Below are 57,671 nucleotides of genomic sequence, written 5' to 3' on the forward strand. Positions count from 1 at the left end.
GGGATGTCCTCGGTGTCTTCGGTGTCGATGTGGCTCCACGGGTTGTCGGTCAGGTCGTAGGCCAGGAAGAACCACACCTGCCGGAACTTGGGGTCGCCGTTGTCGCCCCACCGATCCGCAAGAGCGTCGATCAGCGCCAACCCCCGACCCGTCGCAGTGCCCGCCTCGATGTCGGCGAACGTGGCGGCAGTGAAGTTGCCCTTCTCCTGCGGGAGGTGGCTGCCCTGGTCACGGCAGATCAACGTCATCCCCTTCGCACCCCGATCCACCGTCAACGTGTAGGTACTGCCCCGCTCGCTCGACCGTGAGTGGGCGATCGCGTTGTTCGCCAACTCCGACCCGAGCAGGGTGAACAGGAACTGGAACTCCTCACACCGCTCCGCCGCACTGGTGTCCAAGAACGCCCGCACCAACGGCATCAGGCCGGGCAGCCCGGCGAAGGAGTACTGCCGCACTCCGCCGTGAGGCGAGAACTCGACCTTGGTGGCATGATTTCGAGGACGTACTCGACGATGGCTACGTGGGTTTCGAGGCTCAAGCACGCCGCATCTCAGCGTTCCATCCGATCGTGGTGCACGGCCTGCTCCAGACTCCGGCTTACGCAGCTGCCTCCGCACGCGCGTCCCTAGCTCGCACAGAAGCTGAGATCGAACGCATCGTTGCTGCCCGAATCGAGCGCCAGAAGCTGCTCATACGTCCTGATGCGCCGGAGTTTCGATGTGTTCTCGACGAAGCTGTTCTTCTTCGGTTGGCAGTGAACCCCGAACTCGCACGTGACCAACTGCAACACTTGGTGGACATCGCGGAAGCCATCAACACCGTGGCCCTGCAAGTACTCCCGATCGGAGCCGGGCTACACGGTTGTATGCATGGATCAACCGTCATCCTCGACTACGAGGACGAGCGTGATCCCAGTCTGGTCTACCTCGAAACGCGAGGGCGAGGCACGTACTTGGACTCTCCGGCACAGGTATCTGACTACCGTCTTGCGCTGGATGACGTCGCCTCAGACGCTCTGTCCAAGGTGGCAACGATCGAGCTCATCAAGAGCTTGATAGACGACTAGAAGAGGCACACCGTGTATTCATCCCAGGAGTTCCACAAGAGTAGCTACAGCGCCAACGAAGCCGCATGTGTTGAGGTGGCGGAGGGGCGCAGTGTATTGGTGCGAGACACCCAGAACCGCGAAGCCGGGCACCTGACTTTCGCGTCCCAGGAGTGGGCCGCGATGCTGAGCACCGCGCGCACAGAACGGTAGCCGCGTAACGGACAAGGGCCCCGACCACACTTGAGCTGTTCTCGTGGCCGGGGCCTTCTCATCGGCCAGAATCACCGTACGCAGCGGACCCACGAGTGAGAAGTGGGTTCGGCTGTCCGGTCCTGGACAGGGTCGGAACGTCCTCCTCTGAGCATGAGTCCCAGACGCGGGAAGGACTGTGTGCGTCAGCCTGTGCCCCCACCCCAGCGAAGGCCCCACCCACGCACCCCCACACCACCGAACTCACCTTCCGTAAAAGCAGCTACAGCGGTGCCCGCACGCAGGACTGTGTCGAGGTTGCCGACATCCCCGGCGCCTCGGCTGTCCGCGACACCCAGAACTGCGACGCCGGGCACCTTGAGTTCCCGACCGCAGAGTGGACCGCGCTCCTACGCGCCTCCACCAAGTAGCCGAGCGCGGCGAAGGCCCTCAGCCCATGCACGTGCTGTGGGCCTTCGCCATGCTTTTCCCGCAAGCGTGCGCACTGTACTTACCCGTCCTGTACAGGGGAAGCAGGCCCTGGCATCCGAGGGGCGACCGCTCATAGCCTGGTGCTCCGGCTCCTCGCCGCGTTCCGCGACCCGTTGCCGTCCCGAAGGGGACCGCACACGGACCCCGCCCGAACACTCCTCCAGATCGCCCCGCGTGTTCTGTTCCCCGCACTACGGGGATGATCCCTCGCGGCCACCGGCCCCTGGAGCCCCCAGCTCCTCCAACAAGTCCTCGACCAGGACGCGGACGCGGTCGCGGATCGGCCGCACCGCCTCCACCCCCTGCCCGGCGGGGTCCGGGAGGACCCAGTCCAGGTAGCGCCTACCCGGGTAGAACGGGCAGGCGTCCCCGCACCCCATGGTGATGACCACGTCCGAGGCCCTCACCGCTTCCGTCGTCAGGACCTTCGGCACGTTGGCGGCGATGTCGACGCCGACCTCCGCCATCGCCTGGACCACGGCCGGGTTGACCGTGTCGGCCGGGGCCGAACCTGCCGATCGCACCCGCACCCGTCCGGCTCCCAGATGGCGCAGGAAGGCGGCTGCCATCTGGGAGCGTCCGGCGTTGTGCACGCACACGAACAGCACCTGCGGGACCTCAGCTCCGGACACCGCGCACCTCCTCGTGGGGGAAGAACCGTCGCGACCATAGCGCGACGTGCACCAGGGCGATCAGGACGGGCACCTCGATCAGCGGACCCACCACCCCGGCGAGGGCCTGCCCGGAGACGGCGCCGAAGGACGCGATGGCCACGGCGATCGCCAGTTCGAAGTTGTTGCCCGCCGCGGTGAAGGCCAGGGTGACCGCCCTCGGGTGGGTGAAGCCGAGAACCCGCCCGAGGAGCAGGGTTCCGGCCCACATGAGCACGAAGTACACCAGCAGCGGCGCCGCGATGCGGACCACGTCCCAGGGCTGGGAGGTGATCGCCTCGCCCTGGAGGGCGAACAGCGCCACGATGGTGAACAGGAGCCCGTACAGCCCCCACGGGCCCAGCTTCGGGAGCAGCCGGGTCTCGTACCAGTCGCGGCCGCGCGCCCGCTCGCCCAGGCGGCGAGTGAGGTATCCGGCAAGCAGCGGAACACCGAGGAAGACCAGGACGGAGACGGAGATGTCGACGAAGGACACCTCCAGCACGGCCTGCTCCCAGCCCAGCCACCCCGGCAGCGCCACCAGGTAGAACCAGCCCAGCGCGCCGAAGGCGACCACCTGGAACACGGAGTTGAGCGCGACCAGGACGGCGGCGGCCTCGCGGTCGCCGCAGGCGAGGTCGTTCCAGATGATGACCATCGCGATGCAGCGGGCGAGCCCGACGATGATCAGCCCGGTGCGGTACTCGGGAAGGTCGGCGAGGAACAGCCACGCCAGGGCGAACATGACCGCCGGTCCGATGATCCAGTTCACCGCGAGCGAGGTGACGAGCAGGCGCCGGTCGCCGGTGACGGTGCCCAGACGGTCGTAGCGGACCTTGGCCAGCGGCGGGTACATCATCACCAGCAGGCCGAGGGCGATGGGGACCGACACCCCGGCCACGCCCATCCCGGCCAACGCCTCCCCCAGGCCGGGAACCATCCGGCCGAGGACGAGGCCGACCGCCATGGCGAGCAGAATCCACACGGTGAGGTAGCGGTCCAGGACCGGCAGGCGGGGGGCGCCCGCCTCGGTGGTCAGCCGGGCGGGGGCGCTCACGCTCCGGCCGCCGTCGTGGCGCGGCGGGTGAGGATCGCGGCCAAGCGGTCGGTGGCCTCGGGGAGGAGCCGGTAGTAGACCCAGGTCCCGCGCCGTTCGGCGGCGATGAGCCCGGCCTCGCGCAGCAGTTTGAGGTGGTGGGAGATGGTGGGCTGGGAGAGGTCGAAGGCGGGGGTCAGGTCGCACACGCACACCTCGCCGCCGTCCGGGGTGGCGATCATCGACAGCAGTCGGAGCCGCACCGGGTCGCCGAGGGCCTTGAAGACCCTGGCGAGTTCCGTGGCCTCGCCCTCGTCCAGCGGAGTGGTCAGCAGGCCGGGGCAGCAGTCCGCGACCGTGCCGGGGACCGAGGCGGGAGCATCGGCCGTGCGCTCTTGATTCGACATGCGTCTATGTTGACAAACTTCGAAACAACCCGCAACCTTGCATCGACGGATTTCGATACAAGGCCTGTGGAGGTCCCCCGTGTCCCGTGTGCAGCTCGCCCTCAACGTCGCCGACCTCGAAGCATCGGTCGCCTTCTACACGCAGCTCTTCGGCGTCGAACCCGCCAAGCGCCGCCCCGGCTACGCCAACTTCGCCGTCGCCGAACCCCCGCTCAAGCTGGTCCTCATCGAGGGAGAGCCCGGCCAGGAAACGCGCCTGGACCACCTGGGAGTGGAGGTGGAGGACTCGGCACAGGTCGACGCCGCCACCAACCGGCTCAAGGAGGCCGGACTGGCCACGTTCGAGGAGAACGACACGTCGTGCTGCTACGCGGTCCAGGACAAGGTGTGGGTGCACGGGCCCGGCCGGGAGCCCTGGGAGGTGTACGTGGTGAAGGCCGACAGTGACCAGCGCGGCCGGGCCGAGGACATCCCGACTCCCGACCAGGCCGCCCAGAGCCCGGTTCCGGGCCCGGCCCCTGCGTCGGGTTGCTGCGGCGGCGGCTGAGTGGCACGAGGGGCTGTCACCCGCCGGTGATCACGCCGGCGGGTGAGAGGGAGAGGGGTCGACCCGTCCAACAGGAGGAGCCCCCTCTCCCGCGCTTGAGGCAGCGTGGGACGCACACGGAGCCCTCGCAGCCCCGGCGGGCATGGCCAACAGCGCACGCGGAGCGGTAGAAAGGGTGGCGGAATCGTGTGACCCGTCCTCGCTACGAAGGGGGCACTTTCGACGAGTTCCGAGGAGCGAGCATGAGGTCGTTTCCCGGCCCGCTGATCTGTACGGTGGCGTTGACGTTGGCCGTTTCGGCGTGTTCCCCGGGCGGAACCGTCGACCTGGACAACGTGTTCGCGCAGCCGGAGGGAGAGTGGCACCTCCAGAGCAACCCCCGAGAAGCGACCAGCGAGCTGTGCACCGAAACACTCGACTGCATTCAGTCCTACACCACTGACCAGGCCGATTACCTCAGGTTCGCGTCGACCGACGACGCCGAGGCCGCCGCCGCGGGCATGGCCTCCCCCACGCATCTGTCGAACTACATCGTCATCCGGTTCACCGACCCGGAACTGACCGACGAGCAGCGGACACAGATGGCCGAGCGGATCGACGGCGTTCACAACTCGGACACGTGATTCCAGAACCCCGACAGCAGCCGCGACCAGCCCCGACCCCTGAACTCGAACCCAGATCCGGGGACTGAGCCGCAGACTCCTTAAAGCCCCAAGGCGCGGGCCCCGCCCTGCGAAGGCGGATACGTGCTCCGTCTCATCAGACTCTGAGTGCTTCACCGAGTTCTTCGGCGGCGGGGTGCCCGTCCAGGTCGTCCACGAGGCGGAACAGCCGGGATCGTGTGTTCGCGCGCAGCGACCCGGCCGGGACCGTCTCCAGGACGCTCATCCCCAACGCGGAGGCGTTCTGCGGGTCCCGGCGGGTCGCGTACGTCCGGGCGAGAATCGCCGTGGCCGCCGCCCAACCCGGCGATCCCACGCGTTTCAACCGGATCGACGTTTCGGCGTGCCGAGCCGACTCGCTGGCTTCGTAACCAAGGAGAGCTTCGGCCAGGTGTTGATGAAACTCGGCGCGGTCGAAGCCGAACCTTCCAGGTTCCTCGCGATCGGCTGCGTCCATGTGCCGCCGAGCCGTGGTGATGGCTTCGTCTAGTCGAGGCCGGTCGCCGAGGGCCGCCAGCGGTCGAAGTCGGCACCATGCTGTGATCTGGGCCATCCGCAGATCATCGTCAGCGAAAACCTCCGCCCTATCGGCGAGCTCCAAAGCCTCGGTGTATCGATCCTGGGACATGGTCACCATGGACTGGGCTCCGAGCGCCCACCCGGCCAGACGGCGTTCACCCAGTTCTTCCCCCACTCTGGACGCGGTGCCGAAGTGGATGAGGGACGCAGGGACGTCGCCGGTGTGGTGACCGAGACTGCCGAGGAGGCCGGACAGCCAGCCGATGACCCGCCGCACGTCCGTGGAGGTGCTGTTGCCGTTGATGAGCAGAGCGCGGCAGCGCGCGACCTCCGCCGCGAGCACCGGTGGCGGATAGTCGCTGTAGCGGACGGCATAGAACTCCACGGCGCGCTCAGCCAGATCGACCGCCCCGGCCCCAGGGCCGTTCAGGGCGATACTGTCGGCGACCGCGGTGAGGTCGGGGGAGGCGTCGGGCTGCATGGGGCCCTCCTGTCGCGGGTGCGGTGTGAGGTGACCGTACCAACCGGAGAGGCCTCTGAACTGAGGGATGCCCAAGTGTGCCGGGGCCCCGATAGACCCGAGCCGGTCGACTACCGGTACCTGTACGGAACAAGTGGGGGCGAGGGTGAGGGTGTGGTCATCAGCCGCAGGCCGCCGTCATCATCCGTCGTGGGCCCGAAGGCTGACGGAGGTTGCCGGACGTCCTCCCACACCAACCGGGCTCAGAACTGTGGGGGGGTCGCCCACGTCTCCACCGGCGTCACCGTCAGAACAGGCGGATCTGGTCCGCGTCCAGGTCGTGCCGACTCGGGGACGGGGTCCGGCTCTCTATCCGTAGACCTGCCGAGCGCTCAGGAGACGGAGCCAGGGGAAACCCGGCCAGAAGGCGGGTGTCCACGAACAGCGGGCGGTCCGTATGGGCCTGGGCACCGATCAGCACCCGACCCACCACAGCCTCAAGGCGCAGCACCAGACCGGCCGGAGCCTGAAGACCTGTCAGAGCGTCGTAGGCGGCGGGGAGCGGCCCCACCAGACCGAACTCCTGCGCGATGAGGTGGACGGTGTCACTGGTCGGTTCGAGCAGATCCAGCAGACCGGCGGCGGTGATGGCGGCCCGGGCCCGCTCCAGCGCGACGTGACCACCAGCGAAGGCCTCGGGATCGCTCAACGCGGCGAGCTTGCGGACCAGACGCAGGCGTTCGACCGCGTGGTCGGTGGCGGCGATGGCGCGTTCGGCCGCGCGCACCGCGGGCAGCGGTCCACGGCCCAGCTCCGTGTAGGCCAGGGCGCCCTGTTCCAGGAGACGGCTCCGTCCGCGTTCGGCGGCGGTCAGCCCCACCTTGACCAGACCGGGGCCGAACCAGGCCAGGTAGAGCAGGTAGGTGCGGTCATCGGTGTAGGCGTCACGAGCCAGCAGACGACCCTGGTCGTTGGCGGCGCACTCGGCGCACTGGGCATCGGTCCCCCGCGCGGGCACGGGCGCCGTGCACCAGCGGCGACACCCGCGTTCACCGTCCCAGCGGCCCACGCAAGCGCGCGGATCGGCAAGGCCCAAACGCACCGTCGTACCCGGCCCGAGTTCGAGGGATCGATCAGCCTGGTCGGGTCGGGAGGCCACCCACCGAGGACGCCCCTGGCGCCAGAACAGCCCGGTGATACGCCATACCGGCAGGCTGGCGCCCGCGTTCATCGTGCTCAGTGTGTCCTCCCAGACCAGCGGGCAGGCGATACGGCCTACGGCCAGGGTCTCACCCCGCCTGCCAGCGGGGGAGGCGGGCACAGACGCACCGAACGCCCGCCCCTACAGGAGAAGACAGGGTGGTGCTCAACGGGGCTTGGTGCCCCCAGAGCACCCGGACTCACCGCCCAGGCGCGGGGTCGGCCCGGTACCCGAGTGGACCTCGCCCGGCTGGAACACCCGATTGTCTGAGGTGACGGTTGCCGGAAGAACGGCCAGCCCACCACCGGAGTACGGCGGGGACCGGCCGTCCCCGGGGCGCTCACAACCCCAGGGCTCGGGCCTCGACCTCGGGGTCCAGGCCGACTCTCGGGCGGTCGGGACGCTGTTCCACCTCCCCGCCGAGGGAGCTCATCCACGCCCACGTGTCGGCCACCGTCTCCGCGACCGGCCTGCACCTCAAACCGGTGGCCAGTGCGCGGTCGACGTTCCCCTGGTGCAGGGTCTCGTGCAGCTCACCCGGCGGCAGCCACACCGGCAGCTCCCGCCACGGCGTGATCCCGGCCTCCGCGACGGCCTCCGGGGAGAACCAGCGGAACTCGGCGTCGGAACCCGTCACCTCCCGGCACGCGGTGAGGAACTCCTCCATCGTCGTGTGCCCGATCGGGCTCACCATGTTGTACGGCCCGCCCAACCCCTTCTCCGCCGCGTCCAGGGTCCACGCCGCGAGGTCACGGGCGTCCACGTACTGGAGCGGGAGGTCACGCGGCCCCGGCGCCAGGACGGGCCCTCCCCGGGCGATCCGGCCCAGCCACCAGGGCAGCCGACCGATGTTCTCGTACGGCCCCAGGATGAGCCCGGCCCGCACGAGCAGCGCCCGGTCGCCGAACACCTCCTCCGCCGCCAGCTCCCCACCGCGCTTGGCCCGCTCGTAGTCGGTGCCGTCGTCGTCCACCGACGCCTCCACCACCGGCGCGCTCTCGTCGGCGTGCGCCGCGCTGGGGACACCGTGAACGGAACGGCTGGAGACGTAGGAGTAGTGGCCGACCCTCTCCGACAGCAGGCGCGCGGCCTCCAACACCGCCCCCGGAGCCTCCGACCACGTATCCACCGCGTAGTCCCACTCCCCCTCCGCCAGCGCGGCGAGACCGCCCGGCTCGGTGCGGTCGCCGCGCAGCACCCTCGCCCCGGCCGGAGCCTCGTGCCGACCACGGTGGAACACCGTGACCTCCCAGCCACGGGCGAGCGCGTCCTCCACGACCGCCCGCCCCACGAACTCCGTACCGCCCAGAACCAGAAGACTCGTCATGGGTCCAGTGTCTTCCGGCGGTGCCGGTTGGCGCCAGGGTCCGTTGCTGAGAGCAGAAAACGCGGTCGCCCCACCCGCATCACCGACCCCGCTGACCTCATGGGCACCACCAACCTCGTGCCCCCGTCCCGTCCGGTCGCTGGGAGAGTGAACGCCGCGAGATCCTCGTCCACCGGCCCCGCAACCCGTGGTCGCCGGGCCGGTGGTGGGCGGGGTCAGGGCGGGCCGGGCTTGAAGACGGCGTGGGTACCGATCCGCCGCCAGATCACATGCGGGGTGCCGGGAAAACGCTCGTCCCCGTACTCCCACGTGGCTCGCCCGTCAGGAGCCCAGGTCATCTCGTAGACTCCCGGAGCCCCTTGGACGCCCTTCACCCGTAGGCCGGGACGGAACTCCCCCTTCTGTACGTCGGGCGCGAAATCGCCCGTGACCACGCGCCGAAGGCGCGCGGCCTGTTCCCTGGTCAACTTCTTGAAGTCCGCTTTGAAGCGGGGGGTGGTAGCGAACGCGGCCAACTGCTGCTCACTGCTCCTGTTCAAGAGCGTCGAACATCGACTCCGCGTCCTCGAACTCCTCGGTCTGGCCAGCGGCGATCCGCTCGCTGGCCTCCCGCTCGCCCCGCTGCCACTGCCGATCCCAGAACCAGCCCTGATCGGCTGGGACCACGGTCATGCCGCGCACCACAACCTGACCGTCCTCGCCGATCTCGAACTCGACCTCGTCGCCTTCGCGGATGTGCAGCGCCTCGGTGACCTCCCGAGGCAGAGTGAGCTGGTTCCTACGACGCATCACCTCGCGCCGAAGTCTCGTCTTCGTGTCACTCATGTGCGGCCTTTCGGTGGTGGTGCTCCGAGCTTCCCTCTCGTGGAACCAGTTCAGGGATGCTCCGGGCCGATCGTCATCGGCACGGCGACGGCGCGATTGAACTCCACGAAGGCCCATCGATGCGCCAGACCGCCTCCACCTCGTGTTCGACACCGGTGTGACCCATGCGGCCATCTCAGCACCACCGGCCACACCGGCGCAACGGAGATTACCCCGCTCTACACGCCTCGGGAGGCGCTCAGGCGTCGTCGCCGGGCTGGTTCGCGCGCCGCTCGCGCTCGCGCTCCCTGACCTCCTCGGGCATGCCCTCCAGGTCCTCCAACTCGGCGATGCGGCGCAGCTGGAGCTTGAGCTCGGTCGGGTCGCCCTTGGGCGGATGCGGGCACCGCTTGGCCCACTCCAGCGCCTCGGCGTGCGAGGTCACCTGGAGGACCCAGTACCCCGCGATGAACTCCTTCGCCTCGGTGAAGGGCCCGTCCACCACGGTGGCCTCACCGTCGCGGAAGACGACCTCGGCCCCGGCCGAGGTGGGGGCCAGGCCCTCACCGCTCAGCAGGACACCGGCCCGCACCAGTTCCTCGTTGTACCTGCCCATCTCCTCGTAGACCTCGGGGCCGACCTCGTAGTCGGCGGCCTCGGACTCGGGGGTGCTCATGATCGACATCAGGTAGCGCATGGTGTGCTCCGCTCGTCGGGTGTGGAGCGGGCCCGTTCCCCGCTCTCACCACCACGTCGACGGGGCGGGCCGGGATCGACACCCCTCCGGGTTCTTCCCCCTACCCCTTCTCCTGCCCGGCTTCCCGACCCTGTTCACCCAGGTCAGCCATACTTTCCCGACCCTTGGCGCCGGTGTCCGGAACCGAGCCCGGGGCGGGGTCCGTGGGGCCGGTGTCCTCGGGACCGGAAACCTCCGAGCCGGTGCCCCCGTCCTCCCCACCAACGGCCTCCGCGTCCCCGGTGTCCCCGGCCGCCCCATCGGCCGCGGCCATCTGCTCGGCCTCCTTCTCGTCCGCCTGGCCGGTGATCCGGCGCAGCGCGGACAGCGACAGCAGCAGGGCGGCGAACACCGCCACGCCCGCGGCCACCGGTACGTAGTACAGCTCGACCCTGCCGAGCGCACCACCCAGCAACGCTCCGATCGGGGAGAAGCCCGCACCGGACACCTGGACGCACGACATCACCCGCCCCATCTGAGCACCGGGGACGATCAACTGGATCGCGCTGAGCATCACGATGTTGGAGGAGGTCAGACAGAACCCGAGCACCGTCCAGGCCGCGGCGGCCACGTACGCGTTGGGCGCCAGCCCGAACACGACACAGCACGTGGACGCCAGGGTGAAGAGCACCAGCTCCGTGCGGAACCGGCCCAGACGGCCCACGATCCGGCTCACCGACGCGGCACCCAGGAGAGCGCCCACCGCCGACGCGCCCAGGAAGACGCCGTAGAGGGCGGCGGGCACCCCGAAGTGGTCGCGGACCAGGAGCACCATGACGGCGGACTGGGCGACGAAGGCCATGTTCATCACCACGTTGAACGCCAGTACCGGCCCCAGGGAGCTACCACGGAAGACGAAGGCCAGCCCCTCGCCGATGTCGCCGAAGACCGAGCGCACCACGCCCGGGCCCTCGCCGTCCTTCCGCTCGGACGTGCCCTCGGGGCGAGGCGGGCGGCGCACCGCCAGCGGAAGGCCGAGCAGCACCAGGGCTCCGAGCAGGTAGGCACCCGCGTTGACCGCCAGCGGCAGGAACGCCACCACCGCGAACAGGAACCCCGCGAGCGGCCCGCCCGCGAACTGCTGGGTGACGGTCTGACCGCCGACCAGTCGGCCGTTGGCCCGGTCCAGCTGACCCGCCGGAGCGATGTCCGGCAGCATCGCGTGCCCCGCGAGGTCGTAGAAGACCTCGCAGACCATCACCGTGAACATGACGGCGTAGAGCACCCAGATCGAGGCGTGGCCGGTGGCGATCGACACGGCGAGGACCACGAGCGCGCCGCCCCTGCCGAGGTTGGTCAGGACCATCAGGCGCACCCGGTCGACCCGGTCCACCACCACCCCGGCGAACAGCCCGACCAGCAGCCAGGGCAGATACCGGACGGCGGTCAGACCGGCCACCAGGAGGGGGTCGTTGGTGAGGAGCGCCGCCACCAGCGGCAGCGCGACGAACATCATGCCGTCGCCGAGGTTGCTGGAGAGGCTGCCCGTCCAGAAGCGGTTGAAGTCCCGCCCCAGGGGCGGCCGGGCCTTCTTCTCGGGGGTGGGGGTGTCGGGGGGTGCGCTGCTCACGGGGGATGTCCCTTCGGGGGCGGTGGGAGCCGTTGCGGCCGGTTCCCAGACTTCCCGGGCCCGGTCAACTCCGGGTCACGGTGGCGTCTCCGGTCACCACACCGCCCGGGAGGTCGCACGCACGCGCGGCGGTCCCCGTCCGGGTCTGGGGGGCGTCGGCGGCCCGGACGGGGCGGGCCGCCAGCACGCTCCCCTCGCGGCGGCAAGGGGGCCACTCGCTCCGATACGCCCCTCTGACCTGCGCGAAAGCGCCGTCAATAGCCGGAGGATAAGGCCGGGAACGGTGCCTCTTCCTAACGTGGGGAACAACAGAGACAGCAGCAGGTACGACTGACACACAGGAGTAGAGATGCGCATCCCCCACCTGGCCCTCACCCTCGTCACCGCCACCGCGCTGACCTTCCTCGCGGCCTCTCCGGCGGCGGCCTCCGCCCCGCATGCCCCCGCTCTCCTGACGGCGGCCGCCGTCACTCCCGCCGCCGCGCCGTCCGGGCTCCCCCTCCTGCCCGACGTCATCGACAAGGTGTGCGGCCTGGTGCCCGGCTTCCCAAGCGTCCCCGGCCCGATCGAACTGAGCCCCTGCGAGGACGGCCCGAACGACGAGTGGGACAACCACTAGTGCGCGTCGGCCAGCAGCCTCTCGACGACGGCCTGCGCCTGACGGTCCCGCAAGTCCTCGTACAGGGCCAGGGCCTGGAGCAGGGTCGCGCGGCCGCTCTCCGTCTGGTCCTGGGCGAGGTAGGCCTCGCCCAGACTCTCCAGCAGGGCCGCCTCACCCTTGGGGTCGTTGATCCGCCGCACCAGCTCCAGCGCTGTGGTGAGCTTCTCCACCGCCGCCTCGTGCTGGTCCAGGTACAGGTGGGTCCGGCCGACCCACCAGCAGGCCTGGGCGCGGCCCCGGAGGTCGCCCACCTCCTCGGCCAGGGCCAGCGCCTCCTCCAGCTCGGCCCACCCCCGGGTGGTCTCTCCCGAACGCACCCGTAGGTTGCCGAGCAGCAGCAGGCACCGCCGTTGGCCGATCCGGTTCCCGAGGCGGACCCAGCCCCGCAGCGCCTGCTCCCCGTACGCGATCGCCCTCGGCAGGTCGCCGTCCGCCCGGCTCCGGAACGCCAGGAGCGTGCGGGCCGTCATCTCGCCGTGGTCGTGGCCGAGGTCGACGAACTCGGCCAGGGCGTCCTCCACGAGGCTCTGCCGGGAGAGCGGGTCGTACCGGTCCCTCAGGAGGTAGCCGACCTCCGTGTCCAGGGCCGCCGCGCCCAGCCGGTCGCCGCCGTCACGGACCAGTGTCATCGCGGTGTCGTACACCTCGGTCAGGTCGTCGACGTAGCCGCGCCGGTCCAGGAAGTTTCCCAGGGCCACCGCCAGCTCCCAGCACTGCTCGCGCAGCCCCTCCTTGGCGGCCTGCACGACCGCGTGGCGCAGGTTGGCGCGCTCGGCCTCCAACCAGACGTAGGGGTCGGCCAGGAGCCGGTCCACGTACTTGGCTGGCGGATGCCAGCGCGGCGCGCCCCCGCGTACCTGGAACACCTCGGTGCCGGAGAGCCTGCGGTTCGCCTCGTCGAGCAGGGCCAACCAGCCGCCCAACAGGCGCTCCAGCGCCTGGGAGCGCTCCACCCGGTACTCGTCGCGGGTGAGCTGCTCTCGGGCGTAGTCGCGCACAAGGTCGTGGAAGCGGTACACCGGCTCCCCCGCCGGGTCCACGCCCATCACGTCCAGCATGTGCGCGTCCACCAGCGGTTCGGCCAGGTCCGAGGGGAAGGGGCCGTCGTCGTCCAGGACCGCGCCCGCGGCCCACGCCGGGAAGGTGGGGCCCTCCGCCAGGCCGAGGAGCGAGAACACGCGGGCGCTGCGCGCGTCGAGCCCGTCATGGGTGAGCGACAGGCTGGCGCGCACCGTCATGTCGCCGTGGGCGAGCTCGTCCAGGCGTCGGCGTTCGTCGGAGAGGCGGTCCACCATCCCGGCCAGCGGCCAGTGCGGGCGGGCGGCCAGCCGGGCGGCGACGATCCGCAGCGCCAACGGCAGGCGGCCCACCGCCTGCACCAGCGCCTGGGCGGCGTCCGACTCGGCCCGCACCCGTTCCTCGCCCAGGACCCGGCCGAGGAGCTCCAGGGACGACCCCTCGGAGAGGGTGTCCATCTCCACCCGGGTGGCGCCGGGCAGGGCGGTGAGCCGGGCCCGGGACGTGATGATCACCCCGCACCCCGCCGACCCCGGGATGAGCGGGTACAGCTGGCCCTCGTCGGCGGCGTCGTCCAGCAGCACCAGCACCCGGCGGCTGGCCAGCAGACCCCGGTACATGGCGGAGCGCTCGTCGACGTCCTCGGGTATCCCCTGCCCGGGAACACCCAGGGCACGCAGGAACCGCGCCAGGACGTCGGCGGGCTCCAGCGGCACTTCACGGCTGCCCCGCATGTCGCAGTACAGCTGCCCGTCCGGGAACGCGCCGTCCGCGAGGTCGTGGGCGATCCGCACCGCCGTGGAGCTCTTGCCGACCCCGGCCCGGCCCACCAGGGTGACCACGCCGACCGTGCCCGCGCCCCGGGCGAGGGTCCGCTCGGCGGTCTCGACCACGTCGCGCCGGCCCACGAAGTCCGCCGTGGCGGTGGGCAGCTGGAACGGGGTGACCGCGTGCGCGGCGGCCGGGGCGGTGTCCGGCGGGGAGGCCGCGACCGGCTCCGGTTCCGGGTCGGGGCCGCGGCCGTCAGCGGCGGCGTCCCGTTCCGGGACCTCGTCGGGGAGGTTGAGCGCGGGGTCTCCCGCCAGCACCGCCGCCTCCATGTCGCGCAGGCGGCGGCCCGGCTCCAGCCCCAGTTCACCGACGAGCAGGTCGCGACCGCTCCGGTACACCTCCAGCGCCTCCGCCTGGCGGCCCGACCGGTACAACGCGAGCATGAGTTGGGCGCGCAGGTTCTCCCGCAGCGGGTAGGCCTCCACCAGCGCGCCGATCTCGGAGACGAGCCGCGCGTGGTGGCCCAGGCCCAGTTCGATGTTCAGGTAGGTCTCGGTGGCGTCGACCCGTTCGTCCTCCAACCGGGCCGCCTCGGCGGCCAGGCCCTCGTGGTCCGCACCGCCGAGGGCGGCCCCGCGCCAGAGCCCGACCGTGGCCCGCAGCAGGGCGGCGGCCTCCTCCCTGCGCCCCTCCCGGAGCAGGACGGCGGCGTCCCGGACCTGGAGGGCGTGCAGCTGGGCGTCCACGGTCTCGGGCGCGGACCTGAGCTGGTAGCCGGGCGGCACGGTCTCGATGGTGGCGCCGGTCGGGCCGAGCAGCTTACGCAGCCGGGAGACGCAGATCTGCACCTGGGTGCGGGCGGTCTCGGGCGGGGAGTCCCGCCACAGGACGTCGACGATGCGGTGGGTGGGCACCACCCGGTTGATCTCCAGGAGCAGCAGGAAGAGCACCGCCTGCTGCCTGCCGGGGGGTACCCGGACGGGCCCGTGGTCGCCCAGGACCTCCAAAGGGCCGAGGACGCGGAAACGCACCGGTGGCTGAACTGACCGATCTCCCCGGACGGCGTCGATCACTGGCCCCCATTCAGAATGATCGCTCACCGGTAATGGGAGCGTCTCGGCGAACTGACTGTATATCACAGACCCCAATTGTCACCTCTGTTTCTTCACATTCACACGGAACGAACACACGGACCGAACGCGGGAACCGAACACACGGAGTAAACCCGCGATAGCAGACGGATAGCGAGCGAATTACCCGAGGAATCACCATGGGATGAACCGACCGACCAGGACCCTGGAGTGACCGTGGCTTATCCAGCCGAGCCCCCGCCGGAAGCCGCCCTCAGCGCCCGCGTGCCGGACATCGGTCGCGAGCACATCCACCTGTCCTACGCCTACCTCGATCGCCGCGACAGCGAAGGGCTCGCCTCTCTCGTGGACCCCGGCGCGCGTTTCCACGGACCGCGCGCGCGAGTGGCCCGGGGCCCCCAGGAGGCCACCGAGCTGCTGCTCAGGCTCGTGTCGGAGGGGTCGGCGCACACCCTGCACAGAATCGTCGTCGAGCACGACGGCGCGGCGGTGTCCGGGGCCCTCACCACACCCGAGGGGAAGCGGGTCGATTTCGCGGACTTCCTCAGCATTTCCGATCACGGACTCCTTCTCTCCTGGCGAAGATTCCATTCCGTGGAGTGGTAATCACGGAATGCGATAACCGAAGGACAGGAGCACTTCCGAACCGCTCACCCGCGTGGCAAACCGCTGGCCGCCCCCATTACCGGTGCCCGACCGTGAACGCCCCGCCCCCGAGCGGCACTGGCCACAATCGGTCAGGGAGCCCCCGCCCACCACGCTGAGCTGGGGCGTTCGATAGGGTTCCGGGACGGTTCGGACATGGGGGCGGGTACACGGAATGGGCGTCTTCCTGGGTTCCGCCTTCGGCTTCCCGACGGTCCTGTTCACCCCGATGCTCGTCGTCGTGCTGGGCTACTGGATCTTCGTGATCGTCGGCGCCGCCGACACGGAGCTGCTCGACAGCGTGGACTCCAACGGCGACGCCGCCGGGTTGAGCGCGTTCCTGGGCAGGGCCGGGCTCACCGGGTCCACACCGAGGACGTCCGCCGGGACCGCCGGGCCGCGGCGGTCGGGCGGGGTACCGGTGACGGTCGCCCTGACCCTCCTGATCTGCGTCGCCTGGTTCGTGAGCATGATGGGAAGCATCTTGACCACTCTCGTCGAGACCACCTCCACCCCGCTGTTGTACGCGCTCGGCGCCGTCGTGCTGGTCATCGCGCTGGTCGCCGCCTGGGCGGTCACCAGCGGCGTGGTCATGGGCGTCCAGCGCCTCGTGCCCGGGCGCCGGGGCGACTCCAAGCACGAGCTGGTCGGACGCACCTGCGTGATCCGGATCGGCGAGGCCCGGGAGGACTTCGGCCAGGCCGAGATCACCACCGCGGGCGGCGCCTCCATCTCCATCCCCGTACGCACCACCGGCGGTGAGGTCCTGGCCCTGGGCAGCACCGCGCTCATCTTCGACCACAGCACGGACGGCGACGTCTTCCTGGTGACCGCCTTCGACGCCGCCCTCGACCCCGGGCAGTCCTGACCGGGACCTCCCCTACCGCCACCCACCGCCACCCCCGGCTCGGACCGAGCGGCCCGTGCCCGACCACGAACGACCCGACGGCGCGCCGCTCGCAGGCCCGATCCCGGACGACGCGGCCCCGCACCCTCCGCAAGCCCCACCCTCCGCTCCGCTCCGCCACCACCGCTCCCGCCGTCCCAGCCCACCCACGGTGAGCAGGGACGACCTTCACCGGCGGTGGAACCGAACGCCCCGGCGGAGCGTCACAAACCCTGACAAACGCAACCCACCCCGGGTCAGCGCACCGCCCACCCCGCCGTTCCCACCGGTGCGGAACCGACCCCGTTCTCCTCGCAGAAAGAGACACCACGTGCTGTTGAGCGCATCCTCCACCGGCCAGGAGGCGGCCGACGCCGCCTTCCTGACCTTCGGTGTGGCCCTGGCCGTCGGCCTCGTCGTCCTCCTCGCACTCCTGCTGATGGTCACGCGACTGTTCCGCAAGGTCGAGCAGGGCAAGGCCCTGATCATCTCCAAGATCCGGGACGTCCACGTCACCTTCACCGGCGCCATCGTCCTCCCGGTCCTGCACAAGGCCGAGGTCATGGACATCTCGCTCAAGAGCCTCACCCTGGAGCGCGGCGGCCGTGACGGACTGACCTGCAAGGACAACATCCGTGCGGACATCAAGGTGTTCTTCTACGTCCGCGTGAACGAGACCGCCGAAGACGTCAAGAAGGTCGCCAAGGCGATCGGCACCGCCCGCGCCAGCGACCAGGACACCCTCCAGGAACTCTTCAACTCGAAGTTCTCCGAGGCGCTCAAGACCGTCGGCAAGCAGTTCGACTTCGAGGAGCTGTTCACCCACCGCGAGGAGTTCCGCCAGGCGATCGTCTCGCTCATCGGCACCGACCTCAACGGCTACATCCTGGAGGACGTGGCCATCGACGAGCTGGAGCAGACCCCGCTGCACCAGCACGACGCCAACAACATCCTCGACGCCCAGGGCATCTCGAAGATCACGGAGCGCACCGCCAAGGAGCACAAGCGCACCAACGAGTTCGAGAACGACCGCAAGAAGGAGATCGACCGCCAGAACACGGAGACCGCCGAGACCCTCGCGGAGCTGGAGAAGCGCCGCGAGGAGGCGACCGCCAAGGCCAAGCGCGAGATCGAGATCATCCGCGCCCAGGAGGAGGCCGAGACCGCCCGCGTCCAGGCCGAGGAGCGGCTCAAGGCCGAGGCCGCCAACCTGCGCACCTCCGAGTCGCTGGGCGTCCAGCACCAGAACCAGCAGCGTGAGATCGCGGTCGCCGAGAAGAACCGCGAGCGCGTCATCGCCATCGAGACCGAGCGCATCGAGAAGGACCGCCTCCTGGAGGTCATCGGCCGCGAGCGCGAGACCGAGCTGAGCCGCATCGCCAAGGACAAGGAGGTCGAGGCCGAGAAGCGCGAGGTCGCCGACGTCATCCGCGAGCGCGTGGCCGTCGACCGCACCGTCGCCGAGCAGGAAGAGGCGATCAAGAAGCTCCGCGCCGTGGAGGAGGCCGAGCGCCAGCGCCAGGCCATCATCATCCACGCCGAGGCCGAGGCCCAGGAGAACCTGGTCAAGGACATCAAGGCCGCCGAGGCCGCGGAGGCCGCCGCCAAGCACAAGGCCCAGGAGGAGCTCACGCTCGCCGAGGCCCGCCAGCAGGCCGCCGAGCTCGACACCCGCGCCAAGATCCGTCTCGCCGAGGGCATCCAGGCCGAGGCCGCGGCCGCCGGCCTGGCCGAGGTGCAGGTCCGTCACCAGGACGCCGAGGCCGTCGAGAAGCTCGGCCGCGCCGAGGCCGTCGTCGCCCGCGAGAAGGCCGAGGTCGAGGCCGACGCGGTCGAGAAGAAGCTGCGCGCCGAGGCCGCCGGTCTCACCGACAAGGCCGCCGCCATGGCCGCCCTGGACCAGGTCAGCCGCGAGCACGAGGAGTACCGCCTGCGCCTGGACGCCGAGAAGGAGGTCCGTCTGGCCGGGATCGACGTCCAGCGCCAGGTCGCCGAGGCCCAGGCCACGGCCATGGCCGCCGGTCTGGAGAGCGCCGACATCAGCATCGTCGGCGGCGACGGCGCCTTCTTCGACCGCATGGTCAACTCCATCGGCATGGGCAAGGCCGTCGACGGCTTCGTCGGCAGCTCCGACACCGTCCAGGCGCTGGGCAGCGGCTGGCTGAGCGGCGAGGGCAACTTCGCCGAGGACGTCAAGCGGGTCCTGGCCGAGGCCGACACCGAGGACGTCAAGAACCTCACCGTCTCCGCCCTGCTACTCAAGCTCATCGCGGCGGGCGGCCCCGACACGGGCAAGCTGGACGGCCTGCTCACCACGGCCCGCACCCTGGGCCTGGACCAGCTCCCCGTCAACGCTCTCGCCCCTGTGAAGCAGTGAGGTAGTCCTCCGTGACCGAGGCCCAGTCCCAGGAGACCGAAGGCCCCGGACCCGACACCGAGGACGCGCGGTCGCTGGACGCGGGCACCTACGAGGTGCTCCGCGCCCGGCTCCGCGAACAGACCGGTGAGCTGGCCCGGCGGACCGAGGAACTCAACAACCGCCGTCTCGGGGTGTTCGGCGGCACCGAGCTCTCCCTGCGCGGTACCGAACGCATCCGCACCGAGCACAACTGCGTGCCGCGCGACATCGTCAGCGTGGGGCGCTCCGTCGGGGACGACGCCGACGGGGACATGATCCTCTTCGGCTACAACGTCTACATCGGCATGCAGAGCCAGACGCACGTCTCCGACGTGTTCTCCCTGCACCGGTACGACCACGACGGTGACTCCTTCGCGTTCACCGACACCGAGGAGGGGGCCGTCCCCGGCCTCCTCGCCGACGAGCGGTTCCGCCAGGAGTTCGCCCAGCTCTACCGCTACTACCGCGACGCCCGCCTGCTCCAGCTGCGCCGGGTCGAGGACCGGCTCCTGGCCGTCTTCCAGACCGGCCCGCGCACCGAGGACGTGCGGGTGCTGCGGTGGACGGTCGCCCCCACCGGGGAGATCGCCTACCTCGACGACCGGGGCGAACGCGACCACGTGTTCCCGCCCGCGCACGACTTCTCGTGGACCGAGTCCACCCGCGAGGACCACGTGCAGGGGCGGCACCCGCACATCTCGATCCGCGACGAACTGTTCGTGGAGACGGTCGGCGGCGACCTCACCATCAAGGTGGAGGACAACACCGAGGTCGGCGAGGGCATCTACAGCGAGCCCGTCGACGAGCCGTTGCAGAGCCTGGCCGACGCGTCGGTGCGCCACGCGCGGGTCGGCTCGCTGATCCTGCTGAAGATCCAGCCCTACAACGAGACCGCGTGGCGGTACCTGGTCTTCAACACGCGCACCAAGGGGGTGGAGCGCCTCGACGGCATCGGGCAGTCGTGCCAGCGCCTGCCCGACGACCAGGGGCTCATCTTCCCCGGCGGCTACTACCTGGCCACCGGGGTCGCGCGGACCTTCGACACCGACGTCACCGACCTGGAGTTCGAGCGCGTCGTGCGCTCGCCCAACGGCGAGGACGTCCTGTACGTCTTCCACTCGCGGGCGGACGGCCGCAGCCTGCTGCTGTCGTACAACACCATCCGCAAGGAGGTCGCCAACCCGATCGTCTGCCACGGCTACTCGCTGTTCGACGACGGGACCATGACGGTCTTCCGCGACACCTCCGGTGAACCCACCCGGGTGCACCCCATGCAGGTGTGGCAGACCCCATACGTGTCCGACGTGTACGCGGCCGCGCAACCGGTCGGCACCGGGCCGCTGGAGCGGATCGGCAACGCCGAACTCGTGCAGGGCGTGTCCGAGTGCCTGTCGGTGGCGCGCATCTCCGAGGACATGCGGCCCTCCGCCGAGGTGTTCGAGGCGCTCATCGCGTCCTGCCGCCGGGTCCTGGACCGGTTCCACTGGTTGGGCGACGAGGCGCTGGGCGACCTCGCCACCCCGCTCGCCGAGGTGCGGTCCACCGCCGAACGGGTCCTGGACGAGTTCGAGACCGTCCAGGAACTCACCCGGCAGGCCGCCAAGAGCCTCACCGAGACCGAGGAGCGGGTCACCGCGCTCATCCGCCGGTCGCGCGGCGAGACCCCGCGCTCGGCCGAGGGGTGGGTGACCCGGCTGACCGACCTGCGCCGCGCCCAGGGGCAGGCCGCCACACTGCGCGAAACGCGCTACGTGGACACCGGCCGGATCGACGCGGTGGAGGAGGCCCTCGGTGAGGAGATCGCCTCCGCCGGGCGCCGCACCGTCTCCTTCCTCGAACAGGACGACGCCTTCGACGGCTACCACTCCGAAGTGGAGCGGCTGGTCGAGGAGGCCGAGGCGCTGGAGGCCGTCAGCGCCGCCACCGCGGTGGGCGAACGCATCGCCGAGCAGACCGAGGGCCTCCAGGTGGTCACCGAAGTGATCGGCTCCCTCGACATCGGCGACGCCCAGGTGCGCACCCGCATCCTGGAGCGGATCAGCGAGGTGATGGCGGGGGTCAACCGGGCCCGCGCCACGCTGGAGTCGCGGCGCCGGGAACTGCTCGCCCTGGAGGGGCGGGCGGAGTTCGCCGCCGAGTTCGCGCTCCTGGGGCAGGCCATCACCGGGGCCATCGCGGCCGCCGACACTCCGGACCGCTGCGACGAGCAGTTGGGCCGGATCATGCTCCAGTTGGAGAACCTGGAGTCGCGGTTCGCCGAGTTCGACGACTTCCTCCAGGAGCTGTCGGACAAGCGCGAGGACGTGTACGAGGCGTTCTCCACCCGCAAGCAGGCGCTCGTCGACGAGCGCTCCCGGCGCGCCGACCGGCTGGCGTCGTCCGCCGCCCGCGTGCTCGAAGGCGTGCACCGGCGGGTCGCGGCGCTGACCACCCTGGAGGACATCAACACCTACTTCGCCTCGGACGCCATGGTGACGCGGCTGCGCCGCACCGCCGAGGAGATGCGCGAACTCGGCGACACCGTGCGCGCCGAGGAGCTGGAGGGCCAGATCCTGGCCGCCCGCCAGGAGGCGGGACGGGCGCTCCAGGACCGCACCGACCTGTTCGAGGGCGGCGCGGGCGGCGAGACCATCCGGCTGGGCAAGCACCGGTTCGCCGTCAACACCCAGCCCGTCGACCTCACCCTCACCCCGCACGACGGGCACATGTCGGTGGCGGTCACCGGCACCGACTTCCGCACCCCGGTCCGCGACGAGGCGTTCCAGGAGACCCGGCACCTGTGGGACCGGCTCCTGGTCTCCGAGAGCCCCGAAGTGTACCGGTCCGAGTACCTGGCCACGTCCATCCTGAACGCGGCCGAGGAGGGCGCCGACGGGTTCACCCTGGAGGCGCTCGACGAGGCCGCCCTGCACCCCGAGAAGGGGGACTCCCTGGAGTCCCTCGTACGCGGGGCCGCCGAGTCACGCTACGACGAGGGGTACGAGCGGGGCGTGCACGACCACGACGCCGCGCGGGTCCTCGCCGCGCTGCTGCGGCTGCGGGCCGGGGCCGGGCTCCTGCGCTACCCCGGGCACGCCCGGGCGGCGGCCCAGCTGTTCTGGGCGTTCGGCGCCGACGAGACCCGGCGTGCGGCCTGGCGGACTCGGGCGACCTCGCTCGCGCGGGCCCGCAGCGTGTTCGGGGCGCGCCGATCGGCCGCGATCGACGCCCTGCGCACCGAGCTCGCCGAGGGCGTGGACGCGTTCCTCACCGACACCGGCCTGTACCAGGACGCCGACCTCGAACTCGTGGGCGACTACCTGTTCGAGGAACTCGCCGAGGACGTTCCCGCCGCGCGCGGGTTCGTGTCCGGCGCGGGCGCCCGCCAACTGCTCGACCGGTTCCACCGGGCCCTGGGCAGCACCCGGGAGACCACCCGCAAGGCGTTCGAGGACGACCTGCGCGGGCTCGGCGACGACCTGGCCGCCCGTCACCAGCTGGTGACGGCGTGGCTGGAGGCCTACGCCACCACCCTGGAGGAGCCGCCCGCGCCGGGCGACCTCCCCGAGGCTGCGGCGATCGCCCTGACCGCCAAGGCGGTGGAACGGTACGAGTCCTCGGCGGCGGTGAGCGAACGCGTCACCGGCCTGCTGGGTTCGCACCCCCGGATCAGCGAGCGTTCGCTGGAGGTACGGCTGGACGAGATCCTGCCGCGCACCCGGCGGTTCCGCACCGTGGAGGTACCCGCCTACCGGGACTTCCAGCGCCGCCGCAACGCCCTGGTGGCCTCCGAGCGCGAACGCCTGCGCCTGGAGGAGTACCGGCCCAAGGTGATGAGCGGGTTCGTACGCAACCGGCTCCTCGACGAGTCGTACCTGCCGCTGATCGGCGACAACCTCGCCAAACAGCTCGGGGCGGCCGGGGACGACAAACGCACCGACCAGAGCGGTCTGCTGCTGCTCATCTCCCCGCCCGGGTACGGCAAGACCACGCTCATGGAGTACGTGGCCAGCCGACTCGGTCTGGTGTTCGTCAAGGTCAACGGGCCCGCCCTCGGGCACGCCGTCACGTCCCTGGACCCGGCGGAGGCCCCCGACGCCACCTCCCGCCAGGAGATCGAGAAGATCTCCCTCGCGCTGGAGATGGGCAGCAACACCATGCTGTACCTGGACGACATCCAGCACACCAACCCCGAACTCCTCCAGAAGTTCATCTCGCTCTGCGACGGCCAGCGCCGCATGGAGGGCGTGTGGGAGGGGCGCACCCGCACCTACGACCTGCGCGGAAAGCGGTTCGCGGTGTGCATGGCGGGCAACCCGTACACGGAGCAGGGCAAGCGGTTCCGCATCCCCGACATGCTCGCCAACCGCGCCGACGTCTACAACCTGGGCGACGTGCTCTCGGGCCGGGAGGAGCTGTTCGCGCTCAGCTACATCGAGAACGCGCTCACCTCCAACCCGACCCTGGCGCCGCTGTCCACCCGTGACCGCGAGGACGTGTACACGTTCGTGCGGATGGCCCAGGGCGACGACTCGGTCGGCACCGACCGGCTCAAGCACCCGTACTCGGCGGCCGAGGTGGACCGGATCGTGTCGGTGCTCCAGAAGATGCTGCGGGTGCAGGAGGTGGTGCTGGCCAACAACCAGGCCTACATCGCCTCGGCCGCGCAGTCGGAGGACGCCCGCACCGAACCGCCGTTCCAGCTCCAGGGTTCGTACCGGAACATGAACCGGCTGTCGGAGAGGATCGTGCCGGTCATGAACGACGCCGAGGTGGAGGCCGTCATCGACGACCACTACCTGGGCGAGGCGCAGACCCTCACCTCGGGGGCCGAGGCCAACCTCCTCAAGCTCGCCGAACTGCGCGGGGTGATGACCCCCGAGCAGGAGGAGCGCTGGCGGGAGGTCAAGGAGGGCTTCCGCCGTGGCCGGGCGCTGGGCGGGTCCGACGACGACCCGATGACCAGGGCGATCGGCGCGATGGGGCTGCTCGCCGACCGCGTGGGCGAGATCGGGTCGGCGATCGAGCGGGGCTCCGAGCGGTAGCCGCGTCGACCGGGTGAGGAGGGGGCCGCCGTCCCGCGAGGGGCGGCGGCCCCCTCCCGCGCGTCACGGTCCGACGGCTCGCACCCGCGCCACGACCACGGGGTGAGGTTTCCCCCGGGCTCGAACCTCGGATGAGCCCGCACCGGACCTGTGGAAAAGTCGTCCCTCGCCCCGTGCGTGGCCGCTGGGCTCCTCTAGAGTGGTCCGGGCATAGTGAAGCCAAGCCAGCCCAGGGGGCCGCACCAACCGGGGAGCCGGGACCATGCTGCTGAGTTTTCGGGTGGAGAACCACCGGTCACTGCGCGACGAGCAGGAACTCCTCCTCCTTCCCTCGGAACAGAGCGAGGGCGGTTCCCCCCTCCCCCGCGAGATCACCCCTCTCCGGGTCACCGGGATCTTCGGTGCCAACGCCTCCGGCAAGTCCGCCCTGGTGAAGGCGCTCCAGTTCATGCGCGTCAGTGTGCTCTACGGTTTCGGGGTCGGGCTCGGGAGACCCCGCCCCGCCTTCGGCGCGGAGGACGACGACGAGGACCGCATCCCCCGGGAGCCCTTCCTCCTGGACGGGGAATCCTCCGCCAGGACGTCCGGGTTCGCCGTCGAACTGCTCCTGAAGGGCGTGCGCCACTCCTACGGGTTCACGGTGGACCACGCCGAGATCGTGGAGGAGTGGCTGCACCTCCAGACCGGCGACGGCGACGACCAGGTCGTGTTCGAGCGCGATGGGCTCGCCTTCACCTACGGCGACCGCGATCCGGACGCTCCGGAACTGACCGACCTGCTCAACCTCTCCCCCAACACCCTCCTCATCACGGTCCTGGCCAACGCCAACCCCAGCACGTTCCACTCCGAGACGGTGGCCGCGCTGAGCCGGGTCAGGCAGTGGTTCAGCCGTTCGCTACGGCTCCTCCAGGGAGACGTGGCGAGAGGCGGCCCTCCCGTGTCCCGGCTCCCTTCGAGCGACCCGGACCGCCTCGAACGCCTCGCCCTTCTGGCCCAGGCCGTCGACACCGGCATCCGCGGCTACAGCGTCAAGGCGAACCCGCTCACCGAGGAGGAACGCGGAGAGATCGAGGAGCGGTTCGGCAAGAGGCGCGCGCCCTCCTACATCCGGCAACGCGAACGCGGCCGGGTGTCGTTCCACCACCGGGGAACCGGCCAGGACCGGCCCCTGGACTACGCGGACGAGTCCTCTGGCACCCAGGCCCTCCTCGCCCTGGGAGCGGTCATGATGAGCCTCCTGGAGCGCGGCGGCACCCTGGTCGTCGACGAGATCGACACGAGCCTGCACACACTGCTGTCGGGCAGCCTCATCTCGCTGTTCAAGGACCCGGAGAACAACCCCCGCGGCGCCCAGCTGGTCTTCACCAGCCACGACACCAGCCTGCTCGGCCGTGTGCACGGGCGGGAGGTGCTCACCGAGGACGAGATCTGGTTGACGGAGAAGGACGCCGAGGGGGCGACCTCGCTGTTCCCGATGTCCAGCTACGAGAGCGCCGGGGAGGAGAACCGCGACCGGCGCTACCTCGTCGGCCGCTACGGCGCGGTCCCCTTCGTGGACGAGGACCTCCTGATCCGGGCCCTCCGTCCGCACACACACGCACGGGAGAACGACGGCTCCGGAGAGGAATCCCCCCATGAGGAAGGGCCGTAGTCAGGGACGACGACCGGGTCCGAGGCGCGAGCACCCCAAAGTGCTCGTCCTCGGCGAGGGAGAGACCGAGCGCGAGTACTTCACCGGGCTGCGGAGGCATTTCAAGGAGCTCGCGGCGGGCTCCCCACCCGGTTCCGCGCACGTCCCCGAACCCGTGTCCGTGGAGATCGCCGCCAGGACGGCGGCCGATCTGATCGTGAAGGAGGCGCTGGACCGGCGCAGCGAGGGCTACTCGGAGATCTGGGCCGTCTTCGACACCGAGGGCGAGAACGTCAACCCGTTGAGGGCCCGGGTTCGGGACACCAAGTGCTCGAACGCCGAGGCGACCGTGCGTACCGCCGTCTCCCACCCGGCGTTCGAGGTCTGGCTGCTGTTCCACCACCTGGGTCCCGGCGACCTGAGCGGGTGTCACCAACCCAAGGACGCGGAGAGGCTCTTGAGGAAGACCGTGCCCCGGTGGGCCAAGGGCCAGGTCAGGCGAGGCAAGGCCGGTACCGAGTTCATCGATTTCCGCAGCGGTCTGGACCGCGCTCGGACCCGGGCCGCCAGCACGCGGGCCGACCGGTACGACGGCTACCCCTGGTCCGACGTCCACGAAGTCGTCCGCGCGATCGAGAGCCGGTACCGCCAGGCGACCGAGTGAGGAGCGGGCCCTTGGTTAGTCCGCCGCGTCGATGCCCGCCAGGGCCGCCTCCGACATGTCGTCGAGGGGCCGTATCCGGGCGTACCTCTCCGCCGTGCCCCGGGGTAGGAAGAGGCCGTCGATCTCGATGTGGCGTGAGCACCCGTAGAGGACCGCGTCACCCCTCTCATACGCGCGGATCAGGGGTGCGAACGGGTCGGGGAGGTCCGCGTCGATCCCGCCGACGTCCCTGAGGTGCGCGAAGTGCAGGGCCCACTCCACCGTGTGGAGCGTGTGGTACGTTCCCCCCTCGGAGGCCGCCGCCCTGGCCGTCTCCACCATCGCGGCCGGAGCCCGGACCGAGGGGTCCACGCGCGCCGCGACGTCGAAGAACGGCCAGCCGCCCGCGCCGAGATGGCCCGCCCACAACGCGGACCGCCTGAGGTACTCCTGCACCAGCCTCCCCTGCGACCGGCGCCAGGAGTTTCTCTCCTTCCAGGTGATCGCCCGGACGCGCTCGGCGAGCGCCTCGCAACTCCTCATCGAACCTCCTGCGGGGGTGGGGGCACGGTGGAACGGGACGCCCGGACGGCCGCCGCCGCGAGGCTCACCGCCCCCTTCCGCCGCCCCTCCGGTGCCTACAGGCGGATGGTCTCGCGGTTCGGGTCGGTGATCATCTTCGGGTCGCGGTCGCGCAGCAGCGCCATGATCGGCGCGACGGTGTCGGCCTCCTGGGCGTACTCGCCCTCCTCGGTCTTGAGCCCCACGACCTGGAAGAACAGCACCAGCCCGTTGTCGGTGTCCAGGATGCGCATGTCGGCGTCGGGCACGATCGCGAGCGAGGTCATGTCGCCGTTCGCGCTCTCCCCGCCGAGCGGGGACCGGGTGACGATCCAGTGGCCCACGTCGAGCTGTGCTCCGGCGACGTACTGGTCGGCCAGCGCGTGGAGCACCCGCAGAATCCACGCGGGCACCGTCTCGTCGCCGTCCGCTCGCGGGATGCGGCAGGTGAACTCGAACCCCGCGCCGGAGACCCGCTTCTCCTCGCTGGTCTTCTCGCCCAGCTCGGTGAGGCCGAAGGTCACCAGCAGCCAGTGGCCCTCCATCGGGTAGGCGAGCACGCCGTCGATGCCCTGCTCGGACTCCCGTGCGGGGAACTGGATGGTCAGCGGGTGCACGTCCGGGTAGTGCTGCGCCCACCCCTCGTAGATCTGGGTGAGTCCGGGCAGCAGTTCCAGCATCGTGTGCTCTCCAGGTTCGTGATCGGTGCACCTCAGAGAATATGCGGCCGCGAATCAGCGCCGTCCGGCGGACGAGGCGGGGGCGGCGGCGTGGCGGCGCCGCCCCCGGCCGCCGGTCAGACCCCCGCGAGCACCCGACCGGTGTCGCGCGCGGCGTCGAGGGCCTTGGCGCGCTCCCGCTCCGCGAGGTCCCGCAGGCCCTCCATCCCGGGAGTGGTGGCGGCCAGGGTGAGCTCGCACTTGATCAGGGTGAGGTCCGCCTGCCAGAGGTCACCGACGACCCGCTCCAGATAGGGCGTGGAGTGGTCCCAGCCCTCACGGGGGGAGCCGGGGCCGTATCCGCCTCCGGCGGTGGTGACCAGCGCGGTGGGGACTCCCTTCAGCACCGGGTTGGTGGGCCCGGCACCCGCGATGACCAAGTCGACCCAGGTCTTGAAGTGCTGGGAGACGCCGTAGTTGTACATCGGAACGGCCAGGATCACGGCGTCGGCGTCCTCCAGTTCCCCGGTCAGGCGGGCGGCCAGGGCCAGCGCCTCGTTCTGGGCCGGGGTGCGCTCGGCCTCGGGGGTGTCGGAACCCACGGTGGCCTGGACCCAGGCGTCGGCGGGCAGGGGGTCGGTCCCCAGGTGGCGGCGGTTCACGACACCGCCCGGGTGCGCCGTCGTCCACTCGGACTCGGCACGGTCCGCGATCTCGGCGCTGGAGGACACGGACGGGAAGATGCTGCCGTCGAGTCGGAACAGGTTCATGTTGCCTACTTCTCCCAAAGGTTCGGTGGACCGCGCACCGGACGCGTGCCCGGTGCCGCGGTGCGACGACAGCATAAACGGACTATCCCCCGCTTAGTATTCCCGGGGTAGATTGACTCCGTGGATGTGCCAGTGGTCCCCTTCGGAAAGCCGCGCCCGGAACGGGCCGACGCGGCCCGCAACCGCGAGCACCTGCTGCGCACGGTCCGCGCGATGATCGACGAGCAGGGGCCGGAGAACGTGACCATGGACGGCCTCGCGGAACGCGCCGGGCTGGGCAAGGGGACGGTCTACCGACGCTTCGGCACCCGCGCGGGCATCTTCCAGGCCGTGATGCACGACGACGAGCTGCGGTTCCAGGAGTCGGTGCTGTACGGACCGCCGCCGCTGGGACCCGGCGCCGAACCCAAGGAACGCCTGATCGCCTACGGCCTGGCCCGCTTCGCGATGCTCAGGAGCAACCACGCCGTCATCCGCGAGGGCCTGGACCGATCCGCACCGACCCCCGCCACCGTGAGCATGACCCCTCCGCACTTTCGGATGCTGCTCCGCCAGGTCAGGCCGTCGCTCCCCCACCCGGACGGCCTGGCCCTCCAGCTCTCCGCGGCCCTGGAGGGGCCGTTCCTGCTGTACCTGGGCACGGACGACGTCACCGGAACGGCCGGAGAGGAAGGCTGCGACCACCTGGCCGACAGCTGGAGGACCCTGGTCGAGCGCGTCCTCGGCCGCTGATCCCCCCACGGCGGGGCCGACCGGAGAAGCCTCCCGCCGCACGCCCGTCAGCGGGCGGCCGGGGAGGCTCATCCCCGGCCGCCCGCCGTTCGGACCGGACGGGATACGCCTTTACCGGGACCTTGCAACGGCCGCCGTAGCGTGGACTCCCCTTCCCCTTCCTCGGTGGAGGACGGGGTGTGACCGAACGGGAGACACCGAGTGAGCACCAGTGATCCGACCACGGCCGGTGGCGTCGTGGGGTGGGTGGTCGGCCTGATCGAGCCGCTGGGCGGCCCCGGGGTGGCGCTGGCGCTCGCCCTGGAGAACCTCTTCCCGCCGATCCCCAGCGAGGCGATCCTCCCGTTGGCCGGGTTCACCGCCTCCCAGGGGGACCTGGGGTTGGCCGAGGTGATCGTCTGGGCCACCGTCGGCTCGCTGACCGGCGCGATCATCCTGTACGGGCTGGGCGCCTGGCTGGGCCGGGAGCGGTTCCGGGCGCTCGCCGGCCGCGTTCCGCTGGTGAAGGTGTCCGACATCGACCGCACGGAGGCGTGGTTCCTGCGCCACGGCACCAAGGCCGTGTTCTTCGGCCGCATGGTGCCGGTGTTCCGGAGCTTCATCTCGATCCCGGCGGGGATCGAGCGGATGAACCTGCCGGTTTTCCTGGCTCTGACCACCGTGGGCAGCACGATCTGGAACACCCTGTTCATCCTGCTCGGCTACCACCTGGGCGAGCAGTGGCACGTGGTGGAGGAGTACGTCGGTGTCGGGTCCAAGCTGGTCCTGGCAGCGGTGGCAGTGGTCTGCGTCGGGTTCGTCCTGGTGCGCGTGCGGGAGCGCCGTCGCACCCGCCGGGGGTCGGGGTCGGCCCGCCCGGACGACGAGGAGGACACGCTCTCCTGGCGGTGAGGTGAGAGTCCGGGACGGGCCCGCAGGGGCCCTTGTCCGGACACGGAGCGGGAGGTAACTTTCCTCCGAGTCAGAATCCGTGTTGGAAAACCACCGACAGTGCCCCGGTCGGCATCGCCCTCTCCCCTCGAACCCGCTCCAGAGGTGGACACGTGAAGACCCCCCGACCGCCGTTCGCTCGGCGTGCCCTGACCACCCTCACCGCCCTGACCGCCGCCGTGCTGATCAGCGCCCCGCAGGCGGCCCTGGCCGCCCCCTCCCCCGACGTCGTCGAGTACGTCCCCACCCCGGCCGACACCCCCGCCGAACGCGCCGAGGCCGACCGTGAGGCGGTGGAGGAGAAGCTGGCCAACACCGCCATCCCGCCTGGTCCGCTGAGCTTCGGCGCCCAACCCCTCGCCGCCGCCCGGAACGCCGCCGAGGGCGCGGCCGCCGGGGCCTCCTGCGCGATCACGGCGGAGTCCGCCACCGCCCTGGCCCTGGCCCCCGTGTGGCCGGAGGTCTCCGCGGGCTCCTCGCTGGCGCCCTCGCCGATGACCCTGTCGAGGTACGACAACCAGTCCGGCCTGTACGACCCCGCCGGGCGCGCGGGCCTGTTCTTCAACCCGGGCGTGGGCCTGTGGCAGATGGACTCGGCCGGGCTCGGCACGAACAACACGGCGGGCGAGGCGATCGACTCCGTCTGGGTGTCGGACTTCGTGGTGCCCTACATCGTGGACAAGTACTGCGCGGCTATCAACCGGGGCTCGACGGCGCCCGCCGCCCGGGCCACCGCGTGGGCGGACTGGAACGCCTGCGCGGGCGGCGACTGTGACACCGCGTACTGGCGGGCGATGAACACCGGCATCGGTTCGGACCCGAGCGTGGGGCGCCACGGCGGCGCGCAGCCGCGCACGTGTGAGTTCCGGGGCGCGTCGTACGACTGCCTGTTCGTGGACGTCGCCAACGCCGAGGGTGCCAACTGGTGGACCCGGCCGGAGAGCGGGCGGTCCCCCGTCCCGGCACCGTTCTACGTGTTCAGGACGGGTTCGGGCGACGGCGTCAGCGAGGTGCGCGTGTGGCTCGCCGCGGACTCCGGGCACGGGGTCGACGTGACCGTCACTCGGCCGTTCGGCGGCAACGCGCGGACCGCGCTGTCGTGGACCGACGGTCAGGGTCTGTGCGACACCACCGCCGGGCGCGGCTCCTGCTGATCACGTTCCGTACCGGCGGAATTCGGTCCCTGGTTCCTTCGGGAACCAGGGCCCATTCTTGTTTCCGGTGTTTTCGCTGTGAAGCGCAGGAGAACCGGTGGCCACACCAGGGAAAATGATCAATACAACCTCTATCTACCCTGTCAGATCGCATGTTATTTTCTTTCCCGCCCGGGGGACCCGCTAGGAAGATTCAAACGAAGAGGCCACAATGCCCCATTCGACGGCACCCGAGATCGACCTGCCCGAGCTGAACTTCGACGACATGGAGGTGATGAGCGTCCGCGAGGCGGTCGCCGTCCCGGAGACCGGCGCCACCAGTGGCTCCAGCTCCTGCACCTCCACCTCGTGCTGCGGCTCCAGCAGCTGCTGCTCCGGTGGCTCCTGCGGCTGACGGAGTACTCCGGACAGCCCCGCCACCGGAATGCGCGTGTGACTGAATGATTTCAGAGCGTGAATTCGGCAAGGGCAAGCGTCAACGTTTCACGCCAACATCCCCCTCCCATCCAGAAGAAGGTGTCCGATGGCGTTGCAGGAAACCCCCACGATCGACCTGCCCGACCTCAACTTCGACGACATGGAGGTGATGAGCGTCCGCGAGGCGGTCGCCGTCCCGGAGACCGGCGCCACCAGTGGCTCCAGCTCCTGCACCTCCACCTCGTGCTGCGGCTCCAGCAGCTGCTGCTCCTCGGGTTCGTGCGGCTGACCCGCTGAACGGGGGCGGCCCTCTCGCCGGGGCCGCCCCTCCCCCCTTCCGCCCCCGAACCCCAGAAGAAGCACGACGAGGGCCGCACGTGTACGCGATCAACGCCACGGACATCACCAAGGACTACGGGAAGGGAGAGGTGCTCCACGGCATCTCCTACCACGTGCCCGCCGGACAGATCGCCGCGCTGCTCGGCCCCAACGGGGCCGGCAAGACGACGCTGATCGAGATCCTGGAGGGCCACCGGGGACGCACCTCCGGCACGGTGGAGGTGCTCGGCCTCGACCCCGGCAACCGCCGCGACTTCGCCGAGCTCCGCACCCGCATGAGCGTGGTGCTGCAACAGACCATGCTGGAGCCGGGCCTGTCGGTGCGCGACATCGTGCGCCGCCACGCCTCCTACTACCCCGACCCGCTCGGCGTGGACGAGGCGCTCGCCCAGGTGGAGCTCACCGAGAAGCGCTCCGCCCTGGTCAAGTCCCTCTCGGACGGCCAACGGCGCCGCCTCGACCTGGCGCTCGCGCTGACCGGCCGCCCGGAACTGCTCTTCCTCGACGAGCCCACCACCGGGCTCGACCCCGTCTCACGCCGCCGCATCCGCAGCCTGGTGGCGGGGCTGCGCGAGAGCGGCACGACCGTGGTCCTGACCTCCCACGACCTGACCGAGGTCCAGGAACTCGCCGACCGCGTCGACGTCATCCGCGACGGCTCCTTCATCGCCTCCGGCACCCCCGACGACCTCGTCCGGGGGTCGTCCGCGTACACGGTGGTGGAGTTCGCCCCGCCCGAGGGCACGGACGGACGCCTCCCCGAGGGCGCCGAACTGGTCAACGGCAGGGCCCGCATCCTCACCGACGACCAGGACGCGGTGGTGGAGCGCGTACAGGCCTGGGCCCGGGACGAGGGGACGCGGATCAGCGGCCTCACGATCGTGCCGCCCAGCCTGGACGACGCGTACGTGGCGATGTTGGAGAACGGCGTGCTGGAAGCGGGGAAGAGCGAATGAGCGTCACGGGAACCGAACGCGCGCGGGGCACCCGCCGCCCGTCGTCCTTCTGGCTGCACGTGGACGGCGAGCTCAAGGAGTTCTGGCGCTCCCCCATCACCCTCGCGTTCATCGTGCTCATGCCGGTCATGTTCTACGTGGGCTTCGGGCTGGCCTTCCGCTCCCAGGCGGACGAGATCCGGCTCGTGGGCGAACACGAGGTCACCCAGGCCAACCTGAGCTTCGGCGGCATCCTGGGGTTCGCGCTGATGTCCGTGGCCTTCGCGAACGTCGCGATCGGCCTGGCCATCCGCCGCCACCACGGGCTGTTCAAGCGGTTCCGCACCACCCCGGTCAGCCCGGCCACGGTGATGGGCGCCTACTTGGTGAACACCCTGCTCACCGCCGTGATCGTGCTGGGCGTGGTGACCGCGATCGGCCTGCTCGGCATGGGCGTGACCATCGACCCGGCCCGGCTCCCGCAGCTGCTGACGGCGCTGCTGCTCGGCTTCGTGTGCATGGCCCCGCTGGGCGCGGCCGCCTCCCTGCTGCCGCCCAACGCCGACGCCGCCGTGCCCATGGTGAACGGCATCTTCTTCCCCACGGCGTTCCTCGCGGGCGGATTCGTCATCCTGCCGCTCGGTGACACCGTGGGCGCGGTCGTGGACCTGTTGCCCGGCCGCCCGCTGGCCCTGCTCGTGCAGGGCGCCCTGTCCGAGTCGGGCCCCGTGTGGGACTGGTCGGCGGTCGCGCTGCTGCTGGCGTGGTCGCTGCTGGGCACCGTGGCGGCGCTGCGCTGGTTCCGTTGGGCCTCCGAGCGGGAACCGCGCGGGTTCGGCTCGACCCGCAACAAGGGCAAGGGCGAGGACGAGGCCTCCTCCGCGGCACCCAGGGGGACCGGGGAGTGAGCACACCCGACGAACCCTCACGGTCCTTCGAGGTCGTGGAGGGCCCCTACCTGGTGTCCCGGGTCAATCCCCATCCCTACCGGAGGTTGGGCGGCGGGGCGCCGACCACGTCCGCGCTGCGCGAGCTCGCCCGGCTCGAACGGCACCGCGAGGACCTGCGCGAGGACCTGCTGGACGCCCTACACCGGGCCGCCCCCGGGCTGGGCGCCCACCGGAGCGCGGCGCTGGCCGCCAAGCGCGCCGTGTTCAACCGCCGACCGCCCCGCGGGGACCTGTACGACCACCCGGTCACCGGGGAGGTCCCCCTCCTGGCCGCGTGGGCCGACCACTGGCGGGCGTCACTCGACGCCGCCGCGCTGGTGGACGCCGCGCACGAGCCCGAACTCGCGGTCGAGCGGGCCGCCCTGGCCGCGTGGGCGCGCGATCCGGGCGTGGACCGCGCCACCGCGCTGTCCAGCCCCGACCTGCACCGGGCCGTGGCCGCCCGGGCCGCCACCGACGGCGCCCCGGACAAGAGGATGCGCAAGGCCGAGGCGGCCCTGGTCCGGTACTTCTCGCGGTCGACGGTGAAGGTCAGCCCGTACTCGCTGTACACGGCCGTGCACTTCGCCCCGTTGGAGGGCGCGGCCCCCGAAGACGCCGACCAGCCCCTGGAGCTTTCCTCGCACGCCGCGCTCCGGCGCCTGCTGCCCCGTCAGGCGGCGCGGGCGCTGGCCGCCGACCCCGAGGCGCGCCTCCACTTGGAGTGGGTGCTCACCGGAGGGGCTCACCGTGAGGCCTCCGACCAGGGAGAACGTCTCGTGGTGCGGCGTCGCCGCTGGGCGCCGCCCTCGCCCGGCCTACGCGCGGAGGCCTTCGGAGAGGAGGAGGTGCGGCTGCCGATGAACGGGAGCTGGGACCGCCTCGTCTCGGTCCTGGAGAAGCGGGCGACCGCGCCGGTGCGCCTCGACGCGCTGCGCGACGCCGTCGCCGCCGACCTCGGCTGCGGCGCCGAGCGCGCCATGGGCGTCCTGGACCAGCTCGTCGGCGTGGGTGTCCTGGTGCCGTGGTCACCCGTACCCGAGCAGTCCCCCGACTTCACCCGGCACTGGCACCGGCTGGCCCGGACCCTGCCCGGGGCGGCGGCCGCCCGGGTGGCGACCGCCTTCGAGGAGACCGAGGAGGTACTGGCCGGGTTCGCCGAGGCCGACGGCGCGCGACGCGCCCACGACGTGCTGCGGCTACAGAACCTGTGGTCGGCGGCGGTGGGCGTGGAAGGTTCGGCCACCTCGCCCGTGGTGGAGGACTGCCTGGTCTCGCGGGGCGTGCCCGTGGCGCGCGAGACCACCCGGGCCTGGTCGGCCGACCTGGGCCGACTCATGCCGCTGCTGTTCGCCCTGGACGACCAGCGGGTGCTCTCGGGGGCGCTGGAGCAGGTGTTCGTCTCCCGTTACGGCCGGGGCGGACGCTGCGCCGACCTGGAGGGGTTCGCCCAGCACGCGCGGGCGGCCTTCCCCCTCACGCAGGAACTCATGGGCGGTGCCCCCGCCGCCCTCGCCGGAGCCGACCCCGAACTCACCCGGGTGCTCGACGCCCGCCGACGCGCCGTCGACCACCTCGTGGAGCTCGGCCGCTCCGGCGGGGAACGGGTGGAGGTCGACCCCGGGGTCGTGGACGAGGTCGCGGCCATGCTCCCCGACCGCGAGTTCGCCGCCCGCCGCTCCTTCGCGGTGTTCGGCCAGGTCGTCCCGGACGGGCTGGTGGTCAACCACCTGTACGGCGGCCGCGCCCGCTACTTCAGCCGGTTCCTCGGACACCTCCCGGAGCGGGTCCGCGAGCGGGTCGCCGCGCACGTGCGGCGGCTGGGGCCGCCGGGGGCCGACACCGTGCACATGCGGTCCGCCCTGGGGTTCAACGCGAACCTGTCGCCCGTGCTGGCCGACGAGGAGCTGGCGCTGCGCGACGAGCCCACCCTGGCCCCCGGGCCCTCCACCCTCGACCTCACCCTGGTGCACACCCCGTACGGTCTGCGCCTGATCAGGGAGGACGGCCGCGAGATCGACCCCGTCTACACCGGGTTCCTCGTACCGCACGCCCTGCCCTACGACGAGATGCTGGTGGCGATGGTCGCCGACTCGCCGTTCTTCTCCTTCGGCGACCTCACCATCGACCTCCACGAGCGCTGGACCCGCCACGGGTACCGGGGCGGGACACCGAGGATCGGCTTCGGCGGGCTCACCCTGTTCCGCCGCAGGTGGGGCATGGACACCGCCGAGTTCTCCGCCCGGCCCGAGGAGTCACCCGCCCAGCTGCACCGGCGGTTGAACGTGGACCGCGAGCTGCGGGGCATACCCGACCAGGTGTTCGTGCGCCCCCTCCAGGGCGCGCGGCTCGGCCCGCTGGAACGCGCCATGGCGCCCAAGCCCCAGCACGTGGACTTCCTCAGCAGGCTGCACACCGGCACCGCCGCCAAGCGCCTGGACCACCTGGGCCCCACCCTGCTCGTGGAGGAGATGCTCCCCGGGCCCGACCACCACCGGGTGCGCGGCCCCTCCGGAACCCACGCGGGCGAGCTCTTCCTCGAACTCTCCACGGTGCCGCGCCCGGCGCACACCGCCCCCACACCCCCTTCCCGTCCCCCAGGCGAAGCGAGGCTGACCCCGTGACCGTCGGACTCAGAGTCAACTACCACGACAGCGACAAGGCCGCCCTGCTCGGCGACTGCCTCGTACCGGCGGCCCGCACGGCCGCCGGGCGCGCGGGCGTCAGCGCCGCCTGGCTGCACCTGCACTGGCGCCTCGGCCCGCACTGCGTGCTCTACGCGGACGGAACGCCCGACGCGGTCGAGGCGGCCGTGGCCGAGGCCGAGGAGGGCGTACGCGCCTTCCTGGCCCGCCACCCCTCCCGACGACGGCTGGACCCCGCACAGTACGAGACGTTCTCCCAGCGCATGGGCCGACTGGAGCTGGTCGAGGGCCCCTACGCCCCCGTCGAGCCGGACAACACCACGCGGCGACTGGTCGGCGACCCCGTCGACACGTTCCTGCGCGGCCCGGAGGCGGTCGCCCTCAAGGGACGGGTGCTCACCGACGGCCTCACCCGCGTGGCCGACCAGGCGGGCGGGCGGGGCGGCGAACGCGCCGTGTCGGCCAACGTCTTCGCCGGGATGGGCGCCATCGCCACCCGCTACCCCGAGTGGGGTCTGCGCTCCGGCTACCAGGCGTTCCTGTCCCACTGGAAGGAGTACTTCCACTGGTCGGACCCGAACGGGACCGCCCAGGAACGCCTGGCCGCCGCCTACCGCACCCAGCGCGAGGGGCTCGTGGAGTCCCTGCGCGCGGTGCACGAGGGCGACGGCACCGACCCCTACGCGCTGGCCTGGGGCGCGTGGGCGGACCTGTGGCTCCCCGAGGCGATCGCCCTCGCCCGCCAGGACCACATCCTGCCCTTCCCCCACCCGGAACGGCAGGAACAGGCCGCGAAGTTCGGCGACGACGTGCGGGTGCGCTGGAGCGGCTCCGACGACCGCTCCTACAGCGACTTCCACCGGGAGTTCCGCAAGCTCGACTTCACCCGGCTCGGTGACGGGTACGGGTTCGCGGCGTTCCGATTCCTCATCAACTGCTTCTTCGACCTGCTGCCGCTGATGGGGGTCGCCCCGGTCCAGCGGTACTCGGTGGCGTACCTGTTCACCGAGGCCGCGCAGGAGGTCGTGGGCGAAGGCTGGGAGGAGACGGTCCGCCGGGTCGTCGACCACCAGAGCACCGATCCCGAACTGCGGCCGACCCTTCCGTGGGTGGGCGATGCCTGACACCACCGCGACCACCCCGCCGGTACGGCTCAAGAGCGCCGTCCGGGCCCGGTCACTGGCGGCGGAGGGGGTGGCGCTCAGCATGGGCGCCACCGCCGTCGTAGTCCGGGGCGCCCGGGCCGAGACCGTGTGGCGGGCCCTGGAACCCACGCTGCGCTCCGGTTTCCACCGCGACGACCTGCTGGGACGCTTCCCCGAGGCGGGGCGCCCGTTCCTGGCGGGCATCCTCGACCAGCTGGCGGAGCACCGCTTCCTCCGCGACCTCGAACCCGAACCCGACACCCTCACCGAGGCCGAACGGGCCGCCTACCCGCACCTGGAGTCGGTCACCCACCGGCCCTACGCGGCGCTGGCCGCCCTGCGCACCGGGGTGGTGCGGGTGCGTTCGTCGTGCCCGCTCCTGGAGGCCCAGGTGCGGCGGGCGCTGGCCCGTGCCGGGTTCGGCGAGGTGCACGCGGACACCGGGCCCGAGCCCGAGGGGCCGATCCTGCTCACCGCCCGACTCGCGCTCGCCGAGGGTGCGGACGGGAGCGGTGCGGGGGCCGAGCCCTCCGAACACGTCGTCGCCGCCGGTGACGGCCTCTGGCTGACCGGGCCCCGCGACCGCCCGGGCACCCCGGACCTGTCGGGGCGGTTGCGCGCCTGGTTCGCCGGAAGGGACGCGGGCGCCGACCACGGGGCTCCCGACCCGGCCGCCCTGGCGGTGACCCGGAGCCTGGTCGCCGCCCAGCTGGCCCTGGCCATGGTCGCCCAGGTGGCGCGATCCGTCTCCGCCCCGGAGTCCCTGCCGGAGCTCGGAGTCGGGCCCGAGTTCATGGTGACCACGGACGAGCTGGTCAGCGAACCCCACACACTGCTCATGGCCGACCCCCTGGCCCCGGACGCGCGGCGGGCCCTGCCCGCGCCGCCGCCCGAGGAGTTCGCACCGGCGGAACCGCTGGAGGTCCCCGACCGGTTGGACGCCCTCACCCACCTGTGGGACCGGGTGTTCGGCGCGGTCGGCGCACCGGCCCCCGGGGAGCTGACACAGCTCCCCGTGGGGTTGGCCCGGTCGGGCCGGTACGCGGGGTACGGGCTGACCACGGCCCTCGCCCGCGAGAACGCGCTGGTCAACGCCCTGCACGAGGTCGTGTGGGGGAAGGCGGGCGCCGGTACGGACTCGGGGGAGGCCCGGGCGATCGCCGGGGGGCGGCCGGTCGACGGCGCGCGGCACACGGACGACGCGGACGACGCGGACGGCTTCGGAACGCCGGGGACCCGTTCGCGCGCCGGACACGGTGACCGGCGGACGGTCGGACTCACGGCCACCGGACCGGAAGGGCCCAGGCTCGGACACGGACACGGGCACGGATTCACGGCCACCAGAACGGACGGGCCGGGGCACGGGCACGGCTTGGGGCTCGGGCTCACGAACGCGGCCGCGATCGGCGCGGCCGTGGGCGACCTCCTCCACCGCACCCCCGACGAGCGCTGGAAGGACGTGGACCCCCCGTCCCTCTCCCCCACCGCCCGTCGGTTGTGGGCCGCGCTCACCCTGCGGTCCGGGGTGGCGGCCCGACTGACGTTCCAGGAACTCGACGGAACGGGGATCTGGCGGGCGCTCGTGGACACCGCGTCCGGCCCGCTCGGCACCGGCACCGCGCCCGACCCCGCCGCCTGTGCGGAGGAGGCCCTCCTCCTCGCGGTCGCCCGGGTCCGGCTGTCCGAGGAGGCCCCCGGAGCCACCCTCGCGCCCGCCGCCACCGGCACTCCGGCACTGGCGCGGTGGGCCCTGGAGACGGGGACCATGCGGGTGGAGGCGCCCGGCGGCGCCGACGCCTGGCGCGACCTCGGCGTGCACGCGGCGGTGGCCTCGTGGACGTGACCTCCTCCCCCCACCGGCCCGCCCCGGTCGGCACCGCGCTCGACACACCGCTCGGCGCCACCCTCGACCAGCCGCACACCACACGCGTCGCGGGCGGAGTCCTGCACTCCGCGATGAGCGGCTCCCTGGCCGTCCTGGGCCCGTGGACCCCGGACGGCGGCACCGGCTGTGCCCGGTGCGCCGGGCTCTGGCGCGCCGACACGGAGGGCGAGCTCGCCCCCGCCGCCCCCGCACCGGACGGCCTCCCCGCCCTGTGGGCGGACGCGTTCACCGCCCTGTCCGCCGCCACCGACCCCGCCGGACTGCGCCTGCGCCTGGTGGCGCTGGACTGCCGCACCGGCGAGGTGACCCGGCACCGGATCGTCCCCCACCCGGGCTGCGACCACTGCTTCCCCGAGGGCGGGGGGCTCGCGGTCACCGACCCCGGGGACACCCTCGACCCCGGCACCCCGCAGCCGGTGGTCGGGGACGCCCTGCGCACCCGCGCCATGGACCGCGACGTCCTCCGCGACCGGCTGCTGGACTTCCGGTTCGGCCCCGTCGCGCACGTCTACCGCGACGAGGAGTCACCCCTGGCCCTCATGACCGCCGAGACCGTCGCTCCGGGAAGCGCCACCCGGGAGGGCGGGTACGGGCGATCCACCCGCTTCACCGCCAGCGAGGTCCCCGCCTTCCTGGAAGGGGTGGAGCGGGTGACCGGGGGACGGCGGCTGACCGGCGCCGCCACCGTCCACGGCTCCTACGCGGATGTCGCCGACGACGCCGTCGACCCCGCCAGCCTCGGCCTGCACGAACCCGAGTGGTACGGGCACCCGGCGTTCGACCCCGTGCCCTACACCCCCCACACCCCCACCACCTGGGTGTGGGGGTGGTCCACGCGGGAGCGGCGGCGCGTGCTGGTCCCCGAACACGTCGCGTACTGGCATGCGGGCCGCCCCTCGGAGCGGTTCCTCTACGAGTCGTCCAACGGCTGCGCCGTGGGCGGCACCCTCGCCGAAGCGGCGCTGTACGGGCTGTTCGAGGTGGTGGAGCGGGACGCGTTCCTGCTCGCCTGGTACTCGCGCACCCGGCTGCGCGTCATCGAGGGGGCCGACGACCCCGACCTCGCCCACCTCACCGACCTGCTCACCGAGCGCGGCCTCACCCTGCGCCTGTTCGACCTCACCTCCGACCTGGGCGTCCCCACCGTCCTGGCGACGGTCACCGCCCCCGAGGAGGCGGTCCGGGAGGGCCGGGCGCCCGCGCTCAGCCTGGCCACCGGCACCCACCTCGACCCGCGCCGCGCGCTCATGGCGGCCGTGGAGGAGACCGCCACCAACGCGCTGATGTACCCCAAGTGGGTGCGGATGCGGCCGTCCGTGTCGGTGGAGCGGTGCCGACCCATGCTCGACGACCCGACCCTGGTCCGCACCCTGGAGGACCACACCGGCCTGCACGGGCTGTGGGAGGCCCGCCCGATGTGGGAGTTCCTGGAACACCCCGGCGGCAGCGTGTCCCTGGACCGGCTCACCGCCGACCGGCCCCGGTCGTTCGCCGGAACCGACCTGGCCGCGGTGCTGCGCGAGCGGCTGGCGGTGGCGCACGGGCTCGGGCTGGACGTGGTCGTCGTCGACCAGAGCAGTGCCCCCTACACGGCGGCCTCCGGCACCCGGGCGGTCAAGGTGATCGTGCCCGGGGCCCTGCCAATGACCTTCGGCTACACGCACCGCCGCACCCGCTCCCTGGAGCGGCTGTCCCGGGCGTCCGAACTGTTCGAGGGAGGGGTTCCATGGGAAGCGCCCGGCAGGACGTACCCGGCACCGCACCCGTTCCCGTGACGGACGGGACCGGAGGAGCGGACGGGTTCGGGGACGCGGACAGGTTCGGGGACGCGCTCGCGCACTTCCACGCGCAGTCCCACGACAAGGACGTCACCCAGGTCGAGACGCTGTTCTTCGGAACCGGGCCGTCGAACGGGCTGGCTCGCGCGGTCGCCGGTCAGAGGCGTCCGCCGCTGCCCGCGCTGGCGCCGCTGCGCGACCTGGACCCGGCCGGTCCCGCGCTCGGCGGGGCGTGGACGCCGGGCGAGCGCCTGCTCGCCGCGTGCGTGGAGGCGGTGCGGGTCCGCAGGATCTCGCCAGCGGACCGGTATCCGGTGCACCGCGCCTACCCGTCCCCTCGGGGGCTGTTCGGGGCCGACCTCTTCCTGGTGGCGCCGGAGGGGGGCGGGTGGTGCCTGCGGGTGGACCCGCAGTCGCACGCCCTCCAACCGTGTGGAGGCGGGGGTGTGCCCGCTGACCTGGAGGGGGCCCGCCTGGTGGTGGCGGTGGACCGGCACCGGTACCCGCCCGAGTACGGCAGGTTGCGCCCCTCCTTGGCGCGTCTGGAGGCCGGGCACCTCCTGGCGGCGCTGGGGCTGACGCTCACGCGGGCCGGGCTGCGGGCCGCGACCGTGCCCGACCCGGCGCACCCGGCGTGCGCGGAGGCGGCTCCGCTGCTGCCCTCGGGGATGCTCCCCGTCGCCGCCGTGACCCTGGCCCCCCCGGCCGCCACCGGGTCCCGCCCGGGAGACGCGGGCAGCCCCAACAGCACCGGCCCCACCGGCGCCCCGCTCCCCTCCGGCTTCACCGGCACCGCTGGCGACTCTGGCGACTCTGGCACCAAAGGCCCTAGCACCACCAGCCCCACCGACCCCGGTGACCACAGCGATCCCGGCACCTCAGACACCCCGGGGACCATGTCCATCTCGGGCCCCACCAATCCCACCGGCGCCCCGCTCCCCTCCGGTTCCGGCCCCTCGAAGCGCCTGACCCTCCCGCCCGAGGCCACCGCACACATCGTCACCACCGTCGCCCCGGCCGGGCGGAGCCTGCGGCGCTGGCTGGACGAACGCACCAGCGGGGTCTCCACGGCCAACCTGGTGACCAGCGCGTACGTCAGCCCGCACGACGGCTCCACCGTCACCGCCGGGCTGGTCCGGGCGCTCCGCGCGGTACACGACACCCTCCCCCACCCCCGCGCGCTGCGGCTGTACCGGCACGTGCTGGAGGACGACCGCGTCGACGACCGGGCCGTGCGCGAACTGTTCCCCGACGGTACCGAGGGCCCCGCCCTTCCCGTCCCCCGGACCGGCGAGACCAACTTCTCGGCCACCCTCGGCTACACCCTCGCCGTGGACTTCCCCGCCTGGGCCCGCGCCCTCGGACCCGACCACGCCGAGACCTCCCTGCACGTCCTCCTCGGGTGGATCGCCCAGTGGGGATGCCTCGGCGCGGCCGCCACCGACCTGTGCGCCCGCCCCATGCGCAACTACTCCGAGTCCGACTGGGCCGGAGCCCTCGGCCTCCACCCCGACCAGACCCCCGCCTACCAGCTGTGGGTGCGCGCCGAGCGCGGCACCTACATGGACACCCCCGTCGACGCCGCCCCGGAGACCCCATGACCCGCGCCTGGTCCGCCGTGTACGTGTACCTGCACCGCAGCAGCACCGACATTGACGCCTTCCTGCTGGAGCACCTGGCCCCCGAGGCCGAACGGCTGGTGTCCTCGGGGCGGGCGGCCTCCTGGTTCTTCCTCCGCTACTGGGACGGCGGCCCCCACCTGCGGGCCCGGTTCCTGGACGCCGACCCGGACGCGGTCACGGGGTTCGCCGGCCTCATGCGGGAACGGGCCAAGGAGACCTCCGCGGCCGCCCTCGACCTGGACAGCGCCGCCTACTACGCCGACCTCCCGCAGGCCGACCCGTCCCGGTGGCACGCCGACGGCGACGTGGTGGACGCCGTGTACGAGCCCGAGACCGAGCGTTACGGCGGCCCGAGCGCGCTGGAGGCCTGTGAGGACTTCTTCGCCACGAGTACCCGGATCGCGCTGGCCGTGCTGCGGTCGGCCCCCCAACGCCACCAGCGGCAGGTGGTCGCGGTCGACCTCACCTCGCTCGCCTTCGGGGCCCTGGGCTTCGACGACGTGACGGCGGTGCGGCAGGCCCGCGGGTACTACGCCACCTGGGACTACTCGGCCGAGGTGGCGCGCGGCGGCACCCAGGCACGCGCGGAGGCGGAGCGGCTGTTCCACGCGGCGCCCTCCCGGTGGTTGCAACGGCGCCCGCAGGTGGAGCGGCTGGTGTCCGGCGAGGGCGCCTCCACCCACCACCTGTGGGACCGCGCCCTGAGGGAGACCATCGCCCGCCTGCGCCGGATCGGCGTCCAGGAGGGCCTGGCCAACGGGCTGGACCGGATCGTGTGGTCGTTGCTGCACATGACGCACAACCGACTCGGGCTGGACATCGACGACGAGCGGCGCATCGCCTGGCTGCTCTCGCTGGCCTACCCCCGCTGGGAGCCCCCGGGCGACTACTTCGAGCCCGGGGTGGGCGCGCCCGACCGCACCTACCTCGAGGCCAGCAAGTACCTGCCGGACACCATGGGGGGCGCGCACCTGCCCCGCGAGGTTCCGGCGGAGGGGGTGCGGGAGGGCGCCTCGGAGGCTCCGGAGGTGGCGCTGCCCGAGCCCGGACCGCTCGACGCGCCGCTCGACCGGGTGCTGGCCGAGCGCAACAGCGACCACGGGGACCTGGGCTCGCACCTGGAGCTGACCGACCTGTCCGCTGTGCTCGGGCACGGCGCCGGGATCAGCCGGGTTCGCGCCGACCAGCCCGGTCGGCACGCGCCGCCGCGCACGCACCCTTCACCGGGGGCGGCCTACCCGACCGAGGTGTGGGTGGTGGCCCGGCACGTGGCGGGCCTGGAACCGGGGGTGTACCGGTATCAGCCGGAGGGGCATCGGCTCCTTCGGGCGGACGGGCCGCCGGAGGCCGACCGGCTGACCGAGCTCTCTCCGTTCCTCCGGGAGCAGGCGGACGGCCGTCCGGGGGTGGTGGCCTCGACGGCGGGCGCCCTGGTGTTCCTGGTGGGGGACGTGGGACGCCTGCGCCAGGGATACGGTCAGCGGGCGCTGCGGCTGCTGCTCCAGGAGTGCGGGCACGTGGCGCAGAACCTGACGCTGTGCGCGGCGGCGCTGGGCCTGCGCTCACTGGTGGTGTCGGGGTTCGCCGACGACGCGGCCAACGCGCTGCTCCACCTGGACGGGGTCGACCGGACGGTGCTGACTCTGGTCCCGTTGGGCACATGAACCCCTCTTGACCTGCGAGGCCGCTTCCTTGACCTGACCCTGGGGCCACAAGTGTCTACCGCCACTGGCATCTTCATCTACTGGGTAGTAACATTGACTTGTTACTAGTCGGTAGATCCGCGTGTACAGACACCGCGGCCAGGGACACAGCGGAGCTGTCCATGACGCATTACAAGAGCAACCTGCGCGACATCGAGTTCAACCTCTTCGAGCTGTTCCGGCGCCAGGACGTCCTGGGCCAGGGCCCCTTCGAGGAGCTGGACGAGGAGACCGCGCGCACCATCCTGGACGAGATCAACCGTCTCGCCACCGGTGTCATCGCGGAGTCCTTCGAGGACGCCGACCGCAACCCGCCGGTCTTCGACCCCAAGACCAACACCGTCGCCCTCCCCGAGAGCCTCAAGAAGTCCTACCAGGCCTACATGGACGCCGGCTGGTACAACCTCGACCTGCCCCAGGAACTGGGCGGCCTCGGCGCCCCCCGCTCCCTGGTGTGGTCGGCCGCCGAGCTGATCCTGGGCTCCAACCCCTCCATCCACATGTACTCGGCCGGTCCCGGCTTCGCGAGCATCCTGCACTCCGAGGGCAACGAGGCGCAGAAGAAGTTCGCCGAGCAGGCCATCGAGAACGGCTGGGGCGCCACCATGGTGCTCACCGAGCCGGACGCCGGTTCGGACGTCGGCGCGGGCCGCACCAAGGCCACCGACCAGGGCGACGGCACCTGGCACATCGAGGGCGTGAAGCGCTTCATCACCTCGGCCGAGCAGGACATGACCGAGAACATCTTCCACCTGGTGCTGGCCCGCCCCGAGGGCGCCGGCCCCGGCACCAAGGGCCTCTCGCTCTACCTCGTGCCGAAGTACCTGGTGAACGAGGACGGCTCCCTCGGCGAGCGCAACGGCGCCTACGTCACCAACGTCGAGCACAAGATGGGGCTCAAGGCCTCCACCACCTGTGAGCTGACCTTCGGCGACAAGCACCCCGCCATCGGCTACCTCGTCGGCGACAAGCACGACGGCATCCGCCAGATGTTCCTCGTCATCGAGTACGCGCGCATGATGGTCGGCACCAAGGCCATCGCCACCCTGTCCACGGGCTACCTCAACGCCCTGGAGTACGCCAAGAACCGCGTGCAGGGCAACGACCTCGCCGGCGCCAAGGACTCCCCCAAGGTCACCATCACGCACCACCCGGACGTGCGCCGCAGCCTCATGACGCAGAAGGCGTACGTGGAGGCCATGCGCTCGCTGGTCCTGTTCACCGCCACCCAGCAGGACGCGATCCAGATCGCCCACGCCAAGGGCGAGGACGCCACCGCGCTGGAGGCCATGAACGACCTCCTGCTGCCCATCGTCAAGGGCGTGGGCTCGGAGCGCTCCTACGCGCTGCTCGCCGAGTCCCTCCAGACCCTCGGTGGCTCCGGGTTCCTCCAGGAGTACCCGATCGAGCAGTACATCCGTGACGCCAAGATCGACACGCTGTACGAGGGCACCACGGCGATCCAGGCCCAGGACTTCTTCTTCCGCAAGATCGTGAAGAACGGCGGCCAGGCCATCGGCACGCTGTCCGCCGAGATCAAGGCCTTCGCCGAGAGCGAGGCGGGCAACGGCCAGCTCAAGGAGGAGCGCGCGCTCCTGCTGGGCGCCCTCGGCCAGGTCGAGAAGATCGTCGAGATCATGGTCGGCCACGCGATGGGTTCCGCCGAGGACTCCCGCGAGCTGTACAAGGTCGGCCTGAACTCCGTCCGCCTGCTGTTCGCCTTCGGTGACGTCGTGCTCGCCTGGCTGCTGCTCCGCCAGGCCGAGATCGCGCTGAACAGCGTCGACGGCGCCAGCGACGACGACAAGAACTTCTACACCGGCAAGATCGCCGCCGCGCGCTTCTTCGCCGAGCAGTTCCTGCCGCGCGTGGAGTCGGAGCTGAAGATCGCCCAGAACGTGAACCTGGGTCTCATGGAGGTCCCCGAAGAGGCCTTCTAGGCTTCCGAAGCGGGTGAGGGGCGGGACGAGCCATCGTCCCGCCCCTTCTCCTTGTTCCGGGCTGCCCGGCTCCGTTGTCCTCTCGCGCGCGCCCGCGCGCGAGAGGACAAGGCAAGAGGGAACGCGCCCGGCGGCCCCCGCCCTACCTCTGGGTGCTCGGGGAGGCGCCCGAACCGACACGGTCCGTCAGGAGCCGTACCTCGGGTTCCGACCGCCACGGCGCGAACCGGCCGACCAGGTCGTCCAGATAGTCCCGGGCCCGCTGGCTGGCCACGCGACCGAGGATGTCCACGCTGGTGTGCGCGGCGGGCAGGGCGGCCTCCAGATCCCGGGCCTGGACGTGCGCGGAGGAGACCACGGCCATACGGATGCCGTAGGAGCGGGCGAACCGGTCGGCGGGCATGGTCGCCTCCTCGTTCCACCGCAACGCCTCGGCGGGGCGGCCGAGGTCACGGTGGATCTCCACGGCGTCGGCCGCCAGGCGGGCCCGGGTGTGGAAGTCGATCCAGGTCGGATCGTCCCCGGTGCGGGAGTCGGCCCGCTCCAGCAGCCGTTCGGAGACGGCCAGCGCCTGGCCCGCCGCTTTCGGAGACCGGGCACGAGCGTGCACGCGGGCCTCGACGAGGTAGAGGAACGCTCGCACCCGGGGCGGACTGTGCCGGGTGGCGGAGGTGGCGGCGTCGATCATGTCCAGGGCGTCGTCGTGGTAGTCGCGCAGGCACGCCTGCAACGCCATGCACGAGAGGACGTAGCCGCCCAAGGCGACCTCTCCGGCGGCTCGCGACATCCGTAGCGCCTGGATGAACTGGCGTTGGGCACGGGGGTGGTGGCCGGCGTCGAAGTCGGCCCACCCGGCCAGGCGCCCCAGCACCGCGGTGGCGGCGAACAGCTCCTTGCCGACGGCATCGGTGTAGGTGCCGCCGAGCATGGGCGAGGCCACGTCACGCAGGCACACCGCGACCGCCGACACCCCGGCGCTGGCGCCCCCGAATCGGGAGTCGGTGTGACGGGCCTGCTCCGCGAGTTCGCTCAACTCCGTGATGTCGGCGCGGCCGATACGCCGCCCACCGGTGTGGGCGGAGGCGTCGTCGGTGTTCTGGGAGAGCCAACGCAGGGTGGGCGGGCCGAAGGCGGCGGCGCTGAAGGCGGTGGCGGTGAGGAAGTGGCGGCGGTCCATGCTGCTCCAGAAGGTACCCGCCGTCTGGAGGGCGGCGGATAGTGATCGTGGGAAGGCCAGCCCCACATGATCGTCGATCGGTTCGGCGGCGGCCAGACCGATCTCGGACAGGGTCACCCGTCGGCCCGTCCACGGGCTTGACTGACAGGGTCTCGCGCCACGAGGTCACGGAGGGGGTGTTGGTGCCGCCCCTCCCCGCGCAGGGACGGCGCCAACACCCCTGCCGCCCGCGCCGTGGTCCCTTCGCCGGGACTACTGGGCCGCGTGGCGCGCGCGGCGGGCGCGGCGGCGGATGAACACGGCCAGCACGCAGCTCGACAACAGCGTCGCGACCGCCATCGGGGTGAACGCCCACTGGTAGCCGGTCGGCCCCTCCGGCACGGCCTGGAGGATCGCCCCGGCCGCCACCGTGCAGACCACGGCCGTGGTGAAGCCGCTCATGTTCACCAACCCCGACGCCACCCCGGTGCGGCTCGCCGGGATGCCGTCACGGGCGAAGTCGAAGGAGACGGTGGGCGCCATGGTCTGCCCCAGGGCGCTCACCGCCAGCACCGCGACCCCCACCGCCACCGGGACTCCGCCGGGCCACACCACGAGCAGTAGCCACCCCGCCGTCAGCGTGCCGCTCAGGGCGAGGGCGAAGTACACCCGCACCCCGGGCCAGCGGCCGACGAGCACGCCCGCGACGGGCGCCAGCCACAGCGCACCGGCGGCCAGTCCCGTGAGGGTGAGGGCCGCGGTGCCCTCGGACAGCCCCAGGCCGCCCACGAGGAAGGGGTAGCCCCACAGCACCATCATCATCGTGAACGGCGCCATGACGGCCGCGTGGTGCGCCATGCCGATCCGGGGCCCGTCCGCCCTCAGCGCCTCCCTGAGCGCCTCCCAGACGGAGATGGGGTCGGCCACCGTGGACCGCCCCGCGGCTCCTGCCGGACGGTCACGGACGACCAGGAGCACCATCAGGGCCATGAGCACCGTGATGCTGGCCGTGGCGAGGAAGGCGGCCTCCCACCCGATCCCGTCGAGCGCCCAGGCCAGCGGGGCCGCGCTGGCCACCTGGCCGGTACCGCCGACGACCCCGGTCAGTCCACTGACCAGCGCGTAGCGGGAGCGCGGGAACCACAGGGCGGCGAGCCGGATGACGTTGAGGAACACGAGCGCGTCGCCGAGGCCGATGAGGAACCGCCCGGCCACCGCCAGTTCGATCCCGGGTGCCAGGGCGAAGAGGAGGGAGCCGACGGCCATGGCGACCATGCCCATTCCCAGCGTGTACCGGGGGCCGAGCCGGTCGGCCAGGAGTCCGGCGGGCACCTGGAGGAGCACGTACACGAGCAGTTGGAGCATCGGCAGGAGGGAGAGGAGCGCCGGGCCGACGTCGAACCTGCTCTGCGCCTCCAGGGCCGCCACGCCCAACCCGTTGCGGTGCAGCATGGCCAGGAAGTAGCCCGCGACCGCGACACCCCATACCAGCCAGGCCCGGGTACCGCCCACCGGCTCCACGGAAACTCGTCCCTTTACGGATGTCCTGTCACCGGATGTGTGGGTCTGCGTCACTTCGCTGCTTCTCTCCTCGTTCGCACCGCTCTCCAGTGTCCTCCAGGTCGCCGAACGCTCATCACACCGGGGTGACCAGGCACGCGACGGGGACGGGAACACGCCCAACGACAGGGGACGCCGGAGGCGGCAAGGAAGCTCCGCGGTACGGCAAAGACCCGGCAAGGCATGTTTGATCACCATGAGTGATCACCAATGCGCCAAGGGTGCGGAAACGGGGTGAGACCCGTGACAACCAGGACGGGACTACGGCTTCTTTATCTCAAAATCATCACGGGTACATCTGTCCGAAAAACCCGAACTGACCTGGACTTTTTGGCCTCAAACACGACCATGCGCAGTTGTTGTGTGTGAGATGCGTCACTCGATGAAGCCTCGACTACGAGGGGTCAGTTACTGCTAGCATCCGGAGCGCGAAGAATAACTACGAGGTAACGACACCGTTCGGGCCTCGCCAACTTCGCGGAGGGATGTCACCAACGCCCGACAACGGCGCGGTGAACGGAACTCACGCCGCGGCGACGTGGCCGCCACAAGCACACACGGTCAGCACACCCGCGGTATCCCGACACACACTGGAGACGACCTTGAGTCACTGGCGCCTGAACAATCCCCGGGCCTCCCGGGCGAAGTCGGCCCTCGCCAGACGAGTCAAGCACAAGCCCCGGCACGCGTTCTGCGCCGAGCGCGCGATCACGGCGCTGCTGGGCGAGCTCGCCGCGGTCGCCTCCCGCCCCCTCTACTGGTCCGGCACCTCCGAGATGGCCGTCGCCTCCGTGATGCGCGACGTCAACGTCTGGTGCCGCGACGGCCGCTTCTTCTGGAACGACCTCTTCCAGGGCGGCACGATCTCGCACCCCGCGAGCGACCCCGCCGGTGCCGCCGCGCTCCTGAACCCGTTCGCCCAGGTTCCCGAGCCCGCGCACTACTACACGCACCGCCAGCCGGTCGCCGCCTGACCCAGGCCTCCCCGGGCGACTCCGTTCGGCCATCCGGCTGACGACGACACCTTCCTCGGCGCCCCGCCCGTTCCCGCGAACCGACGCGACGGCGGGGCCCGCACACCCACCGCACCGCGCCCGCCGCACCGTCGCCGTGCCCACGCGCGCCGAGACGCGGTGACCCGGCGCGCCGAGCCCCGGCGCCCCCCTCACCCGCCCCACGGACCCGTCGCGCGCCCGCCCGGTCCACCCGTGCGCCCTACGCGCCCGCCCGGCCGTGCCCCCGCGTCCCTGCCGCGCCGTCCTCCCGTGCGCCTCCTCGTGCCACGGCAGCCGCACCCGCCGCACCCGCCGCACCCGCCGCACCCGCCGCACCCGCCGCACCCGACCGGATCAGGCCACACACCTGGGTGGTTTGTCGCGGACCGGCTACATTGGCGGGGTACAACGCCACCCCCGGGGCTCCCCCGGACCTGCCGTAACACTCCACCCAGCACGGCAGTCGCACGCAGTAAGGACCCCCGCCGCCGTGCAGCCCCTCTCCCCCGACGACCCGAACTCCATCGGCCCCCACCGGCTCCTCGCCCGCCTCGGCGCGGGCGGCATGGGCAAGGTGTACCTGGCCCGCACGCCCGAAGGTCACCTGTGCGCCCTGAAGGTGGTCAAGGAGGACCTGGCGCACGACAGCCAGTTCCGGGCCCGGTTCGCCCGCGAGGTCCGGGCCGCGCGACGGGTCCGCGGCCCCTTCACCCCGGCGGTCGTGGACGCCGACCCCGACGCCGCCGCGCCGTGGATGGCCACCGAGTACGTTCCCGGCCCCACGCTCAAGGAGGCGGTCCGGGCGAACGGCCCCTTCCCCGAGGAGTCGCTACGGGTCCTGGTCCTGGGGCTGGCCCGCGCGCTCGCCACGATCCATGCCGCCGGGCTCATGCACCGCGACCTCAAGCCCAGCAACATCCTGCTGTCACCGCGCGGCCCCCAGGTGATCGACTTCGGCATCGCCCGCGCCGTCGAGGGCACCGTGCTCACCCGTACCGGTCAGACCTTCGGCACCCCCTCCTACACCTCCCCCGAGCAGGTCACCGGTCAGGGCGTCACACCGAGCGCCGACGTCTTCTCCCTGGCGGGCGTCGCGGTGTTCGCGGCCAGCGGCGGGCCGCCGTTCGGCGAGGGCAGTCCGGTCAGCACGCTCACCCGGGTGATGAAGGGCGAGCCGAACCTGGGGGCGGTCCCGGAGGGGCCGCTGCGGGACCTGCTCTCCCGCTGTTTCGCCAAGGACCCGGAGCGGCGCCCGGACGCCGACACCCTCCAACGGGAGGCGTCGGTGCTGCCGCTGCCCTCCGCCGAGCACGGGTGGCTGCCCGCCCAGGTCAACGAGCAGATCAGCGCGAAGGCGAACGAGACCAAGCGGGCCGAGGAGGCCCGACCCCCGACGGCCCCGACCAGCGGCGCCAGGGGCCGGCAGGACGGCGCTCCGGGGAAGGGGCGCGGCCGCCGAATCGCCCTGGTCACGGGCGCGGCCGTGGCGGCTCTGGTGCTGGTGGGCGGCGGCGCCCTGGCCCTGAACGCGTTCCCCCTCGCTTCGGAGGATTCCGCGAACAGCGCCGACATACCCCCGCAGGAGGAGGCCGCCGACGACCCTGACGGGGACGGCGGGGACGGCGGGGCGGAAGCAGATCCGGACGAACCCGTTCCGGCCTCCTTCGAGGGCTTCCTCTACGACATCGCCTTCTCCGAGGACGGCGAGCTGATGCACGTCTTCGGCTCCAACACGCTCGCCACCTGGGACTGGCGGGAGGGGACCCGGGTCGACGTCTACTCCCCCACGCCGACCGGGGCCATGATCACCCCGCAGGGGTTCGCGGCGGGCACCACGGCGAACTACGTCGAGGTGTGGGACGGCGGCAGCGACAACCGGGTCGCGGTACTCGGCAACGACGTGGACGAGGTGCGCGGACAGTTCGACATGCCCGCGCTCACCTCCGACGGCGCCCGTGTGGCCACCCTCGGTTCGGCGGACGGCACCGTGGAGGGCGCGCCGCACATCCAGGTGTGGGACGTCGACACCCGGGAGATCGTGCGCGAGTTCCCCGTCGACGGCATGCTGACCGACCTCTTCTACACACCGGACGACTCCACGCTCGTCGGCATCGTCACCGAACCCGGCTACTCGACCTACCTCGGCGTGTACGTCTGGGACCCCGAGACCGGCGAGGTGCTCCAGACCTTCCGGGGCGCCTCCTACTACCAGGTCTCCTTGGCCGGTGACGGCCGGACCCTCGCGATGGTCAACGGCCGCGACCGGGTGAGCGTCGCGGACATCGAGACGGGTGAGGTCCGCGACCTGGAGGACCCCGGCATGGACTCCGACGACCTCGTCGACGTGCAGATCTCCGTCGACGGCTCCCGGGTCTACGGCGCCACCTCCGACTTCAGCGACCACCCCGGGTTCGTCTGGGACGCGGAGAGCGGCGACCTCGTCCCCACCGACAACCTGGTCCTCAACTCCCCCATGGGGGCCCATCCGGACGGCGAGTTCATCGCCACCGCCTCCCCGCCCGAGGGCGGCACGCACACCATCCTCATCCTGGACGACGACCTCGAGGTCGTCGCCGAGGTGAGCTGACACTCCGGAAGGCAGCATGGAGCACCCCTCCCCGAACGACCCCGGCCGGGTCGGCCCCTACCGCGTCGTCGCCCTCCTGGGCTCCGGCGGCATGGGCCGCGTCTACCTCGGGCTGGACCCGGCGGGCTCTCCCGCCGCCGTGAAGCTGGTCCGCGCCGAGTACGCCTACGACCCGGGGTTTCGCGGGCGCTTCGCCCGCGAGCTCGAACTCGCCCGGCGCGTTCACGGCAACTACACGCCGCGCGTGCTGGGCGCCGACACCTCCGGCCAGACACCGTGGCTGGCCACCGAGTACGTCATGGGCCCCTCGCTCCAGGACCTGGTGCGGCACACCGGGCCCCTGCCCGAGCCCACGGTGCGGTTCATGGGGCGGGGCATCGCGCAGGCCCTGGAGCGGGTGCACGCCACCGGGCTGGTCCACCGCGACCTCAAGCCCGGGAACGTGATGGTGTCCGCGACGGGTCCACAGGTGATCGACTTCGGTATCGCCCGGGCGATGGAGGACCCGGGGGAGGCCGAGGAGGAGCGGATCAGCGGCACCCCGGGGTACATGGCCCCCGAGACCGTGAGCGGGCAGGACAGCGGACCGCCCGCCGACGTCTTCGCGCTCGGCGGAGTGCTGGTCCACGCCCTGACCGGCGACGGCCCCTTCGGTGAAGGACACCCCTCGGCGGTGCTGTACCGGATCGGGCACCTGGAGCCCGACCTGGACGGGGTGCCCGCGTCGCTGCGCGGGATCGTCGCCGCCTGCCTGGAGAAGGACCCCGCGCGCCGCCCCAACGCGGCCCAGGTGCTCCAGGCCCTCGGCGGCCCCACTCCCCCGGCGGCGTCCGCCGCCGACTGGCTGTCGCCGGCCGCCGTCGCGCGGATCGACGCCGTCTCCGAGGAGTACGCGAACACGGTCCGCACGGCGGGCGCGGGCCGGGGGCGGGGGGCGCTCGGCCGCCGTCTGCTGGTCGCCGGTGCCGCCGTCGTGTCGCTCACCCTGGTGGGCGGGGTCGGCGTGTGGGCGGCGCGGGACGCCGGTCTCCCCGGTTTCGGCACGGGGGCCGCGCCCGAGGAGGAGCCCGGCGCCTCGGACCGCGAGGTGTGTTCCCCCAAGGAGCACCTGGCGCCCGCGTACACGGAGGCGGCCCAGGACGAACTGACGGTGCCCAACGACGAGGAGGGCGTCTTCTTCACCGGCTTCTCCAACGACGGCGAGGTGCTCGCGGTCTCCGGGACCGGCGGAGTGGCCCTGTGGGACTGGCGGGAACAGGAGGAGGTCGCCCTCATCGAGGCCGACATCGGCGCCCGGTACGGCCATCCGGTCTTCGGCCCCGACGACTGCGAACTGGCCTACGCCTCCGATGACGGGGCGTACGTGTACTCGTTGGAGAGCGGGGAGGTGACGGTGCTGGCCGAGGGGTACGAGGCGGGCGCGGTGGCCTTCACCCCGGACGGCGAGCGGCTGGTGGTCGGCAACCGGGACGTGCAGGTCGACTCGGGCGTGTCCGTGTACGACCTGGACACCGGGGAGCTGGTCGCCACCCACCGCACCGGCAGCAGTACGGTCCTGTCGGTCGCGGTGTCCCCGGAGGGCGGATACCTCGCCGCGCAGGACCTCCTCGGGCGCACGACCGTCTGGGACACCGAGACCGGGGAGACGATCGCCGAGGGAGAGGGCGTCCCGAGCACCAACCCCTCCGCTCTGCGGTTCGTGGACGAGAGGACGCTGGCCTACCCCGACCCGAAGGGTGCGCACGTGCAGGACCTGCTCTCCGAAACCGACGAGCGCACCTCCTACGTCACCGAGAACCTCGACGAGGAGCTCACGCTGTTCGACGTCAAGTACGGCGTGGCGGCGGACCGCGTGTACGCGACCTTCCTCCCGTCGGACCTCGATCCCGCGCTGGGGATCATGAAGGTCTGGGAGTACTCCACCGGGGAGGAGCTGACCGCCGACGCGGACCAGGGCTTCCTGTGGGAGATCAGCGTGCACCCCGAGGGCGAGGTCATCACCGGGGTGCCCGCCACGGGCAACGGCATGTGGGTGGTGGACGCCCAGGAGCTGCGCATCCTCGATCGCTTCTAGCCGCCGCACCGCCGCGCCCCGTGGTGGCACACCTCCCCGCCGCACGCCCCCTCGCCGGGCCCCGCGCCGCCCCTCCGCTTCCGTTCCGCTCCCGGGAAGGCCCCATGTTCCCCCTCCACCCGCACGACCCTCCCTCCGTCGGCCCCCACCGCCTCCGCGCACGCCTGGGCGAGGACGCCTACGCGCGCGTCTACCTGGGTGGCGAGCGCGTGGAGGGCCCGGTGGCGGTCAAGGTGGTCCGGCCGGAGTACGCCACCGACCCGTCCTTCCGCGCCGCCTTCACCCGGCAGGTGGAGGCGGCGCGGGGGCTGGGCGGCGCGTACGTGTGCGGGGTGCGGGACGCCGATCTCGGCGGGGCGGTGCCGTGGGTCGCGGTGGCCCGGCCCCCGGGTCCCAGCCTGGCCGAGCTCGTGGCCGCCCACGGCCCGCTGCCGGTCGAGGACCTGCGCGCGCTCGCGCTGGCGCTCGCCCTGGCCCTGGAGGAGCTGCACGCGGCGGGCCGCGCACACGGTTCGCTCTGGCCGGACGGGGTGTTGGTGTCGGCCGACGCCGCCCGGCTGGCCGACCCCGGCCTGGAGTGGGCGATCAGCGACACCGCACAGCGCGCGCCGCACCCGGCGTTCGCGGCGCCCGAGGGCGGGGCCACCCCGGCCACGGACGTCTTCTCGTGGGCGTCCACCCTGTGTTACGCGGCCAGCGGCGTGGAGGGTCCGGACGGCCTGGCCCGGGTGCCGCTCCAGCTGCGCGGTCTGATCGACACCTGTCTCAAGCGCGATCCCCGGCTGCGCCCCAGCGCGCACGACCTGGTGCGGATGCTGGGCGGCCCGGCCGAACCCGCGGCCTGGGGCTCGGGGGTGCGGGCCCGCGTCGAGCGGGTCGCCGAGGCCCAGGCGGCCGCGTTGGAGAGCGACCCCGGACCGGGGTCCGGTTCGGGTCCGGGCGCCGGCGACGGCTCGGGCGGGACCGGGGGACGGGGCGCCGACCGCCGTCGACGCGTCGGACCACTGGCCGTGGGGGCGGCGGCCCTGACCCTGGTGGTGCTGGCCGGTGCGGGTGCAGTGGTCGCCCTCCAGGGCTTCGGGGACGACCGTGACCAGGACGGGCCGGACCCCGACCCCCGGGCCGGGACCGCGCTGGTCACCGGAGAGGGATGCCCGGACGACTCCGGGTTCCCCGCCCCGGAGGACCACCCGCCCGAGGGCACGACGTACTGGGACCCGGTCTTCTCCGGCGACGGGAGGGTGCTCGCCGCGACCTCCTCGGCCGGTCTGACCGCCTGGGACTGGGAGGCGGGCACACTGCTCGCCCTGCCCACCGCGGACGCGTCCGCGGTGGTCCGGCCGGTGTTCTCCCCGGTCGGCTGCACCGTGGCCGCTGGCCAGTCCGTCGGCTACGAGGGCCGCGAGCACGCGGTGCGGATCGGCCACACCTACGACCTGGCCACCGGGGAGGCCACCGAGCAGCTGGGCGGCCAGGAGGGTCCCAACGCCGACGGTCTCTGGACGCTGAAACCGAAGGACGTCGAGAACCTGGCCTTCTCCCCGGACGGCGGCCTGCTCGCGGTGACGCTGTACAGCACCCGCCGCGAGGACAGCACCGTGGTGGTCGACACCGCCACCGGCGAGGCGGGCGCGACCATGGCGCCGGGTCTGCACCACAGCACGGTGTTCGTGGACGACCGGCACCTGGCCACCATCGCCAACGGCACCGTCCACGTCTGGGACTCCGGAACCGGCGAGGAGGTCCACTCCCTGACCGGGGCCACCACGACCCGACTGGCGGCGGTACCGGGGCGGACCCAGGTGGCCTTCCTCAAGGACGACCGGGTGGTTGTCTCCGACTACACGACCGGAACGGAGGTCGCCTCGTTCACCCGGGACGAGTTCGAGTCCGACGACTCGCCCGTGCTCACCAGGCTCCAGGTGGACTCCGGGCGCGAGCGCGTGTACGCGACCTGGCAGGTGAGCACGGAGACCGGAGCGTGGCGGTCCCGGACCTACGTGTGGGACCTGGAGACCGGTGAGGACCTCGCCGAGGGGAACGGGGCCATCGGCGCCTACAGCGCGCTCGTCCCGCACCCGGACGGCACCGTGCTCGCCGCCTCCACCACCGCTGACAGCAGGCTGGTGCTCGTCGACCCGGACACCTTCGAGGAGATCGGAGAACTGGGCTGATGGCGACGGATGGCACGGGATCACCTCCCCCTCCGCGACCGAGAGCACCGAGGGGACTCGCACCAGGGCGGGTGCCCGGGATCGCCGCGATCGCCGCTCTCTGTGTAGCCGTCTCCGCATGCGGCGCGGGAGACGGCCCAGGGGACGTCGCGGGCTCCCCGGAACCGCTGGCGGGGAACACGGTCGAACACCGCACGACGGCCACCTCAGCCGACGCGCGTCCCGTTCCCACGACGGTCACCGAGGCGGCCTGGGTGTGGGAGGCACCCGCAGGCCGGACCGTCCGGGCCGTCCACCCCTCCGCCACGGGAGCGGTCATGGAGCTCGACAACGGCGTGGTGGCCCTGGACACCTCCACCGGTGAGGAGACCTGGAGCTTCCTCCTCCCGGACCACCACTCCGGCCACGAGGACACGGACCTCTCCGTGTCCCCCGACGGGTCGGTGGTCGCCTTCTCCCCCGGGCGGACCATGGTCCTTCTCGACGCCGCATCCGGCCAGGAGATCGCGCGACTCGACCACGACGCGTCGGGGCCCTCCCAGTTCACCGTCACGGAAGCGGGGCTGA

Annotated in this window: 48 protein-coding genes (1 of these 48 running past the window's edge); 31 read left to right on the forward strand and 17 right to left on the reverse strand. The window is 71.9% G+C overall.

Annotated elements, in window-relative coordinates; translation table 11 throughout:
* On the reverse strand, nt 1–455 hold a 455-nt coding region (locus tag ABZ635_RS11305), incomplete at its 3' end, for an ATP-binding protein (RefSeq protein WP_357762512.1).
* A 65-nt stretch (nt 456–520) separates the two neighbouring features.
* Between ABZ635_RS11305 and ABZ635_RS11310 the strand changes: the two genes are divergently transcribed.
* From ABZ635_RS11310 to ABZ635_RS11320, 3 genes are all read left to right on the forward strand, one after another.
* Nucleotides 521–1,066 carry a DUF5753 domain-containing protein gene (locus ABZ635_RS11310; protein ID WP_357762515.1) on the forward strand — a complete coding sequence of 182 codons (546 nt, stop codon included), beginning with the start codon at nt 521–523 and terminating at the stop codon, nt 1,064–1,066.
* 12 nt (nt 1,067–1,078) lie between these two features.
* Nucleotides 1,079–1,258, forward strand: a complete 180-nt coding sequence (locus tag ABZ635_RS11315; protein ID WP_357762518.1) for a DUF397 domain-containing protein — start codon at nt 1,079–1,081, stop codon at nt 1,256–1,258.
* 176 nt (nt 1,259–1,434) lie between these two features.
* Complete coding sequence (locus ABZ635_RS11320) at nt 1,435–1,668, forward strand: DUF397 domain-containing protein (RefSeq protein WP_357762828.1); 234 nt, start codon at nt 1,435–1,437, stop codon at nt 1,666–1,668.
* Nucleotides 1,669–1,920: 252 nt separating this feature from the next.
* Here the strand turns inward: ABZ635_RS11320 and ABZ635_RS11325 are convergent, their stop codons facing one another.
* Genes ABZ635_RS11325 through ABZ635_RS11335 form a run of 3 tightly spaced genes read right to left on the reverse strand, consistent with a single transcriptional unit; the run spans nt 1,921 to nt 3,822 of the window.
* On the reverse strand, nt 1,921–2,361 hold the full coding sequence (locus tag ABZ635_RS11325; RefSeq protein ID WP_357762520.1) for an arsenate reductase ArsC: 441 nt from the start codon (nt 2,359–2,361) through the stop codon (nt 1,921–1,923).
* On the reverse strand, nt 2,348–3,436 hold the full coding sequence (arsB, locus tag ABZ635_RS11330) for an ACR3 family arsenite efflux transporter (RefSeq protein ID WP_357762523.1): 1,089 nt from the start codon (nt 3,434–3,436) through the stop codon (nt 2,348–2,350). The genes ABZ635_RS11325 and arsB overlap by 14 nt, the downstream gene beginning before the upstream one ends.
* Nucleotides 3,433–3,822 (reverse strand): metalloregulator ArsR/SmtB family transcription factor, encoded by a 390-nt coding sequence (locus tag ABZ635_RS11335; RefSeq protein WP_357762526.1) that lies wholly within the window; start codon nt 3,820–3,822, stop codon nt 3,433–3,435. The genes arsB and ABZ635_RS11335 overlap by 4 nt, the downstream gene beginning before the upstream one ends.
* 79 nt (nt 3,823–3,901) lie before the next feature.
* On the opposite strand from ABZ635_RS11335, the gene ABZ635_RS11340 reads away from it, so the two are divergent.
* Nucleotides 3,902–4,369 carry an ArsI/CadI family heavy metal resistance metalloenzyme gene (locus tag ABZ635_RS11340; protein WP_357762529.1) on the forward strand — a complete coding sequence of 156 codons (468 nt, stop codon included), beginning with the start codon at nt 3,902–3,904 and terminating at the stop codon, nt 4,367–4,369.
* Between the two features lie 242 nt (nt 4,370–4,611).
* Nucleotides 4,612–4,992 (forward strand): hypothetical protein, encoded by a 381-nt coding sequence (locus tag ABZ635_RS11345; RefSeq protein WP_357762532.1) that lies wholly within the window; start codon nt 4,612–4,614, stop codon nt 4,990–4,992.
* Nucleotides 4,993–5,128: 136 nt separating this feature from the next.
* Here ABZ635_RS11345 and ABZ635_RS11350 read toward each other — a convergent pair whose 3' ends face one another.
* From ABZ635_RS11350 to ABZ635_RS11380, 7 genes are all read right to left on the reverse strand, one after another.
* Complete coding sequence (locus ABZ635_RS11350; protein WP_357762535.1) at nt 5,129–6,031, reverse strand: hypothetical protein; 903 nt, start codon at nt 6,029–6,031, stop codon at nt 5,129–5,131.
* A 286-nt stretch (nt 6,032–6,317) separates the two neighbouring features.
* Entirely contained in the window at nt 6,318–7,331 is a 1,014-nt protein-coding gene (locus ABZ635_RS11355; protein ID WP_357762538.1) for a DUF2797 domain-containing protein, read from the reverse strand.
* Between the two features lie 220 nt (nt 7,332–7,551).
* The gene (locus ABZ635_RS11360; protein WP_357762541.1) at nt 7,552–8,538 is read right to left on the reverse strand and encodes an NAD-dependent epimerase/dehydratase family protein; all 987 of its coding nucleotides are present in this window, start codon (nt 8,536–8,538) and stop codon (nt 7,552–7,554) included.
* Nucleotides 8,539–8,753: 215 nt separating this feature from the next.
* Nucleotides 8,754–9,077: a hypothetical protein gene (locus tag ABZ635_RS11365; RefSeq protein ID WP_357762544.1), complete on the reverse strand. Its 324-nt coding sequence runs from the start codon at nt 9,075–9,077 to the stop codon at nt 8,754–8,756.
* On the reverse strand, nt 9,061–9,327 hold the full coding sequence (locus tag ABZ635_RS11370; protein ID WP_357762831.1) for an AbrB/MazE/SpoVT family DNA-binding domain-containing protein: 267 nt from the start codon (nt 9,325–9,327) through the stop codon (nt 9,061–9,063). Before ABZ635_RS11370 ends, ABZ635_RS11365 begins: the two co-directional genes overlap by 17 nt.
* A 274-nt stretch (nt 9,328–9,601) precedes the next feature.
* Nucleotides 9,602–10,039 carry a YciI family protein gene (locus tag ABZ635_RS11375; RefSeq protein ID WP_357762547.1) on the reverse strand — a complete coding sequence of 146 codons (438 nt, stop codon included), beginning with the start codon at nt 10,037–10,039 and terminating at the stop codon, nt 9,602–9,604.
* A 100-nt stretch (nt 10,040–10,139) separates the two neighbouring features.
* Complete coding sequence (locus tag ABZ635_RS11380) at nt 10,140–11,648, reverse strand: MFS transporter (RefSeq protein WP_357762549.1); 1,509 nt, start codon at nt 11,646–11,648, stop codon at nt 10,140–10,142.
* A gap of 349 nt (nt 11,649–11,997) precedes the next feature.
* Between ABZ635_RS11380 and ABZ635_RS11385 the strand changes: the two genes are divergently transcribed.
* Nucleotides 11,998–12,267 carry a hypothetical protein gene (locus tag ABZ635_RS11385; RefSeq protein WP_357762552.1) on the forward strand — a complete coding sequence of 90 codons (270 nt, stop codon included), beginning with the start codon at nt 11,998–12,000 and terminating at the stop codon, nt 12,265–12,267.
* Here ABZ635_RS11385 and ABZ635_RS11390 read toward each other — a convergent pair.
* Nucleotides 12,264–15,128, reverse strand: a complete 2,865-nt coding sequence (locus ABZ635_RS11390) for a BTAD domain-containing putative transcriptional regulator (protein WP_357762554.1) — start codon at nt 15,126–15,128, stop codon at nt 12,264–12,266. The genes ABZ635_RS11385 and ABZ635_RS11390 overlap by 4 nt on opposite strands.
* A gap of 276 nt (nt 15,129–15,404) precedes the next feature.
* Here ABZ635_RS11390 and ABZ635_RS11395 point away from each other — a divergent pair, with 276 nt between their 5' ends.
* The 6 genes from ABZ635_RS11395 (at nt 15,405) to ABZ635_RS11420 (ending at nt 26,435) form a co-directional block, all read left to right on the forward strand.
* Nucleotides 15,405–15,794 carry a nuclear transport factor 2 family protein gene (locus ABZ635_RS11395; RefSeq protein ID WP_357762556.1) on the forward strand — a complete coding sequence of 130 codons (390 nt, stop codon included), beginning with the start codon at nt 15,405–15,407 and terminating at the stop codon, nt 15,792–15,794.
* A gap of 214 nt (nt 15,795–16,008) precedes the next feature.
* On the forward strand, nt 16,009–16,701 hold the full coding sequence (locus tag ABZ635_RS11400; RefSeq protein WP_357762558.1) for a DUF1449 domain-containing protein: 693 nt from the start codon (nt 16,009–16,011) through the stop codon (nt 16,699–16,701).
* 349 nt (nt 16,702–17,050) lie between these two features.
* Nucleotides 17,051–19,096 carry an SPFH domain-containing protein gene (locus tag ABZ635_RS11405; RefSeq protein ID WP_357762562.1) on the forward strand — a complete coding sequence of 682 codons (2,046 nt, stop codon included), beginning with the start codon at nt 17,051–17,053 and terminating at the stop codon, nt 19,094–19,096.
* 11 nt (nt 19,097–19,107) lie between these two features.
* Nucleotides 19,108–24,141 (forward strand): DNA repair ATPase, encoded by a 5,034-nt coding sequence (locus ABZ635_RS11410; RefSeq protein WP_357762564.1) that lies wholly within the window; start codon nt 19,108–19,110, stop codon nt 24,139–24,141.
* A gap of 262 nt (nt 24,142–24,403) precedes the next feature.
* Nucleotides 24,404–25,792 carry an ATP-binding protein gene (locus tag ABZ635_RS11415; protein WP_357762567.1) on the forward strand — a complete coding sequence of 463 codons (1,389 nt, stop codon included), beginning with the start codon at nt 24,404–24,406 and terminating at the stop codon, nt 25,790–25,792.
* 40 nt (nt 25,793–25,832) lie between these two features.
* Complete coding sequence (locus ABZ635_RS11420) at nt 25,833–26,435, forward strand: RloB family protein (RefSeq protein ID WP_357762569.1); 603 nt, start codon at nt 25,833–25,835, stop codon at nt 26,433–26,435.
* Between the two features lie 15 nt (nt 26,436–26,450).
* Here the strand turns inward: ABZ635_RS11420 and ABZ635_RS11425 are convergent, their stop codons facing one another.
* The 3 genes from ABZ635_RS11425 to ABZ635_RS11435 all read right to left on the reverse strand — a co-directional run bounded on the left by ABZ635_RS11425 (nt 26,451) and on the right by ABZ635_RS11435 (nt 28,404).
* Entirely contained in the window at nt 26,451–26,957 is a 507-nt protein-coding gene (locus tag ABZ635_RS11425; RefSeq protein WP_357762571.1) for a hypothetical protein, read from the reverse strand.
* 95 nt (nt 26,958–27,052) lie between these two features.
* Nucleotides 27,053–27,655, reverse strand: coding sequence for a suppressor of fused domain protein (locus ABZ635_RS11430; protein WP_357762574.1), 603 nt, complete (start codon nt 27,653–27,655; stop codon nt 27,053–27,055).
* A gap of 116 nt (nt 27,656–27,771) precedes the next feature.
* A complete protein-coding gene (locus ABZ635_RS11435) occupies nt 27,772–28,404 on the reverse strand; it encodes an NAD(P)H-dependent oxidoreductase (protein ID WP_357762577.1) in 633 nt (210 codons plus the stop codon).
* A 120-nt stretch (nt 28,405–28,524) separates the two neighbouring features.
* Between ABZ635_RS11435 and ABZ635_RS11440 the strand changes: the two genes are divergently transcribed.
* The 14 genes from ABZ635_RS11440 (at nt 28,525) to ABZ635_RS11505 (ending at nt 46,558) form a co-directional block, all read left to right on the forward strand.
* Nucleotides 28,525–29,136, forward strand: a complete 612-nt coding sequence (locus tag ABZ635_RS11440) for a TetR/AcrR family transcriptional regulator (RefSeq protein WP_357762580.1) — start codon at nt 28,525–28,527, stop codon at nt 29,134–29,136.
* A gap of 201 nt (nt 29,137–29,337) precedes the next feature.
* Complete coding sequence (locus tag ABZ635_RS11445) at nt 29,338–30,027, forward strand: DedA family protein (RefSeq protein ID WP_357762583.1); 690 nt, start codon at nt 29,338–29,340, stop codon at nt 30,025–30,027.
* A gap of 152 nt (nt 30,028–30,179) precedes the next feature.
* Nucleotides 30,180–31,220 carry a hypothetical protein gene (locus ABZ635_RS11450; protein WP_357762586.1) on the forward strand — a complete coding sequence of 347 codons (1,041 nt, stop codon included), beginning with the start codon at nt 30,180–30,182 and terminating at the stop codon, nt 31,218–31,220.
* Between the two features lie 211 nt (nt 31,221–31,431).
* Entirely contained in the window at nt 31,432–31,614 is a 183-nt protein-coding gene (locus ABZ635_RS11455; RefSeq protein ID WP_017590578.1) for a thiazolylpeptide-type bacteriocin, read from the forward strand.
* A 129-nt stretch (nt 31,615–31,743) separates the two neighbouring features.
* Complete coding sequence (locus ABZ635_RS11460) at nt 31,744–31,926, forward strand: thiazolylpeptide-type bacteriocin (protein WP_049566824.1); 183 nt, start codon at nt 31,744–31,746, stop codon at nt 31,924–31,926.
* A gap of 88 nt (nt 31,927–32,014) precedes the next feature.
* Entirely contained in the window at nt 32,015–32,932 is a 918-nt protein-coding gene (locus tag ABZ635_RS11465) for an ABC transporter ATP-binding protein (protein ID WP_357762590.1), read from the forward strand.
* Nucleotides 32,929–33,819, forward strand: a complete 891-nt coding sequence (locus ABZ635_RS11470) for an ABC transporter permease (RefSeq protein ID WP_357762593.1) — start codon at nt 32,929–32,931, stop codon at nt 33,817–33,819. The genes ABZ635_RS11465 and ABZ635_RS11470 overlap by 4 nt, the downstream gene beginning before the upstream one ends.
* A complete protein-coding gene (locus ABZ635_RS11475) occupies nt 33,816–36,464 on the forward strand; it encodes a lantibiotic dehydratase (protein ID WP_357762596.1) in 2,649 nt (882 codons plus the stop codon). The genes ABZ635_RS11470 and ABZ635_RS11475 overlap by 4 nt, the downstream gene beginning before the upstream one ends.
* Nucleotides 36,461–37,609, forward strand: a complete 1,149-nt coding sequence (locus ABZ635_RS11480; RefSeq protein WP_357762598.1) for a hypothetical protein — start codon at nt 36,461–36,463, stop codon at nt 37,607–37,609. The genes ABZ635_RS11475 and ABZ635_RS11480 overlap by 4 nt, the downstream gene beginning before the upstream one ends.
* Nucleotides 37,602–39,473, forward strand: a complete 1,872-nt coding sequence (locus tag ABZ635_RS11485; RefSeq protein ID WP_357762601.1) for a hypothetical protein — start codon at nt 37,602–37,604, stop codon at nt 39,471–39,473. The genes ABZ635_RS11480 and ABZ635_RS11485 overlap by 8 nt, the downstream gene beginning before the upstream one ends.
* On the forward strand, nt 39,470–41,290 hold the full coding sequence (locus tag ABZ635_RS11490) for a YcaO-like family protein (RefSeq protein ID WP_357762604.1): 1,821 nt from the start codon (nt 39,470–39,472) through the stop codon (nt 41,288–41,290). The genes ABZ635_RS11485 and ABZ635_RS11490 overlap by 4 nt, the downstream gene beginning before the upstream one ends.
* Nucleotides 41,242–42,894, forward strand: a complete 1,653-nt coding sequence (locus ABZ635_RS11495) for a hypothetical protein (RefSeq protein ID WP_357762607.1) — start codon at nt 41,242–41,244, stop codon at nt 42,892–42,894. The genes ABZ635_RS11490 and ABZ635_RS11495 overlap by 49 nt, the downstream gene beginning before the upstream one ends.
* A complete protein-coding gene (locus ABZ635_RS11500; protein WP_357762610.1) occupies nt 42,891–44,579 on the forward strand; it encodes a thiopeptide-type bacteriocin biosynthesis protein in 1,689 nt (562 codons plus the stop codon). The genes ABZ635_RS11495 and ABZ635_RS11500 overlap by 4 nt, the downstream gene beginning before the upstream one ends.
* Before the next feature lie 161 nt (nt 44,580–44,740).
* Nucleotides 44,741–46,558, forward strand: coding sequence for an acyl-CoA dehydrogenase (locus ABZ635_RS11505; RefSeq protein WP_357762613.1), 1,818 nt, complete (start codon nt 44,741–44,743; stop codon nt 46,556–46,558).
* Nucleotides 46,559–46,700: 142 nt separating this feature from the next.
* On the opposite strand, the gene ABZ635_RS11510 is transcribed toward ABZ635_RS11505, so the two are convergent.
* Both ABZ635_RS11510 and ABZ635_RS11515 read right to left on the reverse strand, forming a co-directional pair.
* Nucleotides 46,701–47,852, reverse strand: a complete 1,152-nt coding sequence (locus tag ABZ635_RS11510; protein WP_357762616.1) for a sporulation protein — start codon at nt 47,850–47,852, stop codon at nt 46,701–46,703.
* A 135-nt stretch (nt 47,853–47,987) separates the two neighbouring features.
* Nucleotides 47,988–49,289, reverse strand: a complete 1,302-nt coding sequence (locus tag ABZ635_RS11515; RefSeq protein WP_357762619.1) for an MFS transporter — start codon at nt 49,287–49,289, stop codon at nt 47,988–47,990.
* 587 nt (nt 49,290–49,876) lie between these two features.
* On the opposite strand from ABZ635_RS11515, the gene ABZ635_RS11520 reads away from it, so the two are divergent.
* The 5 genes from ABZ635_RS11520 to ABZ635_RS11540 all read left to right on the forward strand — a co-directional run.
* Nucleotides 49,877–50,248 carry a hypothetical protein gene (locus tag ABZ635_RS11520; RefSeq protein ID WP_357762622.1) on the forward strand — a complete coding sequence of 124 codons (372 nt, stop codon included), beginning with the start codon at nt 49,877–49,879 and terminating at the stop codon, nt 50,246–50,248.
* A gap of 511 nt (nt 50,249–50,759) precedes the next feature.
* Entirely contained in the window at nt 50,760–52,856 is a 2,097-nt protein-coding gene (locus tag ABZ635_RS11525) for a serine/threonine-protein kinase (RefSeq protein WP_357762625.1), read from the forward strand.
* A 16-nt stretch (nt 52,857–52,872) separates the two neighbouring features.
* A complete protein-coding gene (locus ABZ635_RS11530; RefSeq protein WP_357762628.1) occupies nt 52,873–54,930 on the forward strand; it encodes a serine/threonine-protein kinase in 2,058 nt (685 codons plus the stop codon).
* A 104-nt stretch (nt 54,931–55,034) separates the two neighbouring features.
* Nucleotides 55,035–57,104 carry a tyrosine protein kinase gene (locus ABZ635_RS11535; protein WP_357762631.1) on the forward strand — a complete coding sequence of 690 codons (2,070 nt, stop codon included), beginning with the start codon at nt 55,035–55,037 and terminating at the stop codon, nt 57,102–57,104.
* Nucleotides 57,104–57,671, forward strand: partial view of a PQQ-binding-like beta-propeller repeat protein gene (locus ABZ635_RS11540; RefSeq protein WP_357762634.1) — the start only. It continues 854 nt past the right edge of the window; 568 of the gene's 1,422 nt are visible here — the first part of the coding sequence; it begins with the start codon at nt 57,104–57,106; the stop codon falls past the right edge of the window. Before ABZ635_RS11535 ends, ABZ635_RS11540 begins: the two co-directional genes overlap by 1 nt.

The sequence above is a fragment of the Nocardiopsis sp. NPDC007018 genome (genome assembly GCF_040635075.1).
Lineage (GTDB): Bacteria > Actinomycetota > Actinomycetes > Streptosporangiales > Streptosporangiaceae > Nocardiopsis.

Coding starts and splice junctions, on each gene's coding strand:
- ABZ635_RS11335 (WP_357762526.1), bottom strand. CDS start 3,822: ATGTCGAATCAAGAGCGCACGGCCGATGCTCCCGCCTCGGTCCCCGGC.
- ABZ635_RS11495 (WP_357762607.1), top strand. CDS start 41,242: ATGGGAAGCGCCCGGCAGGACGTACCCGGCACCGCACCCGTTCCCGTG.
- ABZ635_RS11470 (WP_357762593.1), top strand. CDS start 32,929: ATGAGCGTCACGGGAACCGAACGCGCGCGGGGCACCCGCCGCCCGTCG.
- ABZ635_RS11350 (WP_357762535.1), bottom strand. CDS start 6,031: ATGCAGCCCGACGCCTCCCCCGACCTCACCGCGGTCGCCGACAGTATC.
- ABZ635_RS11425 (WP_357762571.1), bottom strand. CDS start 26,957: ATGAGGAGTTGCGAGGCGCTCGCCGAGCGCGTCCGGGCGATCACCTGG.
- ABZ635_RS11530 (WP_357762628.1), top strand. CDS start 52,873: ATGGAGCACCCCTCCCCGAACGACCCCGGCCGGGTCGGCCCCTACCGC.
- ABZ635_RS11400 (WP_357762558.1), top strand. CDS start 16,009: ATGGGCGTCTTCCTGGGTTCCGCCTTCGGCTTCCCGACGGTCCTGTTC.
- ABZ635_RS11500 (WP_357762610.1), top strand. CDS start 42,891: ATGACCCGCGCCTGGTCCGCCGTGTACGTGTACCTGCACCGCAGCAGC.
- ABZ635_RS11385 (WP_357762552.1), top strand. CDS start 11,998: ATGCGCATCCCCCACCTGGCCCTCACCCTCGTCACCGCCACCGCGCTG.
- ABZ635_RS11370 (WP_357762831.1), bottom strand. CDS start 9,327: ATGCGTCGTAGGAACCAGCTCACTCTGCCTCGGGAGGTCACCGAGGCG.
- ABZ635_RS11345 (WP_357762532.1), top strand. CDS start 4,612: ATGAGGTCGTTTCCCGGCCCGCTGATCTGTACGGTGGCGTTGACGTTG.
- ABZ635_RS11415 (WP_357762567.1), top strand. CDS start 24,404: ATGCTGCTGAGTTTTCGGGTGGAGAACCACCGGTCACTGCGCGACGAG.
- ABZ635_RS11435 (WP_357762577.1), bottom strand. CDS start 28,404: ATGAACCTGTTCCGACTCGACGGCAGCATCTTCCCGTCCGTGTCCTCC.
- ABZ635_RS11430 (WP_357762574.1), bottom strand. CDS start 27,655: ATGCTGGAACTGCTGCCCGGACTCACCCAGATCTACGAGGGGTGGGCG.
- ABZ635_RS11485 (WP_357762601.1), top strand. CDS start 37,602: ATGCCTGACACCACCGCGACCACCCCGCCGGTACGGCTCAAGAGCGCC.
- ABZ635_RS11360 (WP_357762541.1), bottom strand. CDS start 8,538: ATGACGAGTCTTCTGGTTCTGGGCGGTACGGAGTTCGTGGGGCGGGCG.
- ABZ635_RS11460 (WP_049566824.1), top strand. CDS start 31,744: ATGGCGTTGCAGGAAACCCCCACGATCGACCTGCCCGACCTCAACTTC.
- ABZ635_RS11535 (WP_357762631.1), top strand. CDS start 55,035: ATGTTCCCCCTCCACCCGCACGACCCTCCCTCCGTCGGCCCCCACCGC.
- ABZ635_RS11505 (WP_357762613.1), top strand. CDS start 44,741: ATGACGCATTACAAGAGCAACCTGCGCGACATCGAGTTCAACCTCTTC.
- ABZ635_RS11455 (WP_017590578.1), top strand. CDS start 31,432: ATGCCCCATTCGACGGCACCCGAGATCGACCTGCCCGAGCTGAACTTC.
- ABZ635_RS11375 (WP_357762547.1), bottom strand. CDS start 10,039: ATGCGCTACCTGATGTCGATCATGAGCACCCCCGAGTCCGAGGCCGCC.